Below are 56,766 nucleotides of genomic sequence, written 5' to 3'. Positions count from 1 at the left end.
AGCCCGTTCACCGTCGGGTTCAGCCGGTAGGACACCGTACCGAAGTCATTGGTGGACACCGTGATCTCGCCGGCCTTGGCGAATCCGGTGGGCACGCCGAGCAGCGTGGAGATCCGGTTCAGCAGGGCGGCCGCCGATGCCGCATCGGTCACGGTGTCGACGGTGAAGGTGCCGTCGATGTTGCGAACCTTGCCCGCCGCGTTCCTGCCGACATCGACATAACCCGTCGACGCCAGGTTCCTCAGCTCGACGAGGGTCAGGGTGCCGTCGACGTCCGGGTGCACCGCCGAAATCGGGATGCTGACGTCCACCGGGATTCCCTGCGCACCCTCGAGCGCCGACACGGTGAAGTTCAGCGAATCGGGGCCCGGGGTGAACCAGGCGCGGTAACGCGCAACGGTGTTCGGCGTGAAGGTGAAGGCGCCGGTGCTCGGGTTGATGGTCAGTGTGCCGCTGGTGGGCGTGGCCGAGGCCAGCAGATAGCTCAGCGGGGACGAGTCGGTCACCTGGATCTGACCGCTGACCGCACCGGTGACCGCGTTCACGGTGTACGCGATGGTGCCCGCCTGGGGTAGGTCGTTGCCCGGTGTCGAGGCCGCGACGGTCACCGACACCGTGAGTGTCTGTGTCGCACCGTGCCCGTCGTCGATCCGCACGGTGAACGAGTCGGTGCTGTTGCCTGCGGCACGCGCACCGGCGGTGGGGGTGTAGCCGAAGGTGCCGTCGGCGTTGAGGACGACGGTGCCGCGCGCCGGGCCGGTGGGCACGGAGAAGTTCAGCGGATCCTGGTCGGCGTCGGTGACGCTCAGCAGTCCGGTGACGCGTCCGGTGGCGACGTCGGTGGCCAGACCGGTAATAGAGGCGGCGGTCGGTGCGGTGTTGCGGGGACTGATGTTCACCGTCACCGGCACGGCCAGGACACCGCCGTGCCCGTCGTCGACGGTGATGGTGAACGTCTCGGTCTTCGCCGTCGGGTCCGCGGTGGCCGCGGCATGGCGGGCGGTGACGGTCGGGGTGTAGCTGAACTTGCCGTCGGCGCCGACGACCAGTGTGCCCTTCAGGGTGGCGGTGGTGCCGTCGAAGTAGATGCGGTCGCGATTGGCGTCGGTGGCCTGCACCGTGCCGGTGATCACGCCGGTCGTCGAATTGGGCTTGCCCACCGTCACTTTCACCGTGGGTGCGACGTTCGCCGGCACGACCGCGATGGTGATGGTCTGCTGGACCACACCGCGCCGTCCGTCGTCGACGGTGATGGTGACCGTGTCGGTGAGCGCGGACAGCGGTGCGGTGTCGGCGGCCGCGGTGTGACGGGCGGCCGCGGTGGGGGTGTAGGTGAAGGTGCCGTCGGGCCGGAAAGTGATGGTGCCCTTGGTGGGTTTGGTGAGGACGGTGATCGTCAGGGGATCGTCGTCACCGTCGGTGACACCGGTCGACCCGATGACCTGACCGGTGACGGCGTTGCCGGTGCCGGTCGGCGCCGTCACCTCGGGCCGCAGGTTGGCGGGCACCAGCGATATCACCCGCAGTACGCCTGCGGCGGTATCGGTCACGTACAGCTGCATCCCGTCGGGGCTGGCGGCGAGCCCACCGACGCCGTTGCCGGTGTCCAGCGTGGTCTGCAGGGTGCGGGTCGTGGTGTCGTACACCGCGAGATCACCGTCCGCGGCGGTCAGGAACAGCAGTGATCCGTCCTTGCTGACCGCGGCGCCGGTGGTGGGCTCGGCGACGTCGAACTCGGTGAGGACGGTGAAGTTGGCGGTGCTGAGCACCTTGATGTGGGTTCCGCCGGTGACCGTGTAAACGGATGCGGAGTCTCGGCTGACCGCGAGCACCGTCGAATCAACGGTGCCGGCAAGCAGTTTCGCCGAGTTGGTCCACGACGAGGTGCTGTATGCGGCGATGCCCGCGGGTGTGGTCGCGTACACCCGCCTGCCGTCGGGGCTGACCACCAGGGCTGTCGCGCCGGTGGTGTTGCCGATCCAGGCGGAGATCCGGTTGGTCGAGGTGCTCAGTTTGGCCATCTTGCCGGTGGCGTTGCCGATGTACACGGCGCCGCCCGAGGGGCTGATTGCCAGCGTGGTGGGGGTGAAGCTGAGCGCGATCTGGCGCTTCACGGTGTTGGTGGCGGTGTCGATGACCGCGACGGAGCGGCCGGCGGCGTCGGCCACATAGGCCGCCTTGCCGTCGGCCTTGACCACGACCGACACGGGGTTGGTGCCGACCGGGATCATCGAGACCACGGTGCCGTCCAGGGTGTTGATCACCGTCACCGTGCCGGTGGCCGAATTCAGCAGGTACGCACGGTTGTTGGTCGCGGCCACCGCGCCCGGTCGGCCGCCGGTGGACACCGGGGCGAGCAGGTGGACCGGTGTCGGATCGATCGGGACCGCCACCGACGCCGTCACCTTGGGTGTCTTGCCGTCGGTCACCGTCACCGTGAACACGGCGTCGGGAACGGCGCCCAGCCCGGCCCGGACACGCTGGGCCGCGGTGGGGGTGTAGACGAACGCGCCGGTGGAGCTGAGTGTCAGGGTGCCCTCGACGGGCCGGGTGAGTACCGCGTAGGTGAGCCGGGCGCCCTCGGGATCGGTGGCCACGACCTGCCCGCTGACCGCACCGGTGGTCGGGTCGGGATCTCCGAGCACCGGTGCGCCGATGACCGGCGCGATGTTGGTGGTGGCCGCCGCGACGGACAGCGCCATCGGGGCGGAGGCCGCCGTGGTTGTGGCGGTGAGACCGAGCTGGCGGCGAGCCGCGGCCAGCAGCACCCAGAGGCCGGGGAACTCGACCGTCGTGCCGGGCCGGGCGCCCTGGAACGGCGCGGCCAGCGCGGACAGCACGGTGTCGATCACCTTCGCCGGCGTCGGCAACGTGGGCTTCGGAACAGTTTGGGGGACAGTGCTACTCGCGGTGGCCGCGGCGATGACCGGCGCCGGGGCGGCGTCCGGTTCGGGGGTGGCGGCGCGCAGCATGGCCGGCGCCGCAGGCTCGTCGGCCTGCTGCGGCGCGGGTGCGGCCACGGTCTTCGCGGTGCGCCGTGGCGTGATGGCGGTGCGGGGCTTCTTCTTCGGCGACGCGGTCCGCAACGAGGGACGCTCGGGTGCGGTGGAGGCCGGTGGTCCGGGTTCGGTGCTGGGCGCCGCGGTGTCGGTCTCCGGTGTCGTCGGGTCAGTGGCCGTCGGGTCGGATGTCGTCGCATCGGATGCCGTCGTGTCCGGCGAAGATGCGGTGCCGTCAGCCTGGCTGGTCTCGGAACCGCCGGTGCCGGGTTCGGCCCAGGCCGGTGCCGGCACCGCAATGGCCGTACCGATTCCCAGGGCCACCGCGAGGGCGCCGACGCGGCCCACATGACGGGCACAACCCGCTGCCATCGAGTCCCTCACGCCCAACGCCCCCGTCTCGACGCCGGCCAATTGACGGCAACGACAACACTGCCTGGAAGTAGACCACAAAAACGTCCCGACCGGAGACGATGGCGCGTTTGGGTGGGGGACCGGCTACTGATAGAACCATCTGATGAGCCAGCAGTTCTCCGAGATCAGCGCCGACGAGCACGAACGGCAGCAGGCGGTGCACGGACCGCTGACGGCCGCGGTGCGACGACTGGTGGAAGCCAGCATCAGCACCGGTGCCGACAGCGAGACGATTCGCCGGGCGCAGGTGGCGCTGGAGGCGATCGCGGACACCCTCGAGGAGCAGCGGCACGACGGCCCCCGCACCATGCGGCACGCCGAGACCGGCCGGCCCATCACCTGGGCCGACCCGGTGATCGGGCTGCGCAATGCGATCGCGCCGCCGCTGGCGATCGAGCACACCGAATCCGGGCGCTGCTGGACCGAATTCCACCTCGGTGCGCCCTACGAGGGGCCGCCCGGGCGCGTGCACGGCGGCATCTGCGCGCTGGTGCTCGACCACATTCTCGGTGAGGTGGCCAGTGAAGGTCTGCGCAAGCCGCGTTTCACCGGCACGCTGACACTGAAGTACCTGCGCGGCACGCCGCTCGGCCCGCTGCGCGCCGAGGCCTGGGTGGAGCGCACCGAGGGCATCAAAGCCTTTGCGCGCGGCCAGATCCTGGATGCCGAGGGCGTGACGGTCGAGGCCGAAGGCATCTTCATCATGCCCGCGTGGGCGCGGGAAGCGGTCTAGCTCCGCCGCCGAAGGACACTGTCGAGCGCGATCGAACCGCCGCCGACGAACACCAGCAGCAGGAACCCGAAGCAGAACAGCACTGCGGGTTCGCCGCCATTGTCGATCGGCCAGAACGCCTTGGGCAGATGCGCGCTGAAGTACGCGTAGGCCATCTCACCGGAGGCGATGAAAGCGGCGATGCGGGTGAACAGTCCGGTCAGGATCAGCAGACCGAGCACCAGTTCGATGACCCCGGCGTACCAGTACGGCCAGGTGCCCATCGGCACCGTGCCGCTTTCCATCGCGGTCGGGAAGCCGAGCAGCTTCTGGGTGCCGTGCAGCGTGAAGAGCAGTCCGAACACGATCCGGAAGATCGAGAGGACGACGGGCGCGAACTGCGTCAGCTTGGTGTCGATATTGGGCGAGGCCATCCGGCAATAATAGGACTACGGTCCGTTTTTGGTCTAGCTGGTGGCGGTACGGGTCCGCAATCGGTCCACGGAATAGGGGCCCGGCCCGGTAAAGACCAGCAGGAAGAAGACGAAACAGAACGCGATGGCGTCCAGTCCGCCGTTGCCGCCGTACTCCGGCGGGGCGATCGGCCACAAGGCCAGCGGTTGGTGCTGCCAGAAATAAGCGACGGCCATCGCGCCGGAGGCGATGAACGCCGCTGCGCGCGTGAACAACCCGACCATGATCAGCACGCCGGCGATCAACTCGATCAGGCCTGCGTAGAAGGCCGGCCACGACCCGGCAGGGATGGACATGGTGAGCGGCCAGTCGAAGATCTTCGAGGTGCCGAACACGGTGAACAGGAACCCGAACACGATCCGGACGAGGCTCAGAATCGATGGCGCCAGCGCGTCCAGCCGAGCGGACAGATTGATCATGGGTGCCAACCTACCGAGTTCACAGGAACGGCTCGCGTTGTTGGCGCTCCTGAGTCTCCTCGCGCTTGCGTTGTTTGTCTCGTTCCCGCTGCTCGCGCTCCCGGGCCTTGAAGCGGGCCTTGATCTCTTTCCGCTGCTTACGTGTTTCGTGATGGCGCAGAAATTGTTCTTCCTCACGGCTGTTCATGCCGCCGAATCCGCCCCCGCAATATCCATCGGTCATCGGGCCCCCTCCCAACCGTAGGGCGAAAGTCTAAGTCCGATGTGCTCACGGGGCGCGTCAACGACAAAGCCACCCGACCGCAGTGCGGCCGGGTGGCGTCGTTTCGTGCAGACCTACGACTTACACGTCGTAGTACAGGCTGAACTCGTACGGGTGAGGACGGATCTGGATCGGCAGGATCTCGTTCTCACGCTTGTAGGAGATCCAGGTCTCGATCAGGTCCTCGGTGAACACGCCACCCTCGGTGAGGTATTCGTGATCCTCTTCGAGCTTGTCGATCACCGCGGCCAGCGAGGTCGGGGCCTGCGGGATGTTGGCGGCCTCGTCCGGCGGCAGCTCGTAGAGGTCCTTGTCGACCGGTGCGAGCGGCTCGATCTTCTTCTTGATGCCGTCGATGCCGGCCATCAGCATGGCCGCGAACGCCAGGTACGGGTTGCCCGAGCTGTCCGGGCAACGGAACTCGAGGCGCTTGGCCTTCGGGTTGTTGCCGGTGATCGGGATACGCACGCAGGCCGAGCGGTTGCGCTGGCTGTACACCAGGTTGATCGGGGCCTCGTAGCCCGGCACCAGGCGCTTGTAGGAGTTCACCGTGGGGTTGGTGAACGCCAGCAGCGACGGCGCGTGGTGCAGGATGCCGCCGATGTAGTGGCGCGCCATGTCCGACAGACCCGCGTAACCCGACTCGTCGTGGAACAGCGGCTTGCCGTCCTTCCACAGCGACTGATGGGCGTGCATACCCGAACCGTTGTCACCGAACAGCGGCTTGGGCATGAAGGTGACGGTCTTGCCGTTCTGCCACGCGGTGTTCTTGATGATGTACTTGAACAAATTCACATCGTCGGCTGCGGCCAGCAGCGTGTCGAATTTGTAGTTGATCTCGGCCTGGCCGGCGGTGCCGACCTCGTGGTGGCCGCGCTCCAGGATGAAGCCCGCGTTCTGCAGGTTGGTGGCCATCTCGTCACGCAGATCCACATAGTGGTCGTACGGCGCGACGGGGAAGTAGCCGCCCTTGGGGCGCACCTTGTAACCGCGGTTGGGGGAGCCGTCGGCCTCGTAGGGCTCGCCGCTGTTCCACCAGCCCGACTCGGAGTCGACCTCGTAGAAGGTGCCGTTGATCTTCGAGTCGAAGCTCACCGAGTCGAAGATGTAGAACTCGGCCTCGGCGCCGAAGTAACAGGTGTCGGCGATGCCGGTGCTGGTCAGGTAGTTCTCCGCCTTGCGGGCGACGTTGCGCGGGTCGCGCGAATACGCCTCCCGGGTGAACGGATCGTGCACGAAGAAGCTGAGGTTCAGCGTCTTGGCCGCCCGGAACGGGTCGATGCGTGCCGTGTTGGGATCGGGCAGCAACATCATGTCCGACTCGTGGATCGACTGGAAGCCGCGCACCGAGGAGCCGTCGAAGGCCAGCCCATCCTCGAACACGCTCTCGTCGAATGCCGCTGCCGGGATCGAGAAGTGCTGGACGACACCGGGCAGATCGCAGAACCGAATGTCGACGTACTCGACGTTCTCGTCCTTGATCAGCTTGAAGATGTCATCGGAGGTCTTTTCCGCCACTACAAGTTCTCCTTTTCTGGTGACCCGCGCGTTGACGCTATGGACACGATGTTGCACGGTCATCAACCATATGTTGCGTCGAAGTTACGCAATGCCCTGCGTTCTATGCTTGGTCGTATGGCCCGTGAGCTCTCATCCTGGTTGTCCGGACCGGAACCTTCAAGGTCGGGCAACCCCGCCGACGGGCCCGACGAGTACCCCGGACACCGGCTGGGGCTACCCCGGCACGGGTCGGGGTCGATCGCCGGATTCGGGCGACGGACCGCTGCGCTGCTGGTCGACTGGTTGATCGCGTACGGTCTGGCCGCGCTCGCGATGAGCCTGGGGCTGCTGTCGCTGCAGACGCTGTCCACCGCTGTCCTGGTCATCTGGCTGATCCTGGGCGCGGCATCGGTGCGGTTGTTCGGGTTCACACCCGGCCAGATGGCCCTCGGGTTGATGGTGGTGTCTGCAGACAACCGCCAACATGTCGGGATCGGTCGTGCGCTGGCCCGCGGTGTGCTGGTGGCGCTGGTGATCCCGCCGCTGTTCACCGACAGTGATCAGCGCAGCCTGTCCGATCTGGCCACCAAGACCGCCGTGGTGCGGCGATGAGCGGAAAGCACCCTTAGCGTTCCTGGCGGATCTTGCCGTCCATCATCGTCATCGTGACGTTTGTGCGATGAATATCGTGCGGGTCGATCTCCAGGATGTTGCGGTCCAGCACGATCAGGTCGGCGCGCTTACCGGCTTCCAGTGAGCCCGCCAGGGCGTCCAGCCGGATCTGATACGCCGCGCCCAGGGTGTTGGCGTGCACCGCCTGCTGCACGGTCATCCGCTGATCGGCCGGCGAGAGCACCTCGGCGTCCGGATCGCCGATCAGCCGGCGGGTCACCCCGATCTGGATCGAGTCGAGCGGCTTGTAGGTGGAGAAGTATCCGGCGGCCGGCCAGTCGGTGCCCAGCGACACCCGCCCACCGGAGCGCAGCACGTCCTGGATCCGGTAGAAGTTGTCCTGGCGTGGCACGCCGTAGCGGGCGGCCATGTTGGTGACGGTGTCGGGATCGGCCGACATCCAGTTCGCGGAGAACTGCGCGATGACACCGAGCTCACCGAAGCGCGCGCTGTCGGGATCCTCGACGTAGACCAGGTGGGCGATGGTGTGCCTGCGCTCGCGCGGTGGATTCGCTGCGACGGCCGCCTCGATCGCGTCCAACGCGGTGCGCGCGGTGCGCTCGCCGCAGGCATGGACGTGCACGTCGAAGCCGGCGGCGTCGACTGACCCGATCAGTTGCTGCCACTGGTCGACGGTGAAGGGTGACGCGCCGATCGAATCCGGCTTGTCCGCATAGGGTTCCAGCAGCCAGGCGGTGTACCCGCCCTGCGTGCCGTCGCCGATGATCTTCACCGCGCCGACCTGCACCAGGTCGGTCGAGATCCGGTCGCGGATGCCGGTGAGATCGGCCACGGCGGTGTCGACCGGCGGGGACTTCACGCTGTAGGACGCGACGACGCGGAACGGCAACGTGCCGTCGGCCTCGCGGTCGGTGTAGAGCTGTATCAGCGCGCCGTGGTCGTCACCGATGGGTGGCACGCCGGCGTCGAACACCGACGTGATCCCGGCCTCGGACGCCTTGGGCAGCCAGCCCCGCAGCAGGGTGCCCATCGTCTCCGGCGAGATCGGCTCGATGGCGTTGACCAACCCGAGGACCGCATTGACCTCCAGTACGTAGCCGGTCGGTTCACCGTCCTGGTCGCGGGCGTAGTAGCTGAATCCGGGGATCGGATCCTGGGTGGTACGGCTGACGCCGGCGATCTCGAGGGCCTTGCTGTTCGCCCACAGGCTGTGACCGTCGATGGCGAAGAAGAACCCGGGCCGGTCCCGCAGGACGCGGTCCAGGTCGGTGCGGGTGGGTCCATCGGGCCCGAACATGTCCACCCGCCAACCGAATCCACGCACCGGACCGTCCGGGTTCTCGGCGGCATAGCGCTCGATCGCGGCCAGCGCGTCGGCGCCGGTGGGCACCTGCAGGTCGACGCCGGAGGTCAGGAACGCGCCGAGGAACGGGTGGATGTGGCCTTCGACAAAGCCGGGCATCAGCAGCTTGCCGTCGAGATCCACCACGCGGGTGTCCGGACCGGCCAGCGCCATGGCGCCGGCCTCGTCGCCGACATAGGAGATGGTGTTGCCGGTGACGGCCAGGCCCTGCGCCCAGGGATCGGTGCCGGCGACGGTATAGATCGGGCCGTTGTGGAACACGAAGTCCGCGAATGGCCCGTGCCCCGTAGCAGGCGCCGGCTCCTGATCAGCGGCACATGCCGCGAGCGTCCCGGCCGCCGTCGCCGCCAACACCACGGTGGCGGCGCGCAGCAACGTGCGGCGGTTCGAGGTCAGATTCAGTGCGGCGAAATGCGGTGCCCAGTCACATGCGGTGCACATGCACCCGCCCAGATGTCATGCGAGACATCTAAGCAATCCGGCACCGCCGATGACGGGCAGTCGCCGAATGTTTGCGTTTGCGACTATTTGCGACGCACGGTGCGCTGCACGCCGCGCATCTTGGCGTTGCCCGGCATCGGGCCCTTCGGCATGGCGGCCGGGCCGATCTTGGAGCCCAGCGCCACCAGACGGGACTCCAGGGAGTCGATCTGCTTGACGGTGATATTGGCCGGGAGCTTGTTGAGGTGACGCTCCAGCTTGGCCAGCGGGACCTCACCCTCGCCGTTGCCGACGACGATGTCGTAGATCGGGACATCGCCGACCAGGCGCGCGGTGCGCTTCTTCTCCTGGGCCAGCAGCGGTTTGACGCGGGACGCCGCGCCTTCACCGATGAGCAGCACCCCCGGTCGGCCGATCACCCGGTGTACCGCATCGAAGTGCCCGGTGGCCGCGACGCCCGGAGTGACCCGCCACTTGCCGCGCAGATTGTCCAGCGCCCACGCCGCCGCGCCGGTCTGGCCCTCGGCCTTCTTGTACACCGACTTCTGCGCGCGGCGGCCGAAGATGATGAACGCCACCAGGGCGCCCAGGATCACGCCGAGCGGGATCAGCAGATAGGTGGTGAAGCCACCGGCGACGATGCCCAGCGCCACCGACGCCGCGACGATGATGACGAAGGCGCCCACCATGTAGGGCAGCAGGCGCTTGTCCTCTTTGCGCTGGATCTGGAATGCCTGCCAGAGCTGACTGCGCCGCTGCTTGGAGGCCGCCTTGCGGGCGGCCTTCGCCTCGGCCTTGGCGGCCTTGGTCTGGGCGGGGTTACGCGATTTCGCCATTGGATCAGGATACGGGTGGGGTGGCGGTTGCCCGAACCCGTGCCGCCTGCTCGTAGAGCCGGCCCGCCCGGTAGGACGACCGGACCAGCGGACCGGCCAGCACCCCGGCGAATCCGACGTTCTCGGCGAACGTCGTGAACTCCACGAACTCGTCGGGATGCACCCACCGGTCCACCGGGTGATGCCGCGGTGACGGGCGCAGGTACTGGGTGATGGTGACGATGTCGCAGCCCGCGGAGTGCAGGTCGACCAGCGCGGTGCGCACCTCTTCGGGTGTCTCGCCCATGCCCAGGATGAGGTTGCTCTTGGTGACCAGACCGAAGTCGCGGGCGGCGGTGATGACATCGAGGCTGCGCTGGTAGCGGAAAGCAGGCCGGATCCGCTTGAAGATGCGCGGCACGGTCTCGACGTTGTGCGCGAACACCTCCGGGCGCGACTCGAAGACCTCTTCGAGCAGTGCAGGGACCCCGTTGAAGTCCGGGGCTAGCAGCTCCACGCCGGTGTTCGGGTTGAGCGCGTGGATCTGGCGGACCGTCTCGGCGTAGAGCCAGGCGCCGCCGTCGGGCAGGTCGTCGCGGGCCACACCGGTCACCGTCGAGTAGCGCAGCCCCATGGCCTGCACGCTCTCGGCGACCCGGCGCGGTTCGTCACGGTCGAGCTCGGCGGGCTTGCCGGTGTCGATCTGGCAGAAGTCGCAGCGCCGCGTGCACTGCTCGCCACCAATGAGGAAGGTGGCCTCGCGGTCCTCCCAGCATTCGTAGATGTTGGGGCAGCCGGCCTCTTCGCACACGGTGTGCAGACCCTCGCGCTTCACCAGCGACTTGAGTTCGGTGTACTCCGGTCCGGTGCGCAGCTTGGTCTTGATCCACGGCGGCTTGCGCTCGATCGGGGTCTCGGCGTTGCGCACCTCAAGGCGCAGTAACTTACGGCCTTCGGGGACGACACTCACCGGGTCAATGCTACGCGGATCTGTCCGTCCAGAGCACCGGAGACGGCGTCGGCGACCGCGGTCGTGACATCTTTCACTCCGACATCTCGGCCCAGTTCAGCAGTCAGCGAGGTCACCCCGGCATCGGAGATGCCGCACGGGATGATGCCGCCGAACGCGCCCAGGTCGCAGTCGCAGTTCAGGGCGAACCCGTGCTGGGTCACCCCGCGCGCCACCCGGATGCCGATCGCGCCGACCTTGCGCGGGGGTTGTCCCGGCACCCACACCCCCGAGCGTCCCTCGACCCGGCCGGCGTCCACCCCGAAGTCCGCGCACACCGTGAGGAGTGCTTCCTCAAGGCGCCGAACGAAATTCACCACATCGAGCGGCTCGGTCAGCCCGATGATGGGGTAGCCGACGAGCTGGCCGGGGCCGTGCCAGGTGATCTTGCCGCCGCGGTCGGTGTCGACCACCGGTACCCCGTCGACGGGACGTTCCTCGGGCAGGGTGCGCTTGCCCGCGGTGTAGACGGGCGGGTGCTCCAGCAGCAGCAGGGTGTCCGGACCACCGGCCACCCGCTCCTCGGCGATCTCGCGCTGCAGCTGCCAGGCCTCGCGGTAATCGACGGTGCCCAACAGCTTGACCTGCAACGGCGCCGGGGACGACCGGATGGAATCCATGACCACAACGCTACGCGGGCGGCGCGCCCGCGGTGACGTAGGCCAGCGCCTCGCCGACCGTCTTGTGATGGAACACGAAACCGGCCTGCTCCAGTGCGGCCGGGATGGCGCGCTGCCCGCCGAGCAGACCCTCGTCGGCGAACTCGCCGAGCACGGCCCGCAACGCGAAGCCGGGCACGATCATCGGGGTCGGCCGGTGCAGGGCGCGACCGAGCGCGGAGGTGAACTCCCCGTTGGTGACCGGTGCCGGCCCGGTGAGATTGACCGGCCCGGCCAGCGCGGTGTGCGAGATGGCGAACAGCATCGCTCGCACCTGGTCCTCCAGGCTGATCCACGGAAAGTACTGCCGCCCATCGCCGAGCCGGGCCCCCAGGCCCAACCCGAACAGCGGACGCAGCCGGTTGAGCATGCCGCCGCTGGGTGACAGCACCAGCCCGGTGCGCAGCAGCACCACCCGCGCACCGGCCTCGGAGGCGGCCGCGGTGGCCGCCTCCCAGTCCACGCACAACTGGGCCAGGAAACCCGCGCCGTGCGGGGTGCTCTCGTCCACCACCCGGTTGCGGGTGTCGCCGTAGAAACCGACCGCGCTGGCGTTGATCAGAAGCGGCACACCGGCTTCGGCGACGGCGGCGGCCAGCACCTCGGTGGGCTCGATCCGGCTGTCGCGCAGGCTCTGCTTGAACGCGCCCGACCACCGCTTGGCGCCGACGTTGACGCCGCACAGGTTCACCACGACATCCACGCCGGCCAGCTCGCCGACATCGAACTCACCGGTGTCCGGATTCCAGAACACCTCGTCGGCGTTCGACGGACGCCGGCGCACGATGCGGATCACCCGGTGATCGGCGGTGCGCAGCGCCGTGGTCAGCGCAGAGCCGATCAGACCCGAGGATCCCGCGATGGCGACGACCATGCTCGCCACCGGCTACAAGCCCAGGTCGGCCTCGAATGCGCCCTCTTCGAGACGACGCTTGACGGTGGTGAGGAAGCGGCCGGCGTCGGCGCCGTCGATCAGGCGGTGGTCGTAGGTCAGCGGCAGGTAGGCCACCGAACGCACACCGATCGACTCGTTGCCGTTGCCGTCCACGACGACCCGCGGACGCTTGACGATCGCGCCGGTGCCCAGCATCGCCGCCTGCGGCGGGACCAGGATCGGCGTGTCGAACAGCGCGCCCTGGCTGCCGATGTTGGTGATGGTGAAGGTGCCACCGGAGAGCTCGTCGGGCTTCAGGTTGCCCGAGCGCGCGCGGGCAGCGATATCGGCGATCGCGCGGGCCAGCCCGCCGAGGGAGAGGTCACCGGCGTTGTGCACGACGGGGGAGAGCAGACCCTGCTCGGTGTCCACCGCGAAGCCGAGGTGCTCGGCGTCGTAGTAGGTGATCTCCTTGCTGTCCTCGTTGTAGCTGGCGTTCACGTTCGGGTGTGCCTTGAGCGCGTCGACGACGGCCACGGCGAAGAACGGCAGGAACGTCAGGTTGACGCCCTCACGCTCGGCGAAGCTGGCCTTGGCCTTGGCCCGCAGTGCCACGATCTTGGTCAGGTCGACCTCGTGGGTCTGGGTCAGCTGGGCCGTGGTCTGCAGGCTCTCGCGGGTCTTCTTCGCGGTGATCTGCCGGATCCGGTTGGCCTTCTGGGTGGTGCCGCGCAGGTGCGCCAGCGCGGGAGCGGCGRCGGGCTTCGACGGGGCAGCGGCCGCGGGCGCGGAAGCAGCAGGAGCGGCGGCGGCGGGCGCCTTCTTGGCGTCGGCCGCGGCGAGCACATCCTGCTTGCGGATGCGTCCACCGACACCGGTGCCCTTCACCGAGTTGAGGTCGACACCGTTCTCGGTGGCCAGCTTGCGTACCAGCGGCGTGACGTAGGGGGAACCGTCACCGGCGGGTGCGCTCTCGGCGGCCGGGGCTGCCGCGGGCTTGGGTTCCGGCTTCGGCTCGGGCTTGGGCTCGGCCTTCGGTTCGGGCTTGGGTTCCGGCTTGGACTCGGCCTTCGGCTCGGGCTTGGGCTCTTCCTTCGGCTCTTCCTTGGGGGCCGGCTCCGGCTCGGGCTCGCTTGCCGGCGCGGCGTCGGCCGAACCGATCTTGGCGAGCTCACCACCGACCGGGACGACGTCGTCTTCCTCGGCGGTGATCGAGAGCAGCGTGCCGGCGACCRGCGACGGGATCTCGGTGTCGACCTTGTCGGTGGACACCTCGACCAGCGGCTCGTCGACGGCGACCTCGTCGCCGACCTTCTTCAGCCAGCGGGTGACGGTGCCCTCGGTGACGGACTCACCGAGTTCGGGCATGGTGATCGAGGTGGCATCGCCGCCACCGGAGGCGGCAGGCTTGGCGGGCTCGGGCTCGGCCTCTTCGGCGGGCGCCTCTTCTTCGGCGGCAGGCTCCGGCTCGGCCGCGGGCTCGGGCTCGGGCTCGGGCTCGGGCTCGGCTTCTTCGGCGGGGGCGGAGTCGCCGGAGTCGACCGACTCGCCCTCCTCGCCGATCAGCGCGAGATCGCCACCGACCTCGACGACGTCATCCTCGGCCGCGATGATCTTGGTGAGCACACCGGCGATGGGCGACGGGATCTCGGTGTCGACCTTGTCGGTACTGACCTCAAGCAGGGGTTCGTCGACGGCGACGGTGTCGCCCTCCTGCTTAAGCCATCGCGTGACGGTCCCCTCGGTGACGCTCTCACCGAGTGCGGGCATCTGGACGGAGATTGCCATGGGTTTTGACTCCTCGAAAGTCATCGTCACGTGTCGTATGAAATGCCCTTCTATCCTGTCACGTCCGTCGCGCGCGGTCGTCGCGGACCGTCGAGTCGATGCTCTGGCACCATCGAAGAAGGCGTCCGAGAGGAGTAACCCCAGTTGGGACTGTTCGACAGGTGGCGGCGTCCGCGCAGCGGATCGCGAGCACAGACCCGAAAACAAGCTTCTGCCGACTTGGCGTACCTCCGCGACTGGGTTGCCACGCACACCGGGGTGGAGGCCTTCGTGGAACCTCAGACCGTCGTCACCGAGGTCACCGTCGTACTGGTGGCCGCCGACGGGGAATGGACCAGGCGGCGCACCGGCGGGGACGCCGGGGCACACCGATTGAGCAAGCAACTCGACATCCCGGTCTACGACGTGCAGAAAGTGGGCTACCCGCAGCGCATGCGCGATTACGATGCGCGTCGCCGCATCGAGCGCGACCGTGCGATGCGCAAAGACCTCGAAAGGTAGCCATGACCGACACCACCGAACGGTTCGTCGACAGTGCCGACGGGACCCGCATCGCGGTCTTCGAACAGGGCAACCCCGACGGCCCGACGGTGGTGCTGGTGCACGGCTGGCCGGACTCCCACGTGCTGTGGGACAGCGTGGTGCCGTTGCTTTCCGAACGCTTCCGGGTGATCCGCTACGACAACCGAGGTACCGGGAAATCGACGGCGCCCAAACATCATTCGCGCTACACCATGGCCCGTTTCGCCGACGATTTCGCCGCGGTGACAGCGGCGGTCAACCCGGGTGCGCCGGTGCACGTGCTGGCGCACGACTGGGGTTCGGTCGGGGTATGGGAGTACCTGGCGCGCCCCGGTGCGGCCGACGTGGTGGCGTCGTTCACCTCGGTCTCCGGCCCCAGCAGCGACCACATCAACCGCTTCATCGTCGATGGACTCAAACGGCCCTACCGGCTGCGCCGATTCGTGCACGGGCTCGGTCAACTCGCCCGGTTGTCCTACATGGGTGCGTTCTCCACACCGGTGCTGGCGCCCGCGGCCGTCCGGATCGCGTTCGCGCGCGGCGGTATGCGGCGGCGGCTGCTCAAGGACGGCATCGCGCCCGAGGCCATCCACCATTCCGAGTCGTTCGTCGGTGATGCGGTCAACGGCGTCAAGGTGTACCGGGCCAACTTCTTCCACGGTCTGCGGCACGCTCGCCCCGACCATCGCGTCGACGTCCCGGTTCAGCTGATCGTGAACACCAGGGACCCCTACGTCCGGCCCTACGCCTACGCCGACATCCCGAACTGGGTGCCCCGGCTGTGGCGCCGGGACCTGGTCGCCGGGCACTGGGCGCCGATGTCGCATCCGGGCCCGCTGGCCCGGGCCGTCACCGAATTCGTCGACCACCTCGGCGGCGCCCCGGCCGGGCGCGAGCTCGCGCGGGCCGAGGTCGGCGTCGAGCGTGCGCCGTTCGGCGATCAGCTGGTGTCGGTGACCGGCGCCGGCAGCGGTATCGGGCACGCCACCGCCCTGGCCTTCGCCGCCCTGGGCGCCGAAATCGTGGTGAGCGACATCAGTGAGGGTGCCGCGGCCGCGACGGTCGCCGAAATCACCGCCGGCGGCGGGACCGCCCACGCCTACCGGCTCGACGTGGCCGACGCCGAGGCCGTCAACAGGTTCGCCGAGCAGGTCTGCACCGCGCACGGGGTGCCCGATGTGCTGGTGAACAACGCCGGTGTCGGGCATGCCGGGCTGTTCCTGGACACCCCGGCCGACCAGTACGACCGGGTGCTGGACATCAACTTCGGCGGAGTCGTCAACTGCTGTAGGGCCTTCGGGACGCGGATGGTCGAACGCGGCACCGGCGGGCACATCGTCAACGTGGCGTCGATGGCCGCGTACTCGCCGACCCAGGTGATGAACGCCTATGCGACCAGCAAGGCCGCGGTGTTCATGTTCTCCGACTGCCTGCGTGCCGAGCTGGATCCGGCCGGGATCGGGCTCACGACGGTATGCCCGGGCGTCATCGACACAAACATCATCGACGGCACCCGCTTCGATGTGCCCACCCACAAGCAGGCCGGGGTGGAACCGCTACGGGCACAGATCAAGAAGGGTTTCGCCCTGCGCCGCTACGGACCCGAGAAGGTGGCCAAGGCCATCGTGTCGGCGGTGCAGAAGAACAAGCCCATCCGTCCGGTGACCCCGGAGGCCTACCTGGTCTACGGGGTGGCGCATGCGCTGCCGCAGGTGATGCGCAGCACCGCGCGCACCAACCTGGGCTAGCCGTTCGCGGCGATGTCCTCGAGGACCGCGAACATGGTCCGGGTCGGCACACCGGTGCCGCCCTTGGGGGTGTAACCCCACGGCCCGCCGGTGTTGTATGCGGGGGCGGCGATGTCGATATGCGCCCACTGCACGTCATCGGCGACGAACTCGCGCAGGTACACCCCGGCGACGAGCATGCCGGCGAAGCGCGAGGAACTGACATTGGCCAGATCGGCGACCGTCGACTTCAGGTCGTCCTTCAGTTCCTCGGGCAGCGGCATCGCCCAGCCGTTCTCGCCGACCGACTGCGACAGGGTGGCCACCCGGTCGCGGAACTCGTCGCTGCCCATCACGCCCGGGGTGCGCGAGCCCAGCGCCACGGTCTGCGCACCGGTCAGCGTCGAGGTCTCGATGAGGTAGTCGGGGTCGTCCTCGCAGGCCCGCACGATCGCGTCGGCCAGGATGAGGCGGCCCTCGGCGTCGGTGTTGAGCACCTCGACGGTGATCCCGCCGTACTGGGTCAGCACATCGCCGGGCCGCTGCGCGGTGGAGGAAGGCATGTTCTCGGCCATCGGCACGGTGGCGATGACGTCGATGGGCAGCTTCTGCTTGGCGGCCAGCACCACCGTGGCGATGACGGCGGCCGCGCCACCCATGTCGGAGGTCATGTGGTGCATGTTGGCGGCGGGCTTGATGGAGATGCCGCCGGTGTCGAAGGTGATGCCCTTGCCGACCAGCGCGACCCGCTTGCCGCCCCGCTTGGCGCCCTTGTAGGTCAGCCGCACCAGCCGCGGGAGCCGGGACGAGCCCTGGCCCACGCCGACGATGCCGCCGTAACCGGCCTTGATCAGTGCCTTGTCATCGAGCACCTCGACCACCAGGCCGACCGATTCGCCCAATGCCTTTGCCTGCTTGGCGAACTCGGCCGGGAACAGGTGGCTGGGCGGGGTGTTCACGAAATTGCGGGCGGTCGCGACGGCGGAGGCCACGTCGACGGCACGGGCGGCTGCCGCCTTGGTGGCGGCCTTCGCGTCGGCTGCCAGCGCGACGATCTTGGTCAGGCCCTTGTCCTTGGGCGCGGTCTTGTCGCTGCGGAAGTCGGTGAACCGGTAGCCCCCGAGGATCAGCCCCTCGATGGCGGCTTCCAGGTCCAGGGTGGACAGCGCGGTGACGACGGTGCCGACCTTGTCCAGCGAGCGCGCCGCGGCACCCGCGGCACGGCGGATCGTGTCGGCCGGCCATTCGTCGGCCGCATCGCCCAGACCGACGGTCAGCACGCTGGCCACCGGCAGGGCATCGACCACCAGTCGGTGCAGTTGACCCTCGCCGCCGGTCCCATTGAGCGCCTGCACACCGGACTCGATCGCCGCGATGGCGTCGGCATTCAGCACGCCAGCGACGCCCAGGACGGTCGGACCGGCATCGCCGGTGACCACCGGTACGACGAGCACGGCGTCGCCGATCCCCCTGCCGGGCAGGGACGAGCTGACGGTGACGGTGGGGGCCTGGTATCCGGGTGCGCTGCTCATCCGACCAACCCTAATCAGATCAACGCGTATGCGTTGACCGGCTCGTCGAACCCCTTCAGCCGTAGCGGTGCCGCGGCGGCGGTCGCACGGCCGGGCGACAGTTCGTGGACGGACTCCGAGACCAGGATCTGCCCCGGCGTCGCGGCGGCCACCAGCCGGGCCGCGCGGTTCACCGGATTGCCGAAGTAATCCCCGCCGAAGGTCAGCACCGTGCCGTAGTCCAGCCCGGCCCGGATCAGCAGACCGGTTTCGGCCGCGCGCGGATGCCCGACGATGTCCTCGGCGACCCGCACCAGCTGCTCGGGTGTCGGTGCCACCCACATCACCTCATCGCCGATGAACTTGACCAGCCGGCCGCCGAGGGAATGGATGACATCGGCTGCGGCGGCGCTGAATTCGTTGAGCAGGGCCGTCAGTTCGGGGATGCTCAGCGTCCGGGTCAGCGACGTGAAACCGGACAGGTCGGCGAATCCGACGCCGCACACCACCGTCGCGGGATCCTCGCGGGCCACCTGCTCGAAGTACATCCGGGTGGTCCGCAGGTGATGGCGGTGCACGGCGTCCATCAGCGCGCCGAGGCGTGGCACGAACTCGGCGGCGACCCGGTAGGCCCTGGCGGTGCGGAACTCGTCGTGGGACTGCTCGATCTGGATGTCCGGGGTGTTCGCGCGGATCATCGAGGCGACCGCCTCCGAGAGCCGCGCCATCCCGGATCCCACCACCCGCAACAGGGCGGTGGCCGCCTCATCGCCGAGCGGCCCGCGCATGTCGGCCCAGGTGGCCAAACCGTCCACATCGGCCTGGCTGAGCACGAACTCGTCGGGCCCGGCGACGGTGAGACCGAGCGCCGCCCAGGCCCGCCCGACCTCGGCGACCGGGAGTCCCAGGGCGTGCGCCGCGGTGGTCAGGCTGTGAATCGGCGGTCCGGTCAGCTGGACGGCGTCACCGGCGAGCCCGAACAGCCGTCCGCGCTGTTCGGCGTCGACCATCTCCTCGGCGCTGAAGCCGAGCCCGGCCAGGTATTCGATCAGGGCCGCCCGGCCGTGCGCATCGGCGATCCCGGCGGCCTGCAGCGCGTCGAAGTCCACCACCGGGTCAGTGTGACAGCACTGGTAGCACCATTAGGGTGAGTTCGTGAGTGACAACCTGCTGCACGGCCCGCTGGAAGATCAACACCGCGCACTGGGCGCCACCTTCGCCGAATTCGGTGGCTGGCTGATGCCGGTGTCGTACGCGGGCACGGTCGCCGAGCACACCGCCACCCGCAACACCGTCGGCCTGTTCGACGTGAGTCACCTGGGTAAGGCCCTGGTGAAGGGCCCGGGTGCGGCCGCCTATGTCAACAGCGCGCTCACCAACGACCTCAACCGCATCGGACCGGGCAAGGCGCAGTACACGTTGTGCTGCAACGAATCCGGTGGGGTGATCGACGACCTGATCGCCTACTACGTGTCCGACGACGAGATCTTCCTGGTGCCCAACGCCGCCAACACGGCCGCCGTCGTCGCCGAATTGCAGCGCCACGCACCCGAAGACCTGACCATCACCGATGAGCACCGCTCCTATGCGGTGCTGGCGGTGCAGGGGCCCAAGGCGGCCGAGATCGTCGCCGGGCTGGGGCTGCCCACCACGATGGACTACATGGGATACGCCGACGGTGAAGTGGCCGGGGTGCCCACCCGGGTGTGCCGCACCGGCTACACCGGTGAACACGGATTCGAGCTGCTGCCGGAATGGGATCGCGCCGGCGCGGTGTTCGACGTCCTGGTCGAGGCCGTGCGCGCGGCGGGCGGCGAGCCGGCCGGCCTGGGCGCCCGCGACACGCTGCGCACCGAGATGGGTTACCCCCTGCACGGCCACGAGCTGTCACTGGACATCTCGCCGCTGCAGGCCCGCACCGGTTGGGCGGTGGCCTGGAAGAAGGACGCGTTCTGGGGCCGCGACGCGTTGCTCGCCGAGAAGCAGGCCGGGCCGGTGCGGTTGCTGCGTGGACTGAAGGCGCTGGGCAGGGGAGTGCTGCGGGCGGATCTGACGGTGCTGGCCGGTGACCAACCGATCGGGGTGACCACCTCGGGAACCTTCTCTCCCACACTGAAGGTCGGCATCGCGCTGGCGCTGATCGACACCGCCGCCGGGATCGAGGACGGCGCGACCGTGACCGTCGACGTGCGCGGCCGGGCCCTGGAGTGTGAAGTGGTCAAGACCCCGTTCGTAGCCGCGAAAACTCGGTAGCGCTGCAGCGATACAATCGCGGTATGACCGACGGCCCCCTCGAATTCAAGCTTGCCCGCAACACGTCTCCGGCAAGCGATGAAGTACGAGCCGGCATCCTCGCCGACCCGGGTTTCGGCCGGTTCCACACCGACCACATGGTGTCGCTGAGCTACACCACCGCGAAGGGCTGGCACGACGCCCAGGTGCTGCCGTACGGCCCCATCGAGCTGGATCCGTCGGCGATCGTGCTGCATTACGCGCAGGAGATCTTCGAGGGCCTGAAGGCCTACCGGTGGGCCGACGGTTCCATCGTGTCGTTCCGGCCGGAGGCCAATGCCGCCCGGCTGCAGACCTCGGCGCACCGGCTGGCCATCCCCGAACTTCCCACCGAGTTGTTCCTGGAGTCGCTGCGCCAGCTCATCGCGGTCGACGAGCAGTGGGTGCCGGCCGCGGGCGGCGAGGAGTCGCTGTACCTGCGTCCCTTCGTCATCGCCACCGAGCCCGGTCTGGGCGTGCGGCCCTCCGAGGAGTACCGCTACCTGGTCATCGGCTCACCCGCCGGGGCGTACTTCAAGGGCGGCATCAAGCCGGTCAGCGTGTGGCTGTCCAACGAGTACGTGCGGGCATCCCCGGGCGGCACCGGCGCGGCGAAGTTCGGTGGCAATTACGCGGCCTCGCTGCTGGCCCAGGCGCAGGCCTCCGAGCAGGGGTGCGATCAGGTGGTGTGGCTGGACGCGATCGAGCGCCGCTATGTCGAGGAGATGGGCGGGATGAACCTGTTCTTCGTCTTCGGCAGCGGGGGATCGGCCCGCCTGGTCACCCCGGAGCTGTCCGGTTCGCTGCTGCCCGGTATCACGCGGAACTCGTTGCTGCAGTTGGCCACCGACGCCGGTTTCGCCATCGAGGAACGCAAGATCGACGTCGACGAATGGCAGAAGAAGGCGACCGCGGGCGAGATCACCGAGGTGTTCGCGTGCGGGACCGCCGCCGTCATCACCCCGGTGTCACACGTCAAGCACCGCGAGGGCGAGTTCACCATCGCCGACGGTCAGCCCGGCGAGATCACCATGGCCCTGCGCGACACCCTGACCGGGATCCAGCGCGGCACCTTCGCCGACACGCACGGCTGGATGGCCCGGCTGAACTGAGCCTTCAGGTGCCGCAGAAGGTACGGTAACCGGCGGCGAAGTCCTCCGCTGCGGGCAGGGCGTAGCGCTGCAGGCCGGGGCGCTCGGTGAACGGATCCCCGATCGCGTCCAGCAACTCGTGTGCCGGTCCGACATCACCTGCGGTCGCGGCGGCCAACGCCTCCTCGACCAGATGGTTGCGCGGGATGTAGACCGGGTTCGCCGCATCCATCGACGCGGTATCCGGGGAGTGCGCACGCCAGCGCTTCACCCAGGCCATGAAGCCGAGCGGCATGTCGCCGCGCGCCAACCCGCGGAAGAACGAGGTGTGATCCGTGCGGTGTTCCTCCAGCAGCGCGGGTAGCTCGTCGATCAGAGCGTCATCGGTGAAGCCTTCGGGCAGGCCGAGTTTGGTGCGCATCCCGGCGCGCCACGCCGCCTGGTAGCGCGGGGCGAACTCGCCGAGCGCGGTGGTGGCGAGTTCGATGGCGGTATCGGCGTCGTCGTCGATCAAGGGGAGCAGCGTCTCGGCGAACCGGGCCAGATTCCAGCCGGTGATCGCGGGCTGATTGCCGTAGGCGTAGCGGCCCCAGCTGTCGATCGAGCTGAACACCGTGGCCGGGTCGAAGGTGTCCATGAACGCGCACGGCCCGTAGTCGATGGTCTCACCGGAGATGGTGACGTTGTCGGTGTTCATCACGCCGTGGATGAACCCGACCAGCATCCAGCGGGCCACCAGTGCGGCCTGCACGGAGATCACCGCGTCGAACAACGCCAGGTACGGGTTGGCGGCGTCGGCGCAGCCGGGGTGGTGGCGGGCGATCGCGTGGTCGGCGAGCCGGCGCAACAGGTGCATGTCCCCGGTGCCCGCGGCGTACTGGAAACTGCCGACCCGCAGATGACTGGCGGCCACCCGGGCCAGCACCGCGCCGGGCAGCGGGGTCTCACGGTGCACTGTCGCACCGGTGGCCACCACCGCCAGCGCGCGGGTGGTGGGAATGCCCAGGGCGTGCATCGCCTCGCTGATCAGGTACTCGCGCACCATCGGGCCGATCGCCGCCAGACCGTCACCGCCGCGGGCCAGCGGGGTCCGCCCCGACCCCTTGAGGTGCAGGTCCCGGCCGTCGTCGAACTCGCCGAGCAGCAGCGCCCGGCCGTCACCCAGGCGCGGCTGCAGCCCGCCGAACTGATGACCGGCATAGACCTGGGCCACCGGTGTCGCCGACGCGGGCAGCGTGGTGCCGGTGAGCAGACCGATACCGGCAGGGGTGCGCAGCCAGTCCGGGTCCAGCCCCAGCTCGCGGGCCAGGGGTTCGTTGAGCAGCAGCAGAGTGGGCTGCGGCGGATTCTGCGCCTGCCAGCTGATCGCCAGCTCGGGAAGCTCGGTGGCGAAGCGGTTGCCCAGCGAGAGGGTCGAGGTGGTCATCTCTCGACGCTAGTTGATGGCCAGCCCCAGCGCCGTCAGCGTCGTCGTGACCTCGACGGATGCGCCGAGCACATCGCCGGTGATGCCACCGAACCGGCGCACGCAGTGGCCGACCAGCGCCGCACACAGGCCCAGCGTCACCAGCACCACCAGCGGACCCTGCCACGGTCGCGGGGTGGCGAAGGCGGCAGCGGCGGCCAGCAGCACGGTCCAGGCGGCCACCACCCAGACCGGCTGGGAGGCTGCCACCATCGTGCCCAGCGTGCTGCCCGGCGCCGCCGGCACCGAGCGACGACAGGTCAGCACCACCGCGACCCGGCCCGCGACTACCGCCACCACCACCGCGGCGGGCTCCAGCATGCCGAAGGTCAAGCCCTGCACCAGGATTGCGATGACGACGGCGGCGACCCCGAACGGTCCTGCGGTCCCGTCGCGCATCACGGCCAGCGCCCGCTCGGGCGGGCCGTAACAACCCAGCCCGTCCACCGTGTCCGACAGGCCGTCGATGTGCAGGCCGCGGGTGAGCAGCAGCAGCGCCGCAACCGCCAGCACGCCGGCCAGCGCCCCCGTCCCGAACAGCTGCCCGCCCGCCCAGGCCAGCGCGGCGGCCGCGGCGCCCAGCACCGCGCCGACCACCGGCAGCGCGGTCAGCGCGCCGCGCCCGAACGGTGTCGACGATCGCACCGGGAGCACCGTGCCGAACGCGAAAGCCGAAGCGAGCGAGCCCATCATCGTGGTCCGATCACGCCGGGGCGGTGGAGATGCCGGCCTGATCGAAGGTCGCCATGGCCGCCAGGGTCGCCACCGCCGCGCGCAGGACCGGCAGCGCCACCGCGGCACCGCTGCCTTCGCCCAGGCGCATCCCCAGATCGAGGATCGGCTCCAGGTCCAGGCGCTGCAGTGCCAGCGTGTGCGCCGGTTCGGTGGACCGGTGCCCGGCCCGCCACCAGGCCCGCGCGCCGGGGGCCAGTTCGTCGGCGACCAGGGCGGCGGCGGTGACGACGACACCGTCGAGCAGCACGGGTGTGCGCCGCACCGCGGCCTGGGCCAGGAAACCCGCCATCGCGGCCAGGTCGGCGCCGCCGCACACCCGCAGCAGACCGAGCGGATCGGCGACCACACTGCGGGCCCGGTACAGCGCATCGCGGATGGCCGAGGTCTTGCGGGCCCAGCCGTCGTCGTCGATGCCGGTGCCGCGCCCGACCACCGCCACGGGCTCCGATCCGGTCAGTGCGGCGATCAATGTCGTTGCGGGCGTGGTGTTCCCGATACCCATATCGCCGGCGATCAGCAGATCGGCGCCGCCGTCGACCTCCTCGTCGGCGATGGCGCGGCCGGCCTGCACGGCGGCGAGGACCTCATCGGCGGTCAGGGCGTCCTCGACGGCGATGTTGCCGCTGCTGCGGCGCACCTTGTGCGCGCCGATCACCGCGTTGGCGGGTTCGGCGTCCACCGCGATATCGGCCACCCGCACCCCGGCGCCGGCCAGCTCGGCCAGCACATTGATGGCCGCGCCGCCGGTGTCGAAGTTGGCGACCATCTGCGCGGTGACCTCGGACGGGAACGCCGAGACACCCGCGGCGGTGACGCCGTGGTCGCCGGCGAACACCACCACCCGGGCGCGACTGAACTGCTGCGGCGGGCAGACACCCTGACAGGCCGCCACCCAGACCGACAATTCCTCCAGCCGGCCCAGCGATCCGGGCGGCTTGGTCAGCGTCAGCTGGCGGGACCGGGCGGCGCGCTCGGCTTCGGGGTCCGGCGGGACCACCGCGGGGAACGCATTCACGTGCTCTCCTTCACGGCCAACGGTTGCCCGGCGATGACCAGCACCACCCGGTCACACAGCGCGGCCAGTCGCTGGTTCAACGTGCCCAGTTCATCGGCGAACAACCGGCCGGCGGCCGTTGCGGGCACCACCGTCAGCCCGACCTCCGGGCTGACCAGCGCCAGGGGGCCGGTGAACCCCTGCACCGCGCGGCACAGTGCGTCGACGTCGGCCGCGATCGAGCCACCGGTCCACGCAGCACGACGGTCCATGGCCGCGGTCAGCCAGCCGCCGATATCGTCGACCAGCGTGGGTGTCTCGGCATCGGCCTGCAATTGCGTTGCGACATCCGGGGTTTCGACGGTCGTCCAGTGCGGGGGCCGACGCTTGCGGTGCGCGTCGACACGCGCCGACCAGCTGTCGTCACCTTCGGGGGACGGTCCGGTGGCCAGGTAACGCACGGCGCCGGCCGCGGAGACGATGTTCTCCGCATGGTGCGATTTGCCCGAACGGATACCGCCGAGCACCAGCACGCGCACTCCGGTGCGAGCGGAGCGACGGGTCATGTGCTCAGACAGACTCAGACGTCGTCGCCGCGGTTGACCTGGGGACGGGGAGCGCGCATCCGGCGCAGCTGCGATGCCCGGCTGCCGGCGTAGAAGCCGAGCTTCCAGCCGGTTTCGGTGTTGTCCGGGAACCGCTCGTCGACGCGGCGGTTCACCCGACGACCCAGGATGACGCCGTCGATGGCCATCACGATCAGCAGCACCGGCATCGCGAACGACAGCGGCTGCTGCACCGCGGGGGACGGGACGGACAGGGTGACCAGGATGAGACCCAGTGCGATCGGCATGAAGAGCCCGAGCAGGTTGCGCCGCGAATCGACGAGGTCACGCGCGTACCGGCGGACCGGACCCTTGTCGCGGGGCAGCAGGTAGGCGTCCTCGCCGGCCATCATCCGCTCGCGGCGGTCGGCCATATCGGCGCGCCGGGTCACCTTCTCGGCCTTGCGCTCTTCCTTGGTGAGCTTGCGCCCACCGACCTCTTTGCGACGCTTGCGTGCCTCGGCGGTGGTCATCGGCGCGGGTGCGACCGGGCCACGCCGGCGCGAGGCCTCGCTGCGCTTGGGGGTCGGCCGGCCCTTCGGAGCGGTCGCTCGGGCGTCACCGGTTTCCACCGATGTGTCGGCGGAATTGTCATCCTCCGGGGGCGGGTTGTCCTTCTTGCGGCCGAGCAGATTCACACCGACCAGATTACTTCCCGGGCGGCGGTCACCCGTCATGCACCTCGGAAAGTGAGGCTCTACGCTGCTGGAATGACGGGCCTCGCAGTGCTGATAGCGCCGGATTGCTACGGAGACAGTCTCACTGCGGTGCAGGCCGCCGGCGCCATCGCCGAGGGCTGGCGGCAGGCGCGCGGCGATGACCGGCTGACGCTGGCCCCGCAATCCGACGGCGGACCCGGATTCGTCGACGTGCTGGCCAGCAGGCTCGGCGGGCTGCAGACCGCCACCGTCAGCGGCCCGCTGGAGGCCAGGGTGACCGCGCAGTGGGTGTTGCACGGCCGGACCGCCTACATCGAGTGCGCGCAGGCGTGCGGGCTCACGCTGCTCGGGGGGCCGCCGACGGTGCACACCGCGGTCGCGGCGCACAGCGGGGGAGTCGGCGAGCTGATCGCCGCCGCGGTGGATGCCGGGGCGCGGCACATCGTGGTCGGCCTGGGCGGCAGTTCCTGTACCGACGGTGGACGCGGCCTGGTGGACGCCCTGGGCGGACTGGAGGCGGGGCGGGCTCTTCTGTCCGGGATCGAGCTGATCGCCGCCAGTGATGTCGAGCACCCGCTGCTGGGGCCGATGGGCGCGGCCGCGGTCTTCGGGCCGCAGAAGGGGGCCGACCCGGTCACCGTGGACCTGCTCGAAGCCCGGCTGGCCGAATGGGCGGCCGAACTCGGTGACGACATCGCCGACCAGCCCGGCGCCGGTGCCGCCGGTGGGATCGGCGCGGCCCTGCTGGCGCTGGGCGGGCGCCGTGAACCGGGCGCCGCCGTCATCGCCGAGCACACCGATCTGGCCGCCGACGTGGCCGGTGCGGACCTCATCATCACCGGTGAGGGCCGTTTCGATGATCAGTCGTTGCACGGCAAGGTGGTCAGCGCGCTGGCCGGCGGGGCGCGTGGTCGCGGGACCCCGGTGCTGGTGCTGGCCGGGCAGGTCACGCTGGCGCCGACCGCGCTCGCGCCGGCGGGAATCGCCGCGGCCTACTCGATCACCGACTTCGCCGGGTCCGTGCAGCGGGCGATGGATGATGCCGAGGCCCAACTGCGGGGGTTGTCCCGGCGCACCGCCGCCGGTTGGGACATGGGATGACATCCGGGGCGAGCGCAGCGACGGGGAATGGCACAGCTCGGGAATAGCGCGCGAACAAGGTACCGTTGAACACAGCGCGAATGCATGCACTGGCTCTTCCAGGTATTTCAGGAGAATGCGATGACTATTCAGGACGACACCACCACCGAGACCCACGGTGCGGTGCTGACCGACGCGGCCGCAAGCAAGGCCAAGGCACTCCTCGACCAGGAGGGTCGCGATGACCTGGCGCTGCGTATCGCCGTGCAGCCGGGTGGCTGCGCCGGCCTGCGCTACAACCTGTTCTTCGACGACCGCACCCTCGACGGCGACCTGACCTCCGATTTCGGTGGCGTGGCGCTGACCGTCGACCGGATGAGCGCGCCCTACATCCAGGGCGCCACCATCGACTTCGTCGACACCATCGAGAAGCAGGGCTTCACGATCGACAACCCGAACGCCACCGGCTCCTGCGCCTGCGGCGATTCGTTCAACTGACCTACCCGGCTCAGCTGCTGCGCTGCACGTAGGAGCAGACGAGGATCTCGTCGTCTGACTGCAGCAGCTGGGCCACCACCTGTATCTCGCTGCCGGCATCGGCCGATCCGCGGCCGCTTCCGGGCGCCACCACCGTCATGGTGAACAACGCCTGGGCCTGATTCGTCGACCACGGCACCACCTTGTCCACCGAGGTCACCTCGACCTCGGTGAACTGCTTGCGGAACGCATCCGAGCTCAGGTCGGCCAGCGCCAGATCCGAATTGCGGTCGGTGACCGCGTCGTACAGCCCGCACAGGGCGTGCCGGGCGATGGCCTGGTCGTCACCGTCGGTCAGCGCGTCCAGGAAACCCTGGATGGCCGGCCGCACATTCTCGGTGTTCATCGCCACCGGAGCTTCGTCGTCCCCGCCGGAGGACACCAGCACCCCGCCGACGACGGCCGCGACGACCACCACCGCAGCACCGACAGCCGCGATCGGCTTCCATGGTGCGCGTTTCGGATACTGCACCGGCGGCGGCAGCGTGCCGGGGTACGCGCCGGGAAACGGCGGAAACCCTTGTGGGGGAGTGGATTCGGGATACGGCACGGGACCGGACATCGGTGCTTTCTCAGGTGTTGGGGCGTGCGGCGGACTCGCATGCAGGCTAGCGCACGCCGGTCACGGCCCCCTTGGACCGAAGCACCGGCAGCCGCGCGTCTGTAGTGTTCGCCTAGCTATGTACATGAACTGAAGGGCTGTATTCGTGACCATCGCCGTGACCGGCTCCATTGCGACCGACCATCTGATGAAGTTTCCCGGCAAGTTCTCCGAGCAGCTGCTGCCGGAACACCTGCAGAAGGTGTCGCTGAGCTTCCTGGTCGATGACCTCGTCATCCACCGCGGCGGCGTCGCGGGCAACATGGCCTTCGCCATCGGTGTGCTCGGCGGCGATGCCGCACTCATCGGCGCGGTCGGCAAGGATTTCGACGACTACCGGGGCTGGTTGACCGATCACGGCGTCAACACCGACAACGTGCTCGTCTCGGAGAGCGCCTACACCGCGCGCTTCGTCTGCACCACCGACGAGGCGATGGCCCAGATCGCGTCGTTCTACCCCGGCGCCATGTCCGAGGCCCGCAACATCGATCTCGCCGAGGTCGTGAAGCGCAGCGGCACACCGGAACTGGTGATCGTCGGCGCCAATGATCCCGACGCGATGTTCCGCCACACCGAGGAATGCCGCGCCCTGGGCCTGGCATTCGCCGCGGACCCGTCCCAGCAGCTGGCCCGGCTCGACGGTGAGCAGATCCGCAGCCTGATCGAGGGCGCGACCTACCTGTTCACCAACGACTACGAATGGGACCTGCTGCTGCAGAAGTCCGGTCTGTCCGAAGCGCAGGTCATGAGCCAGATCACGCTGCGTGTCACCACGCTGGGCGAGAAGGGCGTCGACATCGTCGGCAGCGACGGCACGTTCGTGCACGTCGGCATCGTCCCGGAGACCCATCAGGCGGACCCGACCGGGATCGGCGACGCCTTCCGCGCCGGATTCCTCACCGGCCGCGCCGCCGGCCTCAGCCTGGAGCGGTCCGCCCAGCTGGCCTCGATGGTCGCCACCCTGGTGCTGGAGGCCACCGGCCCACAGGAATGGAGCTGGGACCGCGATGCCGCCGTCAAGCGGCTGACCGACGCCTACGGCGCGGAGGCCGGCGCGGACATCGGCGCCGCGATCTAGGCCTAGATCTGCACCGGGTAGGTCGGTTCGCTGATCTGCGGTGTCACGCTGCCCTCGATGAAGATGGCGTGCCACAGCATGAAGATCAGCACCGTCCACAACCGGCGGCTGTGATCGCTCACGCCGTCCCGGTGCTCGTCGAGCATGGTGCGCACCGCGTTCAGGTCGATGAGGTCGCCGGTCGCCGACGCCGCGACCGTCGCGTGGGCCCAGTCGAGCAGCTCGCCGGCCTTGAGCCAGTGCCGGATGGGCACCGGGAAACCGAGCTTGGGCCGGTTGAGCACATGCGCGGGCACGATCGGTTCCAGCGCGCGGCGCAGCGCGTACTTGGTGGTGGTGCGGGTGATCTTCTGGTCATAGGGCAGCCGTGAGGCCACCGCGAACACCTCGGGATCCAGGAACGGCACCCGCAGCTCCAGCGAGTTGGCCATCGTCATCTTGTCGGCCTTGACCAGGATGTCGCCGCGCAGCCAGGTGAACAGGTCCACGTGTTGCATGCGGGCCACCGGATCCCAGCCCTCCGACGTGGCGTACAGCGGCGCGGTGACATCGGTGTGCGTCCAGTCYGGGCGGAACCCGGGCAGTACCGCCCGCAGCTGCGCATCGGAGAAGCTGCGGGCGTTGCCGTAGTAGCGCTCCTGCAGTGTCAGCGATCCGCGATGCAGCAGGCTCTTGCCGCGCATCCCGTCCGGCAGCGGCTGCGACGCCTTGCCCAGCGAACGTCGCACCGGCCTGGGCAGGTAGTCGAACGCCTTCAGCGACAACGGTTCCCGGTAGATGGTGTAGCCGCCGAAGAGTTCGTCGGCGCCCTCCCCGGAGAGCACCACCTTGACGTGCTTGCGGGCCTCGCGGGCGATGAAGAACAGCGGCACCAGGGCGGGGTCGGCGACCGGCTCGTCGAGATACCAGACGATCTCGGGGAGTGCCGCGACGAACTCGGCCTGGCTGACCACCTTGGTGACATGGCGCGCGCCGATCGCCTTCGCCGACTCCACGGCGACGTCGACCTCGGAGAAGCCTTCCCGCTCGAAGCCCGTCGTGAAGGTGATGAGGCGCGGGTTGTGCCGCATCGCCAGCGCGGCGATGGCCGTGGAATCGATACCGCCGGACAGGAACGCGCCCACGGTGACATCGGCGCGCATGTGCTTGGCGACGGAGTCCTCCAACACCGCGGTGATCTCGTCGTAGCGGGCCTGCTCGCCGCCCGCTTTGAAGGGAACAGCGGTGAACTTCGGTTCGAAGTAACGCGTCACCACCGGTGGCTGTCCCGGGCGGATGCGGGCATAACTGCCCGATTCCAGCCGACGGATGCCGCGTTGCAGGGTTTCGGGCTCGGGCACGTACTGCAGCACGGTGTAGTGCTGCACGGCGCGCTCGTCGATGGCCAGGTCGATGCCGGCCGTGGCGGCCAGGTCCAGGATGCACTTCTTCTCGCTGCCGACCACGGTGCCGCCCGGGCCGGTGGCCAGATAGAGCGGTTTGATGCCGAACGGGTCCCGCGCACACAGCAACTCACCGGTCTGGGTGTCCCACAGCGCGAAGGCGAACATGCCACGCAGCCGGGTCAGGACGTCGGTGCCCAAGTGATGGAAGCCCGCGACGATCGCCTCGCCGTCCCCGTCGGTGTGGAACACCGCACCGTGCTCGGAACGCAGGGCATCGCGCAGTTCCAGGTAGTTGTAGATCTCCCCGTTGAACACCAGCGCGTAGCGCTCCGGCGCCTCCGGCGGGCCCCAGCGCAGCGGCTGATGGCTGTGCGCGATATCGATGATCGACAGCCGGTTGAAACCGAGCACGATATCGCCATCGGACCAGGTCCCAGGCTCGTCAGGGCCTCGATGACGCATCAGATGGGAGGCTCCCGATACCGCTTCGACCAACGCAGGGGAGGTCTCGACGGACGGGTCGGTCAGATACGCCAGCAGTCCGCACACCGGGCCAGTATGCCGAATCGTCCGGTCGCTTCGCTCCACCCGGCGGGCGTGGTCTACGCTGCGTAGTATTCGCCAAGTTTCACCGACCGCCCTGCGGTTCACCGACTTCATTTAGGAGGCGCCAACGTGACCGCTCGCGGGTACCGTTTGGTGGCGTTGTCAGTGGTTCTGGGTGGCGCGGCCATCCTGCTCAGCGGTTGCAGCTACCAGGAGATCTTCGGCCTGGGCTGGCCCGAGGGCATCACTCCGGAAGCCCGTCTGAACCGCGACCTGTGGGTCTGGTCGGTCATCGCGTCGTTCGTCGTCGGTGGCATCGTGTGGGCCCTGATCTTCTGGACCAGCGCCTTCCATCGCAAGAAGGACACCGACACCGAGCTGCCGCGTCAGTTCGGCTACAACATGCCGCTGGAACTGGTGCTCACCGTGGTGCCGTTCCTGATCATCTCGGTGCTGTTCTACTTCACCGTCGTCGTGCAGGAGCGGATGCTGCACAAGGACCCCAACCCCGAGGTCGTCATCGACGTCACCGCCTTCCAGTGGAACTGGAAGTTCGGGTACCAGAAGATCGAGTTCGGTGACGGCACGCTGTCCTACGACGGCGTCGACAACGAGCGCAAAGAGGCCATGGCCTCGGCGCCCGAGGGCGTCGACGAGCACGGTATCGAGCAGGTCGGCCCGATCGCGGGCAAGAACTCCGAGGACCGCACCTACCTTAACTTCGACAAGATCGAGACGATCGGCACCTCCACCGAGATCCCGATCCTGGTGCTGCCCAAGGGCAAGCGCGTCGAGTTCCAGATCGCCTCGGCCGATGTCATCCACGGGTTCTGGGTGCCCGAGTTCCTGTTCAAGCGGGACGTGCTGCCCAACCCCAAGGAGAACAACTCCGACAACATCTTCCAGGTCAGCGAGATCGAACAGACCGGCGCGTTCGTCGGCCGCTGCACGGAGATGTGCGGCACGTACCACTCGATGATGAACTTCGAGGTGCGTGTCGTGGAGCCCAACGATTTCAAGGCCTACCTGGATGCCCGGACCGACGGTCTGACCAACGCCCAGGCGCTGGAGGCCATCAACCAGGCTCCGCTGGCCACCACCACAGCGCCGTTCGACACCCGTCGTGGCGAGCAGGTCGGCGTTCCCCCGCAGGCGAGCAAGTAAGGACGACTCATGCATATTGAAGCCCGGTTGTTCGAGTTCCTGACCGCGTTCTTCCTGCTGTCATCCATCGTGTACGGCGTGCTGACCGCGATGTTCGCCACCGGCGGCATCGAGTGGGCGGGTACCACCGCCCTGGTGCTCACCACGGGTCTGACGCTGATCACCGGTACCTTCTTCCGGTTCGTCGCACGTCGTCTCGACACCCGTCCCGAGGACTACGAAGATGCCGAGATCAGCGACGGCGCCGGCGAGCTGGGCTTCTACAGCCCGCACAGCTGGTGGCCGATCCTGATCGCGCTGTCCTTCTCCACCGCCGCCGTGGGTGCCGCGCTGTGGCTGCCCTGGCTGATCGTCGCCGGCGTGTGCTTCGTGCTGGCCTCGGCCGCAGGCCTGGTGTTCGAGTACTACATCGGCCCCGAGAAGCACTGACGTTCTTCTCCCCAGGTCACAACCGTGCGTCAGTTCGCTGACGTGACGCCGTGGCGTGGTCCCCACTGTCGCCTGGTTGGGTAGGGTTGCCGAGGCAGCAGTCGAGAAGGATAGGCCGAGGTTTAGTTGCAGATGAGCGGGCCGTCAGGACCGGAGTCGCCGGGTGGGAACAAAGATCGGAAATCCCGCGCCGACGAGACCGACATCCAATCCCGGGCGTACTCCGCCCCGGAATCCGAGCAGTTCACCAGCGCTCCGTACGTGCCGCCGGATCCGGCGCTGTACGAATACGACGCCTACGCGGCCGCTGATCCCGACCAGGACGTACCCCCGAAGTGGCCGTGGGTCGTCGGCGTGGTGGCCATCGTCGCCGCTGTCGCCCTGGTCGCCTCCGTCGCCCTGCTGGTGACCAGGACCGACAACACCGGGCTGGCCAACCCGGAGACGTCGACCTCGACGTCGCCGCCCGTGCAGGACGCGATCACCACGACACCGCCCCCGCCGCCCAGCAGTGAGCCACCGCCCCCGCCGCCTCCCACCGAGGAGCCGCCGCCTCCGCCACCGGAGACCGTCACGGTGACGCAGGAGCCGGCACCACCACCACCTCCGCCGCCCAGCGAGGAGGCCCCGCCGCCGCCGGCCACCACGGAGGCGCCGCCGCCCCCGCCGACGACGACGCGGCCGCCGGGACCCCGCCAGGTGACCTACTCGGTCACCGGCACCAAGGCACCCGGCGACATCATCACCGTCACCTATATCGACGCGTCCGGGCGCAGCCGCACCCAGCGCAACGTCTACATCCCGTGGTCGCTCACCGTCACGCCGATCTCGCAGTCCGAGGTCGGTTCGGTACAGGCGTCGAGCTTGTTCTTGGTCAGCCGGCTGAACTGCTCGATCACCACAAGCGATGGCACCGTGCTGTCGTCCAACACCGGCAACGCCGCACAGACAAGTTGCTGATGCTCAAAGACACTGAATTTTCCCGACGTCCCTTATCCGGTCCCGAGAACCTGGAGCGGATCCTGCTGGGCGCCTGCGCGGTCATCTGGCTGGCCGCACTCGGCGCCGCGGTGGCCGCCACCGTGTCCCTGGTGGACATGGCCGGCGGCCGCGGCACCGTCCGCGCCGAACTGTCCGAGGCCTCCGGCTCGGAAACGCCCTGGGTGCTCTACACCGTGATCGGCATCTCGGCCGCCGTGATCGTGGTGGCGATCCCGCTGCTGGTGCGGGCCCGTCAGCAGACCAGCCACCGGCCGATCCGTGACCACACGCCGGCCGGAGGGTCGGTGGCCGAGGACATCGCCGCCGTGCCACCCCGCGACGCCCGGCGCAGGAGCACCGAACCGGCCCTGGAGACCGGCACCCGTGCCGCCGCCCAGCCCGGTGTCGTCGACGAGGTGTTCGCACGGTTCGGGCTGTCGATGGCATGCGCGATCGGAGTGGGCACGCTGGCGGTCGGCCTGGCGACCTATCTGTCCGCCAACGACGGCGGCAGTGCTGCGGTGGCGTTCTACATCATCGCCGGCATCGTCACGGTGGCCATGCCGGTGCTGCCGTGGTTCTACCTGCGCGAGCTGCGCGGGGTGCTCGGCCTGGACGCACCGGCTGCCACCTAGGGCCGCCAATCGGGTGGCGGGTCCTCGCCCACGCGTCCGTCGACGGCCTCGCGCAGTAGATCGGCGTGGCCGGTGTGGCGTCCGTATTCCTCGACGAGGTCACACACGCTGCGGCGCAGGCTGGCCCGGGATCCATCCGGCCAGGCGATGCCGACCAGTTGATCGAGACCCCCGTGCGCCAGCGCGGCCGTCAGCGTGGCCCTGGAATGCGCGACGGACCGATCCCAGAACGCATAGAGCTCAGCGGGAGTGTCGTCCGCGGCCGAGGTGAAGTCCCAGTCCGGGTCGGCGTCCCAATCGGCGTCGTCCCACGGCGCACCCATGGGCGAGCCATCGAGGCCGGGGCCGAACCGTTGGGCCTCGGCGCGTGCGAGGTGTTTGAGCAGGCCGCCGAGGGTCAGCGAGGACGCGCCGATTCTGATCGCCAGCGCGGCCGAGTCGAGCCCATCGGCCTTCCAGCGGAACGTCATTCGCAGGCGCTCCAGCGCGGCGACGAGGTGCTGCTCCTCCGTCCCGGCCAGTGGTGGTTCCCAGGGCGGATCATCGACCATGCGGGTCAGCGTACTGTTCGGCGCCGGCCGGGGTAGGGGAGTGGCGGACGAAAAAGGCCCGCGCAGCGTGCTGCGCGGGCCTTCCTCGTCGTGAACTGCTAGTGGTGCCCGTTGGATCCGTTTCGGGAACCGTTGGAACCGTGACCGTTCGAACCGTTGGTGCCCTGGCTCTCGCTGAGCACCGCGAGCGCCCGGTGCTCGGCGGCATGGGCCGCCTCGGCGAGCGCATCGTGCTCTTCGACCGGATCGGCGAACAGGAAGCTGCCGCTGCCGGGTGCGCCGCCGGATCCGAGCTTGTTCATCCGCTTGGGCAGTGCCGCGCCCTGGTACTCCAGCGGAATCGGGTGCCCGTGATCATCGACCGGGCCGAGCGGCTGGTGCAGTTCGATGTAGGCACCGTGCGGAAGCCGCGTGATGATGCCCGTCTCGATACCGTGCTCCAGCACCGCGCGGTCGCTGCGCTGCAGGCTGATCGCCCACCGGTAGGTGATGTAGTAGACGATCATGGGCAGCACCACCATGCCGATGCGGCCGATCCACGTGGTCGCGTTCAGCGAGATGTGGAACTTCAGCGCGATGATGTCGTTCATGCACATGAACGTCAGCAGGATGTAGAACGAGATCGCCGCGGCGCCCACAGCGGTACGTGTCGGGGCGTCACGCGGACGCTGCAACAGATTGTGGTGGGCGGTGTCGCCGGTGAGCTTGCGCTCCAGGAACGGGTAGACCGACAGCAGCACGAACACCAGGCCCATGCCCATGGCCACCCACACCGACTGCGGGATGGTGTGGTTGCCGATGTAGAACTCCCAGGCCGGCCACACACGCGCCAGACCGTCGGTCCACATCATGTAGAAGTCGGGCTGGCTGCCCGCCGAGATCTGCGAGGGCTTGTACGGGCCGAGCACCCAGATCGGGTTGATCTGCAGCAGGCCGCCCATGATGCCGAGCAGACCGGTGATCATGGCGAAGAACGCGCCCGACTTTACCGCGAAGACCGGCATGACGCGCACGCCGACGACGTTCTTCTCGGTCCGGCCGGGGCCGGGGAACTGGGTGTGCTTCTGGAACCACACCAGCGCCATGTGCGCGCCGATGAGTGCCAGCATGATCCCGGGGATCAGCAGGATGTGCAGGGCGTACAACCGCGGGATGATGATCTCGCCGGGGAAGTCGCCACCGAACAGCGCCCAGTGCAACCAGGTGCCGATGACCGGCATGCCGAGGGTGATCGAGGAGAACGCGGCGCGCAGGCCGGTGCCGGAGAGCAGATCGTCGGGCAGCGAGTAGCCGAAGTAACCCTCGAACATCGCCAGGATCAGCAGCAGCGAGCCGATGACCCAGTTGGCCTCGCGCGGGCGCCGGAACGCGCCGGTGAAGAAGATGCGCGCCAGGTGCACCATGATCGACGCCGCGAAGAGCAGCGCGGCCCAGTGGTGGATCTGGCGGACGAACAGACCGCCACGCACTTCGAAGCTGATCTCCAGGGCCGATTCATAGGCCCGCGACATCTGCACACCGCGCAGCGGCTGGTAAACGCCCTCGTAGGTCACGTGCGCCATCGACGGGTCGAAGAACAGCGTCAGCCACACACCCGTGATCAACAGGATGATGAAGCTGTACAGCGCGATCTCACCCAGCAGGAACGACCAGTGCGTGGGGAAGACCTTGTTCAGGATTCCGCGACGTACCGCCTCCGAGGGGTGGTACCGGGAATCGATCGCATCGCCTTGAGCGGCCGCGATATCTCCGAGCTTGGGACTCATGATTTGCGCTCCCAGAATGCCGGTCCGACGGGTTCGATGAAGTCGCCGTTCGCGACCAGATAGCCGTCCTTGTCGATGGTAATGGGCAACTGCGCCAGCGCACGTGCTGCCGGACCGAAGATCGGCCGGGCGAAGTGCAGCGCGTCGAACTGCGACTGGTGGCACGGGCACAGAATCCGGTAGGTCTGCTGCTCGTACAGCGAGGACGGGCAGCCCAGGTGCGAGCAGACCTTCGTGTACGCGAACAGTTCGCCGAAGTTGAAGCTCTCCTGGCCCTGCCGCTTGACGACCCTCTTCATGTCCTGGGTCTTGATGCGGATGAGCATGACCGGGTTACGGACACCCATCGCGACCTCGAACAGGTGGTGGCTGGATTCCACCGTGACACCGTCACCGTCGGACTCGCGCCAGGGGAACACCGTCTCCATACCGCCGGCGTCGATGTCCTCGGGACGCATCTTCACGAACGGCGATTCGCCGGGGATGCCGGTGGCGCGGGCCAGGTAGATGGTCTCGCCCTGGAAACGCGGGGTCCATCCCGAGGTCCACAGCACGGCCTTCTTGCCCTCGGCGGTCTGCACGACGGGCTTCCACGGGTTCTTGATCAACCCGCCCGCGAAGGCCACCAGGGTGCCCAGGCCGAACGCGCCGAGGCCGATGCCCATCGACAGCCCGATCAGCTTGCGCCGCTTGATGGTCGAACCCTCAAGGGCGTCGCTCAGGTTCGCGACGATGGTCTTGCGGTGGATCTCCGCCGACGAGCCGTCATGGCGATCCTGGATGGTGATCTCTTCGGGGATGAACTTCTTCTGGAAGAGCACCGCGCCGACACCGATCGCCAGGATCGACAGGCCGAACGTCAGGCCGTACAACGGGGTGGCCAGCGTGTACATCCGCTCGCCCTCGGCGCCGTAGGGGACGTACTCCCAGGGCCAGAAAAGGAAGACCAGCAGCAGCGCCAGTCCGGAGAACCCGCCGAGGAGCAGCCAGTAGGACACGGTGCGCGACGCGCGCTTCTCGGCCTTGGTGCCCTCGACCGGCCACCGCGGTTCCTTGAAGACGACCTCGACACCGTCGAGCTTGCCGCCGAGCGCGAGCAGTTCCTCGCGCGACATCTCCGCCAGTTCGGCGTCGGTCGGCTGACCCGGGACCGGACGGCCCGAGGTGTCACCGCCCTGGATATCCCCGCTCATGCGCGAGCTCCGATCCACAAGGTCATGCCGACGGCAGCCACGATCCCGATGATCCAGATGGCCATACCTTCGGTGGTGGGGCCGAATCCGCCGAGGCCGTAGCCGCCGGGATCCGGAGTGTTCGCCGCCTGCCGCACGTAGGAGACGATGTCGGCCTTCTCCTCGGGGGAGAGCTGGCGATCAGAGAACTTCGGCATGTTCTGCGGGCCGGTGAGCATGGCGGTGTAGACCTGCGCGGGCACCTTGGAGGCCTCGCCGAGGTCCGGCGCGTACTTACCGGAGGACAGGGCTCCGCCCTTGCCGGTGAAGTTGTGGCAGGAGGCGCAGTTCAGCCGGAACAGGTCGCCACCGCGGGCGACGTCACCGGACAGCAGGGACTCATCGGCGATGTGGCCGTTGGCTTCCCGGGGCACGACGGGGCCGCCGCCGTTGGCCTGGACGAAGGCGCCGAGCGCGTCGATCTGGTGCTCGTCGAAGACCGGTTCCTTGCGGGGGGCCTGGGCCTCACCGCGCATCGCGGGCATCCGGCCGGTGGAGACCTGGAAGTACACGGCGGCCTCGCCGGTGCCGATCAGGCTGGGACCACGGTCCGCGACACCCTGCAGGTTCGCGCCGTGGCAGCTGATGCACGAGGTGTCGAACAGCTGCTTGCCGGTGCGCAGCAGCGCCGACTGGGACTCGTCGGCGACCGCGACCTGAGGCGTCGGGGTCAAGGTCGCGGCGGTGACGCCGGCGACCGACAACCCGAGCAGCAGCAGGACGGCTGCGGACACGCGCCGACGCAAGCGACGTTGCTTGATCGTCTTCCCGGCTGCGCCGGACTTGCTGGTCATCGAACCCCTTCTCGTCGTCAACGGACCCATCGGCTTGCCGATCATCGGACGAAGTAGATGACGGCGAACAGGGCAATCCACACGATGTCGACGAAGTGCCAGTAATAGGACACGACGATCGCCGCGGTCRCCTGCGCAGGCGTGAACTTCGACAGCCTGGTGCGAATCAGCAAGAAGATGAAGGCGACCAGACCGCCGATGACGTGCAGGCCGTGGAAGCCGGTGGCCAGATAGAACACCGACCCGTAGGCACTGCCCGGGATGGTGGTGCCGTGGTCGACGAGGTGGATGTATTCGTAGCCCTGGCCGAGCACGAAGAACAGTCCCATGAAGAACGTCAGCACGTACCACCGGCGCAGCCCGAACACGTCGCCGCGCTCGGCGGCGAACACGCCCATCTGGCAGGTGAAGGAGGAGGCGATCAGCACCGCGGTCACCGGCACGGCGAGCCACAAGTTCAGCTCGGTCGGCTCGGGCGGCCAGGCGCCCTGCGCCTGCGCACGCGCGGTGAAGTACATCGCGAACAGTCCAGCAAAGAACATCAGCTCACTGGAAAGCCACACAATGGTGCCGACACTGACCATATTCGGTCTGTTCAGCGAATGTACGCGGGAGGTAATCGCGGTCCCCGAGGTCCCAACAGCGCTCGTCACAGAAGCAAGTATGACGCTTTGTAGTTGATTAACTCCACCCGGGTTCGTAATTGAGTTGAAACGTGTCCTGGTAGGCAGTCGTGACAGGCTCCGGACGAGTCCTGCACGGGCGATAGCATCACGGCGTGTCATCCGCTCAGAGCGCATCCGAGAGTTCGTTCACCTGGCCGCAGATCCTCGGCCTGCTGACCACCCACCAGGATCTGAAGCGTGGTCAGTCGGCGTGGGCCATGGACCAGATCATGACCGGGGCGGCGACGCCGGCGCAGATCTCCGGGTTCGCGGTCTCGATGCGGATGAAACGTCCGACGTCGGCCGAGGTCACCGAACTCGCCGACACGATGCTCAAGCATGCCCGCCGGATCCCCGACAGCGCGATCGGCACCGACGCCGTCGACATCGTGGGCACCGGGGGCGACGGGTCCAACACGGTGAACCTGTCGACGATGGCCTCGATCGTCACCGCCGCGGCCGGCGTACCGGTGATCAAGCACGGCAACCGGGCGGCCTCCTCACTGTCGGGTGGAGCGGACACCCTGGAGGCGCTCGGGGTGCGCATCGATCTGGGTCCCGACGAGGTCGCGCGCAGTGTCGCCGAGGTCGGTATCGCCTTCGCGTTCGCGCCGCAGTTCCATCCCTCCTACCGGCACGCCTCGGTGGTCCGCCGCGAGATCGGGGTGCCGACCGTCTTCAATCTGCTCGGCCCGCTGACCAATCCGGCCGCACCGCGGGCCGGCTTGTTCGGCTGCGCCTGGGGTGATCTGGCCGAGGTGATGGCCGGGGTGTTCGCCGCCCGCGGGGCCAGCGCGCTGGTGGTGCACGGCGACGACGGTCTGGACGAACTCACCACCACGACCACCAGCACCATCTGGCGGGTGCAGGCCGGCACGGTCGAGCGCCTGACCCTCGACCCCGCGGCCTTCGGGTTCCGCCGCGCCGATCTGAGCGAACTCGTCGGCGGCGATGCCGAGGCCAACGCCGCCTCGGTGCGCGCCGTGCTCAGCGGCGCCAAGGGGCCGGTGCGCGATGCGGTGGTGCTCAATGCCGCAGGCGCGATGGTCGCCCATGCCGGTCTCTCCGGTGACGCCCAGTGGGTGCCCGCCTGGCAGTCCGGCCTGGCCCGCGCCGTGGAAGCCATCGATTCCGGTGCCGCAGAACGACTTCTGGCGAACTGGGTGCGGTTCACCCAGAAGGCCGCCGGCTGACTCAGCCCGCCTGCGCGCGGGCCCGGCGCGGCCGGTGCACGCCGTACCGGTCGTCGAGTTCTCCGGCGCTGTCATCGTCGGTGTGGGCCCAGTCATGCCGTTCGGCCGCGAGTCGCGCCGACCGTGCGGTGGCGGCCCAGTCGGCCCACCGGGCCGCGGACCCGATCGGGCTGGCATAGCCCGTTTCGGCCCTGACGATGCGCACGCCCGGCCCCGCCAGCCACCGGGTGATCAACGCCGTCTCCTCCACCAGCGCGCCGCCCAGCGGGGTCTGTTGGGGCAGGATCGCCTGTGCGGCAACAGTTATGGCGTCGACGACGGGCATCGGCGGCACGCCGCGGCGGGCGCACCCGGCCGAGGCCAGCTGCCCGTGCCGGATCACGGCCAGTTCCCAGCCGCCGCGACCATCGGGCCGCGCCGCGGTCAGTTCGTCGACCGCGGCCAGCGCCTGCAGCCGCTGGCCCCGCCAGGTGACCTCCACGGCGGCCGCGGTGTGATCGCGCAACCGGGCCGCGGTCTCGTAGCGGTGCAGGCTCGCCAGCGCCTCGATCTGGCTCAGCACGGTGCCGAACGGGGCGCTGTCGACACCGTCGAGCAGATCGGCGGCCCGCTGCGGTGCGCCGGCGTACTGCGCCATGTCGGCGTCACGAGCGGCCGGGCAGGGGGAGAGCTCGCGTTCCTCGCAGGCGTGGCGCGCACTGCGGGCCAGCCGGGCGGTGCAGGTCCGTACACCGGTGCCGCGGGCCAGCACGTCGACGGCGGTGACGGCGTCCGCGCGTGAGGTGAACGGCCCGATGGCGCGGGGACTGCGTGGTGCGCGCACCACCGAGAAGCGCGGGAAGGCCTCATCGGTGAGGGTGATCCACCACCACCGGCGCGGGAACTTCGACCGGCGGTTGTACGGCGGGGCGTGCGCGGCCAGCAGCCGCAACTCGCGTACCCCTGCCTCCAGTTCGTGCGCGCACTCCACGTGGTCGACGCGGGTGGCCAGCGCCACCATCTCCTTCATCCGGGTACGCGGGTCCGCCCCGGTGAAGTACTGGCCCACCCGGCGGCGCAGGTCCACCGCGGTGCCGATGTAGAGCACCTCGTCGGCCGGGCCGCGGAACAGGTACACGCCGGGCCGCGACGGGACGCCCTGGGCCAGGTGACGCTTGCGACGCTGCGGGGCGGTGGCGTCGGGCAGATAGGCGCGCAACTCGGGATAGGTGCGCACGCCCTGGTTCCCGACGCGCTCGATGAGTCCGTGCAGCACGTCGACGGTCGCGCGGGCGTCGTCGAGGGCCCGGTGGTTCGGGGTGGTGGTGGCGGAGAACAACCGGGCGAGTGCCGAGAGCTTCACGCTGGGCGCCTCGTCGCGGGTCAGGACCCGACGCGCCAGCCGCACCGTGCACAGCACCGGCGGACGCGGCCAGTTGATGCCCAGCCGCGTCGCCGCGGCGCGCAAGAACCCGATGTCGAATCCCGCATTGTGGGCAACCAGCACCGCGCCCCTGGAGAACTCCAGGAATGCCGGCAGCACGGCGTCGATCCGCGGTGCGTCGTGAACCATCGCCGACGTGATGCCGGTCAGCTGGACGATCTGCGGCGGGATGCTGCGGCCCGGATCGACCAGGGTGGCGAGTTCGCCGAGGACGACACCGCCGCGGATCTTGACCGCGCCGATCTCGGTGATCGCGTCATGGTCATCGCCGCCGGGGGTGCTCGCGGTGGCGCGGCCTCCGGTGGTCTCCAGGTCCACCACCACGAAGGTGGTGTCGGCCAGCAGCAGATCGGCGACCGGATCGATATCGGCGAAGCTCAGCTGCTGCACACCGGTGACGGTAGGCCCCGCCTCCGACAAGTCGGGCCAGCGTGTCGTTCGTCGGCGGGCGTGTCGGTACCCGTCGTTACGGTGCGGAGGAACTGACCAGGAACGAAAGGTGACGCCGATGAATCAAGACCGGACAGATCGAGTTGAGGAGCCGTTGGACACCGGCTCGGTGGTGATCGACTGCGACGACTGCGCGGTGCGCGGACCGGGTTGCCAGGACTGCGTGGTCAGTGTGCTGCTCGGTGTGCCGGAGACTTTGCTGAACGACGAACGCGAGGCACTCGCGGTGCTCGCGGAGGTCGGGCTGGCGCCCCGGTTGCGGCTGGTTCCGATCCATCGGAATGAGCGTCCGGATGGTAGAACTGGTGTGGCATGAGGACACGCGAGTGACCTTTGGCAACGCCGGGAAGCCCGATTTTCATCCCGGGTGCCTGTTAAGTTCACGTCTCCCGTTGGACAAGCCCGATGCCGTTTCGTAACCTATTCGAGACCTGATAGCAGTTAATCGCGGCTGAAGAGCAGTTGTAAGGACGCAATATCTTGAGGCCTGATCGCACACACCGGCGTAAGAGTGTCGTCCAGCGACCCCYAGTCGGAGCGTTAGCGGCCCTGACTGTGTTCGGCGGGATCCTCGCCTCGGGCGTGCAGGCCGACCCGGCCGACGATGCACTGGCAAAGCTCAATGAGCTGTCGCATCAGGCTGAGATCGCCACCGAGAACATGCACGCCGCCCAGCTCGATCTCGATACCAAGCTGGTCGCGCAGCGCGCCGCCGAACAGAAGCACGCGGCCGACACCGCGGCGGTCGAGGCCGCCAAGGCTGATCTCGCAAAGTTCCAGACCTCCGTGGACAAGATCGCCGCCGCGCAGTACATGGGCGGCCGCACCGATGGTCTGGATTCCATGCTCACCGCGAGCTCCCCGCAGGTGCTCATCGATCAGCTCGCCGTGCAGCGCGTGATGGCCACCGAGATGTCGGCGCAGATGCAGAACTTCCGGAACACCAGCGTGCGGGCCGCGCAGGCCGAATCGGCCTCGGCCCAGTCCGCCGCCAACGCCAAGACCGCCGCCGAGCAGGCCGCCGCGGTACGCGCGGACCTGCAATCCAAGCAAAGCAAGCTGCAGGTCGAGATCGCCGTCGTCAAGTCGCAGTACGAGGTGCTGACCCCGGCCCAGCGCGAGGCGCTGGCCGCCATCCCACCGGTGCCCGCCGCGGTCCCGGCGCCGGCCCCCGAGGCGTTGCCGAACAACGATCCCGGTGTGCTGGCCGCCCCGCCCGAGGGCATCCCGCCCGGTGATGTCGCCCCGCCCGAGGCGGCGCCCGGCGCCGGCTCCGGCACGGCCGCGGTGGCCATGCAGGCCGCACTGACCCGGATCGGTTCGCCCTACTCGTGGGGCGCCGAAGGCCCCGGCGCGTTCGACTGCTCCGGTCTGGTGAAGTGGGCCTTCCAGCAGGCCGGAATCTCCCTGCCGCACTCCAGCTATGCGCAGGCCGCCGGTGGCCAGGCGGTCTCCACCGACCAGATGCAGCCCGGTGACGTCGTCTCCTATTACTCGGATGCTTCGCACGTCGGTATCTACATCGGCGATGGCATGATGGTGCATGCCTCGACCTTCGGTAAGCCCGTGGTGGTCGCCCCGGTCAACAACGCGCCGATCTACAACGTCCGTCGGTACTGAAGCGTCCGTCGGTACTGAGGGGCTGAGAGCCCTCGGCTCCGCCGCGCTCATCGCCGCGGTCCTGCTGTCGGGTTGCCAGTACGAGTCGCCGTCCGCGCCGTCGCCACAGAGTTCGACATCGAGCACTGCCACCACGACCGGCATCTCGCTGCCCGACGGGCGCACCGCACAACTGCGCGGCCTCGGCGGTGAGCGCAGCGCGCCGATGATCGACCGGATCGCGGCCGAACTGCCCGGCGCAGCGGCCGCCGTCACCGGGTTCTGGGGACCGGACTGGCCCCGCGAGATCGTGGTCGTGGTGACCGAATCCGATGAACAGTTCCGCGTATTCGCCCACGGCAGTCCCGATATCGCGGCAGCCACCACCGCCGACGGAATGGTGTTTGCCCCGGGCGCATCGGGGATGAGTGACGATGCCCTGCGGATCGTGGTGCGCCACGAACTGTTCCACTACGCGGCCCGCCCGCACACCGTCGCCGACGCGCCGCTGTGGGTCACCGAGGGCGTCGCCGATTACGTGAGCCGGCCGGCGGCCGGCTGGCCCGCCCGCGAGCAGGCCGAGGAACTCGCCCAATTGCCCACGGACGCCGATCTGCAGACCGAGGGCGCGGGCCGCTCGCTGGCCTACGACCGGGCCTGGTGGTTCAGCCGCTTCGTGGCCGAGCGGTACAAGCAGGAGACGCTGCGAGCGCTGTACGTGCGCGCCTGCGGACCCGGGCATCCCGACCCGCCCACCGCCGTCCGCGAGACACTGCACGAGGACCTCGATGCGGTGCTGGCGCAGTGGCGCCAGTGGATGACCGATCGCGTTGTCAGCCGGTAGCTAGGAGAACGATGACCCGGGTCCTGTTGGTGACCAATGACTTTCCCCCGCGCCGCGGCGGCATCCAGTCCTACCTGGAGGCCTTCGTCGGCGAACTGACCGCGGCGGGTGGCCACGAGCTGACCGTGTACGCGCCCAAGTGGAAGGGTGCCCCGGAATATGACGAACGTGCCGGTTACCGGGTGGTGCGCCACCCCACCACCCTGATGCTGCCCGAGCCGACGGTCGCCAACCGGATGCGTGCCCTGATCGCCGAGCACGATGTCGAGACGGTGTGGTTCGGCGCGGCGGCGCCGCTGGCCCTGCTGTCGCCGTTGGCCCGCAGCGCCGGGGCGTCCCGGGTGGTGGCCAGCACGCACGGCCACGAGGTCGGCTGGTCGATGCTGCCGCTGGCGCGAAATGCGCTGCGCCGCATCGGCGACGATGCCGACGTCGTCACCTACGTCAGCGGTTACACCCGGGGCCGGTTCGCCGCGGCCTTCGGCCCGCGGGCCTGCCTGGAGCGGCTCTCACCCGGGGTCGACATCGACCGCTTCGCCCCCGATTCGGTGTCGCGTGCGCGGCTGCGGGCCCGCTACGAGCTGGGGGACCGGCCGGTGGTGGTGTGCCTGTCCCGGCTGGTGCCGCGCAAGGGGCAGGACATGTTGATCCGCGCGTTCGGTCAGATCCGTGCGCGGGTGCCCGGCGCCGCGCTGGTGATCGTCGGCGGCGGACCGTACCGGGAGGATCTGGAGAAACTCGCGCAGCGCGCGGGCGTCGCCGACGACGTGCTGTTCACCGGCGGCGTCCCCGGCGAGGAACTACCGGCCCATCACGCGATGGCCGACGTGTTCGCGATGCCGTGCCGCACCCGCGGCGCGGGTCTGGACGTCGAGGGCCTGGGCATCGTGTTCCTGGAGGCCTCGGCGTGCGGCGTGCCGGTGGTGGCGGGCCGCTCCGGCGGCGCCCCGGAGACGGTGCGCGACGGTGAGACCGGCTGGGTGGTCGACGGCACCGACGTGGATGCCATCGCCACCGCCGTCAGCGATCTGCTCGCCGACCCGGCCACCGCCGCCCGGATGGGGGCGGCGGGGCGGGACTGGGTCGTGCAGAGCTGGCAGTGGCGCACCCAGGGTGCGCGACTGCAGCGGCTGCTCGGGGGCTAGGCAGTCAGGCGTAGATCGCCGCGATCTGATCGGCGAACTTCTCCGCGACCACCTTGCGCTTGACCTTCAGCGTCGGGGTGAGTTCGCCGGTGTCCTCGGTGAAGTCGACCGGCAGGATCCGGAACGTGCGGATGGCCTCGGCCTTGGACACCGCCTGGTTGGCGTCCTTGACCGCCAGTTCGACCTCGCCCTTCAGGTCCGGGTCCTCGGCCAGATCCGCCACCGACGCCGACTCGGCCTTACCGTTGCGCTGCTTCCAGCCGACGAAGGCCTCCGGATCGATGGTGATCAGCGCCGCGATGAACGGCTGCGCGTCGCCGACCGCCATCGCCTGGCTGATCAGCGGGTGCGCGCGCAGCCGGTCTTCCAGCACTGCCGGGGCGACGTTCTTGCCGCCGGCGGTGACGATGATCTCCTTCTTGCGGCCGATGATCGTCAGGAAGCCGTCCGCGTCGATCGCGCCGAGGTCACCGGTGTGGAACCAGCCGTCGGTGAACGCCGCCGCGCTGGCCTCCTCGTTGCGCCAGTAGCCGCCGAACACCACGCCGCCGCGCAGCAGCAGCTCGTCATCGTCGGCCAGCCGCATGCTGTTGCCGGGCAACAACTTCCCGACCGAGCCGACCTTGACCGCGCCCACCTGGTTGGCGGTGACCGCGGCGCTGCTCTCGGTCAGTCCATAGCCCTCGTAGATGGTCAGCCCGACACCGCGGTAGAAGTGCCCGAGCCGGGCACCCAGCGGCGCGCCGCCGGAGATCGCGGCGCGGCAGTTGCCGCCGAGCGCGGCCCGCAGCTTGCCGTAGACCAGCCTGTCGAACAGCGCGTGCTTGAGCTTCAGGACCAGCCCCGGCCCGTTGCCGTCCTGAGCCTGGCTGAACTCGATGGCGGTGTTGGCGGCGATCTCGAAGATGCGGCCCTTGCCGTCGTTGCGTGCGTTCTGCTCGGCGGTGTTGTAGACCTTCTCGAACACCCGGGGCACCGAGACCACCAGCGTCGGCTTGAACACCCCGAGCGCGGGCACGAGGTTCTTGATGTCGCTGGTGAAGCCCAGTGCCACCTTGTTGGCGAACGCGCCGATGGTGATCGCCCGGGCCAGCACGTGTGCCAGCGGCAGGAACACCAGCAACCGCTCACCCTTGCGCAGCAGCGTCGGGAAGGCCGCCTTGGCGCCGCGGATCTCGTAGAGCAGGTTGGAGTGGGTGAGCTGGCAGCCCTTGGGCAGGCCGGTGGTGCCCGAGGTGTAGATCAGCGTCGCGGGATCGTCTGCCTTGATCGCCGCCACGCGGGCATCGACCGCGGCGGCGTCCTCGGACTGCCCGGCCTTGGCCAGCACGTCGAGGGCGGCCTCGGTGGTGCTGCTCTCGATGCGCAGCACCGCGCGCACCTCGGGCAGCTGGTCGGCCAGCTGCTCCACCCGGTCGGCATGGGCATCGGTCTCGGCGATCACCAGCACCGCACCCGAATCGTTGAGCACGTGCCGGATCTGTTCGGGCGCCGACGTCTCATAGATCGGCACGGTGACCGCGCCGATGGACAGGATCGCGAAGTCGATGATCGGCCATTCGTAGCGGGTGGCCGACAGGATGGCGACCCGGTCGCCGGCCTGGACGCCCTGGGCGATCAAACCCAAAGCCGCCGAACGGATCTGGGCGGCCGCCTGGGCGCAGGTGACATCGGTCCAGGCGCCGTCGACCAGACGCTGGAAGATCACATGGTCGGGATCCTCGCGTTCATGTGCATAGACCGAGCTGACGACGGTGTCATACTCGGCGATCTCAAACGACGCCGGAACGGTGAACTCACGCACGATCTTGGCCCCTCGGGTCCTGGTTACGGGTTACTGGCGAGTAAGCCTAATGGCAGCACGTCGGCTAGGTCACAGTGCTGCCGTCCGGTATGTGAAGCTAGTGGGCGATGAACAGCGTGCAGATCGCCGATGAGACCTTTGTGTGCGCCGACCCGGCCGACGTCGGGCGGGCGGTCGCGGACCCGGCCGGCTGGCGGCGCTGGTGGCCGGATCTGCGGCTCACGGTCGTGGAGGACCGCGGTCCGGCAGGTCACCGCTGGACCGTGGCCGGCGGGTTGACCGGCACCATGGAGGTCTGGCTGCAGCCCATGATGGACGGCGTCATCCTGCACTACTTCCTGCATGCCGAGCCGGCCGGTGACCCCGCGCGGCTCGATCTGGCAAAGCTGAACCACCACCGCCGGGTGGCGGGCAAGAAGATGGCCTTCGAGATCAAGACGCGGCTGGAGGCGCAGCGCCCGGTAGGGGTCTCCCGCCTGGTCTGATGCGGCCGGCGCTCGACGGAGCGCAGGGCCTCTTGGCGTGAGGGTAGATTTCTGGGCGTGGCGGAAAAGACGGCGCAGACGATTTACATCGAGGCTGATCCCTCGACGGTGATGGACGTGATCGCCGATATCGGTTCCTACCCGGAATGGGTGGCCGAATACAAGGAAACCGAGGTGCTCGACACCGACGCCGCGGGCAACCCGAAGACGGCCCGGCTGGTGCTGGACGCCGCGGTGCTCAAGGACACCATGGTGCTGTCCTACGACTGGCCCGCCGACCGTAATTCCGTCACCTGGACCCTGGTGTCGAGCTCCCTGTTGAAGGCGCTGCAAGGCGCGTATCGGTTGTCTCCCAAGGGTTCCGGTACCGAGGTGACCTACGAGCTGTCCGTCGACCTGGTCATCCCGATGATCGGGCTGCTCAAGCGCAAGGCCGAACGCCGGTTGACCGACACCGCGCTGAAGGATCTCAAGAAGCGAGTCGAGGTGCAGTGAGCTGAGTGCCGAGCTTTCACCCGTGCCCGCCCGGGTCAGCCTGTTCGTCGGCAAGGGTGGGGTAGGCAAGTCCACGTTGGCAACCGCCACCGCTGTGCGTGACGCGCGCAGCGGTCTGCGGGTGCTCATCGTGTCCACCGACCAGGCGCATTCCACCGGCGATGTGCTCGGCGTCAGCATCGTCCCGACCGGTCGGCGTGAGCCCACCCGGGTGCTGGCCGACCTGGACACCGGGACCGGTGACGGCGGAGGCGGCTTCCTCGACGCGCTGGCGCTGGACACCCTGGCATTACTGGAGACCCGCTGGCGTGAGATCGCCGGCATTCTGGTGGAGAAGTTCCCCCAGTCCGATCTGGGAACCGTTGCCCCTGAAGAGCTTTCGGCGCTGCCCGGTATCCAGGAGGTGCTCGGGCTGCACGAGGTCGGTGAGCTCGCCGACTCTGGGCGGTGGGACCACGTGGTGGTGGACTGTGCCTCGACCGCCGACGCCCTGCGGATGCTCACCCTGCCCGCCACCTTCGGCCTCTATCTGGAGCGAGCCTGGCCCCGGCACCGCCGGCTGGCCCAACCGCCCGCCGACCTTGCCTCGGCCGCCGCGGTCACCCTGCTGGAACGTGTCGCCGGCGGCACCGAGAGCCTGACGGCCCTGCTCGCCGACGCCTCGCGGGTGAGCGCGCACCTGGTACTCACCGCCGAACGGGTGGTCGCCGCCGAGGCCGCCCGCACCCTCGGTTCCCTCGCGCTGATGGGTGTACGGGTGGCCGAGCTGCTGGTCAACCAGATTCTGGTACAAGATGATTCGTTCGAGTACCGCAACCTTCCGGCGCACCCCGCATTCGACTGGTACTCCGAGCGCATCGCCGAGCAACAGGTGGTGCTCGATGAGCTGGACACGGCCATCGGCGACGTGAAGCTGGTGCTGGTGCCGCACCTGGCGGGGGAGCCGATCGGGCCCAAGGCGCTCGGTGAACTCCTGGATGCCGCCCGGCTGCGCGACGGCTCGCCGCCGCCCGGACCGCTGCGCCCCGTGGTGGACCGCGAATCCGGAACCGGCCTCGATGCGGTGTATCGGATGCGGTTAGAGTTGCCGCAGGTCGACCCCGGTGCGCTGACACTCGGCCGGGTCGACGACGACCTCATCATCGGCTCCGGCGGGATGCGGCGACGGGTGCGGTTGGCCTCGGTACTGCGGCGCTGCGTCGTGATCGGCGCACAGTTCCGGGGCGGGGAGTTGACGGTACGTTTCAAGCCGAATTCGGAGGTGTGGCCGAAGTGAGCGAGCACTCGGACATCCCGCCGGAACTGCGCCAACTCGCCCAGGCCATCCTGGACAAACTCGATCCTGCGGTGCGGCTGGCGGCCGCCCGCGCCAGTGCCGAAGGCGCCGGACCCGGTCCGTGCCAGCAGGTGTGGTGCCCGGTCTGCGCGCTGGCCGCGCTGGTGAACGGCGAACAACATCCGCTGCTGTCGGTGATCGCCGAGCACAGCGTGGCGCTGCTGACGGTGGTCCGCGCGATGGTCGGCGACCAGGAGCCGCCTCCACCTCCACCGCCGCCCGCCGACGGCGATCGAGGGCCCAACGGATTCAGCCGCTACGAGCAGATCCCTGTGACGTTGGACGACTGACGGCTCACCGTGTGGTCGCACTCACCGACGCTGGGTACAGTTGACCCCGTCCGGCCCGGTCTCGGAGTCAGGCGCCGTTGCAGGAGGGTCCATGTTTTTCTGGTTCTACAAGTACATCTTGATGGGCCCGTTGCTGTCCCTGTTGGGCCGGCCGAAAGTGCAAGGCCTGGAGTATGTTCCGGACTCCGGAGCGGTGATCCTGGCCAGTAATCACCTGGCCGTCGCGGACAGCTTCTACCTGCCCCTGGTACTGAAGCGTCGCATCACCTTCCTGGCTAAGGCCGAGTACTTCACCGGCACCGGCCTCAAGGGCAAGCTGACCAAGTTCTTCTACTCCTCGACCGGCCAGGTGCCGATCGACCGCACCGATGCCGACTCCGCGCACGCTGCGCTGACGACGGCACAGCGAATCCTCGGTGAGGGCAAGCTGCTCGGGATGTACCCCGAGGGCACCCGCTCACCGGACGGCCGGCTGTACAAGGGCAAGACCGGCCTGGCCCGCGTCGCCCTGGAGAGCGGCATCCCGGTCATTCCCGTCGCGATGATCGGAACCGACGTCGTCAACCCGCCGGGCAGCAAGATGTGGCACTTCGGCCGCGTCGAGGTCCGGTTCGGCAAGCCGATGGATTTCAGCCGGTTCGAGGGGCTGGCCGGCAACCGGTTCATCGAGCGCGCCGTCATCGACGAGGTCATGTACGAGCTGATGCGCCTCGGCGGTCAGGAGTACGTGGATCTGTACGCCGCCGATCTCAAACTGCAGGCCGAAGAGGCCAAGGCCCCGGCCGCGGTCACCGCGAAGGCCGGCTAGGTCGTCTTCGCCGCGGGCAGCGGGTCAGCGGGCTGTTCGCCTGCGACCGTGGCCCGGGACGCGGGCACCGTGCCCGCCGCGACGATCACCGCCAGCGCCCACCACAGATAGGACCCACCGGCCAGTCGCCGCCACAGCGAGGCCGCGGTCTCCTGGTGCTCGGGCATCAGGGTGATCGGCGTCCAGATCGTCAGCGCCAGGCCGGCCAGCCCGATCAGCGTCAAAGGCAGGTGGTGCCGGCGCAGCCCGACCACCACGGTGACCACCACGGTGGGCAGCGCCCACACCCAGTGATGTGACCACGACACCGGGGACACCATGAGGCCGAACATGGCCACGCAGATCACCGCCAGCACCGCCTCATCGCTGTCGGCACCGGCACGCAGCAGCCGCAGCACCGCCCAGACGGTCAGACCCAGCACCGCGAAGCACAGCACCACCCACAGTGCGAAGCGCGCATCCTCGCCGGCGCCGAGCCGGGCCAGCATGCCGGAGATGTTCTGGTTCGTGTTCAGCGTGGCGGACCCGATGCGGTCGGTGTCGCGCAGCGTCTCGGTCCAGTACACCCACGAGTCGCGCCAGGCCAGGGCGAACCCGAGCAGGGTGGCCGCCACCGCCGACGCCGTGGTCATCAGCAGCGCGCGCACATCGCGGCGCAGCAGGAAGTACAGCAGGAAGACCGCCGGGGTCAGCTTGACCGCGATGGCCAGCCCCAGCAGCAGTCCGCGCGGCCACGGGGTGCGGCGCGGCACGCAGTCGGCGATCACCAGCGTCATCAGCACCACGTTGATCTGGCCGAACTCGAAGTTGGCCCGGATGGGTTCGACGAAGACCACCGCCGGCGCCACCAGTGCGGCGGCCAGCCAGCCGCGGCGCGCCCAGGCCGGGGCCCGCAGCGACGAGTGCTCCCACACCTGCAGGCGGGTCAGCACGATATGGGTGGAGACGATCAGCAGCACCAGCGTGGTCAGCGTGATCGCGGCACTGGCCGCGGGCAGCGACAGCCACGCGAACGGGGAGAACGCGGCGGCGGCCAGCGGCGGGTAGGTGAACGGGAGATCGAGCCCGGCCTGGGTCTGGAAGACGGTGGCGTCGTTGTAGAGCTCCGTGCCGTCCAGCCAGGCCCGCCCGCCCATCCGGTACACGTCGATATCGATGCGGTAGATGGCGTGACCGAGCAGGCGCCAACCGGCCCAACCGAGCATCGCCAGAGTCGCCAGCTGGAAAAGCCGCCACAGTATGGACAGCCGCCCAGCAGGCCCGACGGGCGTCCACCGATTCCTCATTTCGCCGACCAGCCTATCGGGGGCCGGCGACGCGATGGACGGCACACGGTGGCCGATGGCCCGGAGTGGGTGCCGACCGGCGTATCTTCTCGACCGTGCATCTGAACGTCCAGCTGGACTTCATCACCGGGGACCGCCTGCCACTACTGTGCTGCCTGATCGCATTCATCCTGACGTTCTTCGTGACGCGTCTCATCGTCCGTTACATCCGCAGCCACCCCGGTACCGACGCGCCGCGCAAATGGTGGCAACCGCGCAACATGTCCGTCGGTGGTGGCGTTCACCTGCACCACGTGGTGATCGGCGTCGTGCTGGTGATGGTGTCCGGGGTGGCCATGGTGACGCTGGCGGTCAGCGGGGGAGTCGCGGAGTTCACGGTCGCCGCAATCTTTTTCGGTGTCGGGGCGGCGCTGGTGCTCGACGAGTTCGCACTCATCCTGCACCTGCAGGACGTGTACTGGGCCGAGGACGGTCGCACCTCGGTGGACGCGGTGTTCGTCGCGATCGCCGTCGCGGGCCTGCTGATCCTCGGCTTCAACCCGCTGTCCTTCTTCGACATCAACATCTGGCGCGCCGATGACACCCTGGCGGCCAGGGCCCTGGTCGTCGTGCTGGCGGTGCTGACGCTGGCGCTGGCGGTGGTGGTGCTGCTCAAGGGCAAGGTGTGGACGGGTCTGGTGGGCATGTTCATCACCCCGCTGCTGTTCGTCGGTGCCATCCGGCTCTCCCGCCCGCACGCGCCGTGGGCCCGCTGGCGTTATACGACGCGACCCCGCAGGATGCACACAGCGCTGGAACGGGAACGCAGGTTGCGCCGGCCGGTGGTTCAGGCGAAATTGTGGGTGCAGCACGTGGTCGCGGGCGAGCCGCACTTCCCGGACGATGCCAAGGTCAACGAGGAACTGGACCGCGAGATCCACGCCGCGCCGGCGCCCGCCCCCAGCCAGGGAGTTGCTTGAGACATGCGCTTTTTCTACGACACCGAGTTCATCGACAACGGTCGCACCATCGAGCTCATCTCGATCGGGGTGGCCGCCGAGGACGGCCGCGAATACTACGCAGTGTCAAACGAATTCCCGCCGGAGCAGGCGGGCAAATGGGTCCGCACCCATGTGCTGCCGAAACTCCCGCCGCCGTCATCGCAACTGTGGCGCTCACGCAGGCAGATCCGGGAGGACCTGGAGGAGTTCTTCGGCATCGACGGTGACGAGGCGATCGAACTGTGGGCCTGGGTGGCGGCATATGACCATGTGGTGCTGTGCCAACTGTGGGGGCCGATGACCAGCCTGCCGCCGCAGATCCCCCGGTTCACCCGGGAGCTGCGGCAGTACTGGGAGGAGCGCGGCAGCCCGCGGATGCCACCGCGCCCCCGCGACACCCACGACGCACTGGTCGACGCCAAGCACAACCTGCGGCGCTTCCAGATCATGACCGAGAACGAGGACGACTACGCCCGGTGGGCCGCCGGTCGCTGATGGCTACCATGGAGCGGTGAACTGGACCGTCGACGTGCCCATCGACCAGCTGCCCGCGCTTCCGCCGCTGCCCGAGGACCTGCGCCAGCGCCTCGATTCCGCACTGGCCAAGCCGGCGCTGCAACAGCCCAGCTGGGATCCCGGTCAGGCCAAGGCGATGCGCACCGTGCTGGAGAGCGTCCCGCCGGTGACCGTGCCCTCGGAGGTCGAGAAGCYCAAGACCCAGCTGGCCGCCGTCGCCCGGGGTGAGGCGTTCCTGCTGCAGGGCGGCGACTGCGCCGAGACGTTCGTGGACAACACCGAGCCGCACATCCGCGCCAACATCCGCACCCTGCTGCAGATGGCGGTGGTGCTGACCTACGGCGCCAGCATGCCGGTGGTCAAGGTGGCCCGCATCGCGGGCCAGTACGCCAAACCGCGTTCCTCGGACACCGACGCGCTGGGCCTGAAGTCCTACCGCGGCGACATGATCAACGGGTTCGCCCCCGATGACGCCGTGCGCCAGCACGACGCGTCCCGACTGGTACGCGCGTACGCGAATGCCAGCGCGGCGATGAATTTGGTGCGCGCACTGACCTCCTCGGGCATGGCCTCGCTGCAGGCGGTGCACGACTGGAACCGCGAGTTCGTGCGCACCTCACCCGCCGGGGCCCGCTACGAGGCGCTGGCCGGTGAGATCGACCGCGGATTGCGCTTCATGACGGCCTGCGGGGTCAACGACCGCAACCTGGACACCGCCGAGATCTACGCCAGCCATGAGGCGTTGGTGCTCGACTACGAGCGCGCGATGCTGCGGATGGATTCCGGTGCCGCGCCGGACTCGACCGACGAGCCCAAGCTCTACGACCTGTCCGCGCACTACCTCTGGATCGGTGAGCGCACCCGTCAGATCGACGGCGCCCATGTGGCGCTGGCCGAGGTGATCTCGAACCCGATCGGTATCAAGATCGGCCCGACCACCTCACCGGAGCTGGCCGTCGAGTACGTGGAACGGCTGGACCCGCGCAACGAACCGGGTCGCCTGACCTTGATCAGCCGGATGGGCAACAGCAAGGTGCGCGACGTGCTGCCGCCCATCATCGAGAAGGTGCAGGCCTCCGGGCACCAGGTGATCTGGCAATGCGACCCGATGCACGGCAACACCCACGAATCGTCGACCGGCTACAAGACCCGGCACTTCGACCGCATCGTCGACGAGGTGCAGGGATTCTTCGAGGTGCACCACGCGCTGGGCACCCATCCGGGCGGCATCCACGTCGAGATCACCGGTGAGAACGTCACCGAATGTCTCGGTGGCGCACAGGACATCTCCGATTCCGATCTGGCCGGCCGCTACGAGACGGCCTGCGATCCGCGGCTGAACACCCAGCAGTCTCTGGAGCTGGCGTTCCTGGTCGCGGAGATGCTGCGCGGCTGACCCCTCACATCATCCGGCGGGTAGGAGCGCAGCGACCCGGGGTCAGATCAGAGTGGGCAGATTGTTGCCCAGCGTCCAGGCGCCCATCGCCAGCAGTCCGGCCAGGATGAGCACGATGACCACCCAGGCCGCCAGCACCCGCTTGCTGCGCTGCCGGGCCCAGTGGAACTGCTCGAGTTCGATACCGGCGAATTGCCCTGAGATGGGCTGATATTCGGGCTCGTCCTGCAATGGTTCGGGCGGTAGCGGCAGTTCGGCCGGGGTGAAGACCCGGGTGTCGCGGCGCGGGTCCGGCGGGCGCACGGCTGCGGTGGCCGGGTCCTGCAGGACCCGGCTGTGAAAAGCGGTGGCGGCGCGGTGCTGGGCCGACTGGGTGGGCGCGGGGACCCGGAATGCGGGCAGCCCCAGTTCGTCGATCACCTCGGCCAGTGCGGCGCCCAGCTCGGCGGCGTCGGCGAACCGGGCGGCCGGATCACGATCGGTGGCCCGGCCGATCAGCGCGTCGAACTGTGCGGGCACCCCGGCGATCGCCGAACTCGGCGGCGGCACATCGTTGTCCATGCGCTGGTAGGCCACCGACAGCGCGGTATCCCCGGTGAACGGGGTGCGCCCGGTGAGCAGTTCGTAGGCCAGGATGCCCACGGCGTACACATCGCTGCGCGGGTCCGAATCGCCGGAGCCGACCTGTTCGGGGGACAGGTAGGCGGCAGTGCCCAGGATGACGCTGGTCGAGGTGATCCCGGCCTCGGCGACGGCGCGCACCAGGCCGAAATCGGCGATCTTGACCTCGCCGTCGTCGGAGATCAGGACGTTTTCCGGCTTCACATCGCGGTGCACCAGCCCCGCGGCGTGTGCGACGGCCAGGCCGCGGCAGATCGGCGTCAGGACCGCGGCGACCGCGTGCGGCGGCATCGGCCCGCGTTCGCGCAGCAGCTCACGCAGGGTGCCCCCGTCGACCAGTTCCATGACCAGAAACGGCGGCTCGTCGCCGGGGGATCCGCCGCCCTGGTCGTACACCGCGACCAGCCCGTCGCCCTTCAACCGGGCCACCGCCTTGGCCTCGCGCTGGAAGCGGGTGAGGAACTGGACGTCACCGGAATAGCGGGAGTCCATCACCTTGAGCGCGACGGGCCGGTCCAGCCGGGTGTCCAGGCCGCGGTACACCGTCGACATGCCGCCGGTGGCGATCACGGCGTCGACGCGGTAGCGGCCCTCCAGCGCGGTGCCGATGAGCGGGTCGGCTCGCTGGTAGGTCTCCATCGAAGTCATGGTACGGATCTCGACGACTCCGCTTAGAATCTGTGCGGTGAGCATCCCGGCGGCCAAAGAC

At 68.9% G+C, this 56,766-nt stretch carries 55 protein-coding genes and 1 pseudogene (1 of these 56 only partly in view); 27 read left to right on the top strand and 29 right to left on the bottom strand.

What is annotated here, in order from left to right; genetic code table 11:
• Positions 1-2,852 carry the 5' portion of an Ig-like domain-containing protein gene (locus tag AC1DTF_RS04730; RefSeq protein WP_477473231.1) on the bottom strand. The gene continues 1,345 nt to the left of window position 1, outside the view, so only the first 2,852 of its 4,197 coding nucleotides appear in the window; its start codon is at positions 2,850-2,852; its stop codon lies beyond the left edge, outside the window.
• Between AC1DTF_RS04730 and AC1DTF_RS04725 the strand changes: the two genes are divergently transcribed.
• Together AC1DTF_RS04725 and AC1DTF_RS04720 are read left to right on the top strand one after the other, a co-directional pair.
• Entirely contained in the window at positions 2,842-3,351 is a 510-nt protein-coding gene (locus tag AC1DTF_RS04725) for a hypothetical protein (protein ID WP_477473230.1), read from the top strand. The genes AC1DTF_RS04730 and AC1DTF_RS04725 overlap by 11 nt on opposite strands.
• 165 nt (positions 3,352-3,516) lie before the next feature.
• Positions 3,517-4,146 (top strand): PaaI family thioesterase, encoded by a 630-nt coding sequence (locus tag AC1DTF_RS04720; protein ID WP_057169823.1) that lies wholly within the window; start codon positions 3,517-3,519, stop codon positions 4,144-4,146.
• Here AC1DTF_RS04720 and AC1DTF_RS04715 read toward each other — a convergent pair.
• From AC1DTF_RS04715 to glnA, 4 genes are all read right to left on the bottom strand, one after another.
• Positions 4,143-4,559 (bottom strand): DoxX family protein, encoded by a 417-nt coding sequence (locus AC1DTF_RS04715; protein WP_477473229.1) that lies wholly within the window; start codon positions 4,557-4,559, stop codon positions 4,143-4,145. The genes AC1DTF_RS04720 and AC1DTF_RS04715 overlap by 4 nt on opposite strands.
• 33 nt (positions 4,560-4,592) lie before the next feature.
• Entirely contained in the window at positions 4,593-5,018 is a 426-nt protein-coding gene (locus AC1DTF_RS04710) for a DoxX family protein (protein WP_477473228.1), read from the bottom strand.
• A gap of 19 nt (positions 5,019-5,037) precedes the next feature.
• On the bottom strand, positions 5,038-5,241 hold the full coding sequence (locus AC1DTF_RS04705) for a hypothetical protein (protein WP_477473227.1): 204 nt from the start codon (positions 5,239-5,241) through the stop codon (positions 5,038-5,040).
• A 120-nt stretch (positions 5,242-5,361) separates the two neighbouring features.
• The gene (glnA, locus tag AC1DTF_RS04700) at positions 5,362-6,798 is read right to left on the bottom strand and encodes a type I glutamate--ammonia ligase (RefSeq protein ID WP_477473226.1); all 1,437 of its coding nucleotides are present in this window, start codon (positions 6,796-6,798) and stop codon (positions 5,362-5,364) included.
• A 117-nt stretch (positions 6,799-6,915) separates the two neighbouring features.
• Here glnA and AC1DTF_RS04695 point away from each other — a divergent pair, with 117 nt between their 5' ends.
• Positions 6,916-7,392 carry an RDD family protein gene (locus AC1DTF_RS04695; protein ID WP_477473225.1) on the top strand — a complete coding sequence of 159 codons (477 nt, stop codon included), beginning with the start codon at positions 6,916-6,918 and terminating at the stop codon, positions 7,390-7,392.
• 13 nt (positions 7,393-7,405) lie between these two features.
• Here the strand turns inward: AC1DTF_RS04695 and AC1DTF_RS04690 are convergent, their stop codons facing one another.
• The 6 genes from AC1DTF_RS04690 to sucB form a co-directional block, all read right to left on the bottom strand.
• On the bottom strand, positions 7,406-9,217 hold the full coding sequence (locus AC1DTF_RS04690; protein ID WP_477473224.1) for an amidohydrolase: 1,812 nt from the start codon (positions 9,215-9,217) through the stop codon (positions 7,406-7,408).
• 83 nt (positions 9,218-9,300) lie between these two features.
• Entirely contained in the window at positions 9,301-10,053 is a 753-nt protein-coding gene (locus AC1DTF_RS04685) for a DUF4191 domain-containing protein (RefSeq protein WP_057169829.1), read from the bottom strand.
• A 4-nt stretch (positions 10,054-10,057) separates the two neighbouring features.
• Positions 10,058-11,002, bottom strand: coding sequence for a lipoyl synthase (lipA, locus tag AC1DTF_RS04680; protein ID WP_477473223.1), 945 nt, complete (start codon positions 11,000-11,002; stop codon positions 10,058-10,060).
• On the bottom strand, positions 10,999-11,661 hold the full coding sequence (gene lipB, locus AC1DTF_RS04675; RefSeq protein WP_477473222.1) for a lipoyl(octanoyl) transferase LipB: 663 nt from the start codon (positions 11,659-11,661) through the stop codon (positions 10,999-11,001). The genes lipA and lipB overlap by 4 nt, the downstream gene beginning before the upstream one ends.
• A gap of 10 nt (positions 11,662-11,671) precedes the next feature.
• Entirely contained in the window at positions 11,672-12,574 is a 903-nt protein-coding gene (locus AC1DTF_RS04670) for a TIGR01777 family oxidoreductase (protein WP_057166685.1), read from the bottom strand.
• 12 nt (positions 12,575-12,586) lie between these two features.
• Positions 12,587-14,362, bottom strand: a complete 1,776-nt coding sequence (sucB, locus tag AC1DTF_RS04665) for a 2-oxoglutarate dehydrogenase, E2 component, dihydrolipoamide succinyltransferase (protein WP_477473221.1) — start codon at positions 14,360-14,362, stop codon at positions 12,587-12,589.
• 144 nt (positions 14,363-14,506) lie between these two features.
• On the opposite strand from sucB, the gene AC1DTF_RS04660 reads away from it, so the two are divergent.
• Positions 14,507-14,863 (top strand): hypothetical protein, encoded by a 357-nt coding sequence (locus AC1DTF_RS04660; RefSeq protein WP_057166683.1) that lies wholly within the window; start codon positions 14,507-14,509, stop codon positions 14,861-14,863.
• Between the two features lie 2 nt (positions 14,864-14,865).
• Entirely contained in the window at positions 14,866-16,632 is a 1,767-nt protein-coding gene (locus AC1DTF_RS04655) for an SDR family oxidoreductase (RefSeq protein WP_477473220.1), read from the top strand.
• Here the strand turns inward: AC1DTF_RS04655 and AC1DTF_RS04650 are convergent.
• Complete coding sequence (locus AC1DTF_RS04650; RefSeq protein WP_477473219.1) at positions 16,629-18,143, bottom strand: leucyl aminopeptidase; 1,515 nt, start codon at positions 18,141-18,143, stop codon at positions 16,629-16,631. The two genes, AC1DTF_RS04655 and AC1DTF_RS04650, sit on opposite strands and share 4 nt — an antisense overlap.
• Positions 18,144-18,157: 14 nt before the next feature.
• On the bottom strand, positions 18,158-19,234 hold the full coding sequence (locus tag AC1DTF_RS04645; protein ID WP_057166680.1) for an adenylate/guanylate cyclase domain-containing protein: 1,077 nt from the start codon (positions 19,232-19,234) through the stop codon (positions 18,158-18,160).
• 43 nt (positions 19,235-19,277) lie between these two features.
• Between AC1DTF_RS04645 and gcvT the strand changes: the two genes are divergently transcribed.
• Both gcvT and AC1DTF_RS04635 read left to right on the top strand, forming a co-directional pair.
• Positions 19,278-20,375: a glycine cleavage system aminomethyltransferase GcvT gene (gene gcvT, locus AC1DTF_RS04640; protein ID WP_477473218.1), complete on the top strand. Its 1,098-nt coding sequence runs from the start codon at positions 19,278-19,280 to the stop codon at positions 20,373-20,375.
• Between the two features lie 23 nt (positions 20,376-20,398).
• Entirely contained in the window at positions 20,399-21,505 is a 1,107-nt protein-coding gene (locus tag AC1DTF_RS04635) for a branched-chain amino acid aminotransferase (protein ID WP_057166678.1), read from the top strand.
• Positions 21,506-21,509: 4 nt separating this feature from the next.
• Here AC1DTF_RS04635 and AC1DTF_RS04630 read toward each other — a convergent pair whose 3' ends face one another.
• From AC1DTF_RS04630 to AC1DTF_RS04610, 5 genes are read right to left on the bottom strand one after another with little or no spacing between them, the layout of a single operon-like run.
• Positions 21,510-22,910 carry a protein adenylyltransferase SelO gene (locus AC1DTF_RS04630; protein ID WP_477473217.1) on the bottom strand — a complete coding sequence of 467 codons (1,401 nt, stop codon included), beginning with the start codon at positions 22,908-22,910 and terminating at the stop codon, positions 21,510-21,512.
• A gap of 9 nt (positions 22,911-22,919) precedes the next feature.
• Entirely contained in the window at positions 22,920-23,642 is a 723-nt protein-coding gene (locus tag AC1DTF_RS04625) for an adenosylcobinamide-GDP ribazoletransferase (protein WP_477473216.1), read from the bottom strand.
• Between the two features lie 10 nt (positions 23,643-23,652).
• Complete coding sequence (cobT, locus tag AC1DTF_RS04620; protein WP_477473215.1) at positions 23,653-24,699, bottom strand: nicotinate-nucleotide--dimethylbenzimidazole phosphoribosyltransferase; 1,047 nt, start codon at positions 24,697-24,699, stop codon at positions 23,653-23,655.
• On the bottom strand, positions 24,696-25,217 hold the full coding sequence (locus AC1DTF_RS04615) for a bifunctional adenosylcobinamide kinase/adenosylcobinamide-phosphate guanylyltransferase (RefSeq protein ID WP_477473268.1): 522 nt from the start codon (positions 25,215-25,217) through the stop codon (positions 24,696-24,698). The genes cobT and AC1DTF_RS04615 overlap by 4 nt, the downstream gene beginning before the upstream one ends.
• A gap of 41 nt (positions 25,218-25,258) precedes the next feature.
• Complete coding sequence (locus AC1DTF_RS04610) at positions 25,259-25,921, bottom strand: DUF3043 domain-containing protein (protein ID WP_477473214.1); 663 nt, start codon at positions 25,919-25,921, stop codon at positions 25,259-25,261.
• Positions 25,922-25,993: 72 nt separating this feature from the next.
• Here AC1DTF_RS04610 and AC1DTF_RS04605 point away from each other — a divergent pair, with 72 nt between their 5' ends.
• Positions 25,994-27,043 (top strand): glycerate kinase family protein, encoded by a 1,050-nt coding sequence (locus AC1DTF_RS04605; RefSeq protein ID WP_477473213.1) that lies wholly within the window; start codon positions 25,994-25,996, stop codon positions 27,041-27,043.
• 120 nt (positions 27,044-27,163) lie between these two features.
• Positions 27,164-27,520: a HesB/IscA family protein gene (locus AC1DTF_RS04600; protein WP_057166702.1), complete on the top strand. Its 357-nt coding sequence runs from the start codon at positions 27,164-27,166 to the stop codon at positions 27,518-27,520.
• Between the two features lie 10 nt (positions 27,521-27,530).
• Here the strand turns inward: AC1DTF_RS04600 and AC1DTF_RS04595 are convergent, their stop codons facing one another.
• Positions 27,531-28,121: an Rv0361 family membrane protein gene (locus tag AC1DTF_RS04595; RefSeq protein WP_477473212.1), complete on the bottom strand. Its 591-nt coding sequence runs from the start codon at positions 28,119-28,121 to the stop codon at positions 27,531-27,533.
• 145 nt (positions 28,122-28,266) lie between these two features.
• On the opposite strand from AC1DTF_RS04595, the gene AC1DTF_RS04590 reads away from it, so the two are divergent.
• Positions 28,267-29,238 (top strand): carbohydrate kinase family protein, encoded by a 972-nt coding sequence (locus tag AC1DTF_RS04590; protein ID WP_477473211.1) that lies wholly within the window; start codon positions 28,267-28,269, stop codon positions 29,236-29,238.
• Positions 29,239-29,240: 2 nt separating this feature from the next.
• Here the strand turns inward: AC1DTF_RS04590 and asnB are convergent, their stop codons facing one another.
• Positions 29,241-31,172 carry an asparagine synthase (glutamine-hydrolyzing) gene (gene asnB / locus AC1DTF_RS04585; protein ID WP_477473210.1) on the bottom strand — a complete coding sequence of 644 codons (1,932 nt, stop codon included), beginning with the start codon at positions 31,170-31,172 and terminating at the stop codon, positions 29,241-29,243.
• A 126-nt stretch (positions 31,173-31,298) separates the two neighbouring features.
• Between asnB and ctaC the strand changes: the two genes are divergently transcribed.
• The 4 genes from ctaC to AC1DTF_RS04565 all read left to right on the top strand — a co-directional run bounded on the left by ctaC (position 31,299) and on the right by AC1DTF_RS04565 (position 34,378).
• Positions 31,299-32,333, top strand: a complete 1,035-nt coding sequence (gene ctaC / locus AC1DTF_RS04580) for an aa3-type cytochrome oxidase subunit II (RefSeq protein WP_057166669.1) — start codon at positions 31,299-31,301, stop codon at positions 32,331-32,333.
• 9 nt (positions 32,334-32,342) lie between these two features.
• Complete coding sequence (locus tag AC1DTF_RS04575; RefSeq protein ID WP_057166668.1) at positions 32,343-32,762, top strand: cytochrome c oxidase subunit 4; 420 nt, start codon at positions 32,343-32,345, stop codon at positions 32,760-32,762.
• 132 nt (positions 32,763-32,894) lie between these two features.
• Entirely contained in the window at positions 32,895-33,722 is an 828-nt protein-coding gene (locus tag AC1DTF_RS04570) for an MmpS family transport accessory protein (protein ID WP_057166667.1), read from the top strand.
• Positions 33,722-34,378 (top strand): DUF2561 family protein, encoded by a 657-nt coding sequence (locus AC1DTF_RS04565; RefSeq protein ID WP_477473209.1) that lies wholly within the window; start codon positions 33,722-33,724, stop codon positions 34,376-34,378. The genes AC1DTF_RS04570 and AC1DTF_RS04565 overlap by 1 nt, the downstream gene beginning before the upstream one ends.
• Here the strand turns inward: AC1DTF_RS04565 and AC1DTF_RS04560 are convergent.
• The 5 genes from AC1DTF_RS04560 to ctaE form a co-directional block, all read right to left on the bottom strand.
• Positions 34,375-34,929: a mycothiol transferase gene (locus AC1DTF_RS04560; protein WP_057166665.1), complete on the bottom strand. Its 555-nt coding sequence runs from the start codon at positions 34,927-34,929 to the stop codon at positions 34,375-34,377. The two genes, AC1DTF_RS04565 and AC1DTF_RS04560, sit on opposite strands and share 4 nt — an antisense overlap.
• Before the next feature lie 98 nt (positions 34,930-35,027).
• Positions 35,028-36,695 (bottom strand): cytochrome bc1 complex cytochrome b subunit, encoded by a 1,668-nt coding sequence (gene qcrB, locus AC1DTF_RS04555; RefSeq protein ID WP_057166664.1) that lies wholly within the window; start codon positions 36,693-36,695, stop codon positions 35,028-35,030.
• The gene (qcrA, locus tag AC1DTF_RS04550; protein WP_057166663.1) at positions 36,692-37,888 is read right to left on the bottom strand and encodes a cytochrome bc1 complex Rieske iron-sulfur subunit; all 1,197 of its coding nucleotides are present in this window, start codon (positions 37,886-37,888) and stop codon (positions 36,692-36,694) included. Before qcrA ends, qcrB begins: the two co-directional genes overlap by 4 nt.
• Entirely contained in the window at positions 37,885-38,721 is an 837-nt protein-coding gene (gene qcrC / locus AC1DTF_RS04545) for a cytochrome bc1 complex diheme cytochrome c subunit (RefSeq protein ID WP_057166662.1), read from the bottom strand. The genes qcrA and qcrC overlap by 4 nt, the downstream gene beginning before the upstream one ends.
• Positions 38,722-38,762: 41 nt before the next feature.
• Complete coding sequence (gene ctaE, locus AC1DTF_RS04540) at positions 38,763-39,374, bottom strand: aa3-type cytochrome oxidase subunit III (RefSeq protein ID WP_477473208.1); 612 nt, start codon at positions 39,372-39,374, stop codon at positions 38,763-38,765.
• 125 nt (positions 39,375-39,499) lie between these two features.
• Between ctaE and trpD the strand changes: the two genes are divergently transcribed.
• Complete coding sequence (trpD, locus tag AC1DTF_RS04535) at positions 39,500-40,579, top strand: anthranilate phosphoribosyltransferase (protein ID WP_057166660.1); 1,080 nt, start codon at positions 39,500-39,502, stop codon at positions 40,577-40,579.
• 25 nt (positions 40,580-40,604) lie between these two features.
• Here trpD and AC1DTF_RS04530 read toward each other — a convergent pair.
• Positions 40,605-42,422 (bottom strand): annotated as a pseudogene (locus AC1DTF_RS04530) (DEDD exonuclease domain-containing protein); the annotation flags it as partial.
• An 88-nt stretch (positions 42,423-42,510) separates the two neighbouring features.
• On the opposite strand from AC1DTF_RS04530, the gene AC1DTF_RS04525 reads away from it, so the two are divergent.
• From AC1DTF_RS04525 to AC1DTF_RS04510, 4 genes are all read left to right on the top strand, one after another.
• Positions 42,511-42,768, top strand: coding sequence for a hypothetical protein (locus AC1DTF_RS04525; RefSeq protein ID WP_057166659.1), 258 nt, complete (start codon positions 42,511-42,513; stop codon positions 42,766-42,768).
• 164 nt (positions 42,769-42,932) lie between these two features.
• Complete coding sequence (ripC, locus tag AC1DTF_RS04520; protein ID WP_477473207.1) at positions 42,933-44,072, top strand: peptidoglycan hydrolase RipC; 1,140 nt, start codon at positions 42,933-42,935, stop codon at positions 44,070-44,072.
• Positions 43,996-44,895 (top strand): peptidase, encoded by a 900-nt coding sequence (locus tag AC1DTF_RS04515; RefSeq protein ID WP_477473206.1) that lies wholly within the window; start codon positions 43,996-43,998, stop codon positions 44,893-44,895. The genes ripC and AC1DTF_RS04515 overlap by 77 nt, the downstream gene beginning before the upstream one ends.
• Positions 44,896-44,906: 11 nt before the next feature.
• Entirely contained in the window at positions 44,907-46,040 is a 1,134-nt protein-coding gene (locus tag AC1DTF_RS04510; protein ID WP_477473205.1) for a glycosyltransferase family 4 protein, read from the top strand.
• Positions 46,041-46,044: 4 nt separating this feature from the next.
• Here AC1DTF_RS04510 and AC1DTF_RS04505 read toward each other — a convergent pair whose 3' ends face one another.
• Entirely contained in the window at positions 46,045-47,844 is a 1,800-nt protein-coding gene (locus tag AC1DTF_RS04505; RefSeq protein WP_477473204.1) for an AMP-dependent synthetase/ligase, read from the bottom strand.
• 107 nt (positions 47,845-47,951) lie between these two features.
• On the opposite strand from AC1DTF_RS04505, the gene AC1DTF_RS04500 reads away from it, so the two are divergent.
• The 5 genes from AC1DTF_RS04500 to AC1DTF_RS04480 all read left to right on the top strand — a co-directional run bounded on the left by AC1DTF_RS04500 (position 47,952) and on the right by AC1DTF_RS04480 (position 51,258).
• Positions 47,952-48,329 carry a polyketide cyclase / dehydrase and lipid transport gene (locus AC1DTF_RS04500; RefSeq protein ID WP_057166654.1) on the top strand — a complete coding sequence of 126 codons (378 nt, stop codon included), beginning with the start codon at positions 47,952-47,954 and terminating at the stop codon, positions 48,327-48,329.
• Positions 48,330-48,386: 57 nt separating this feature from the next.
• Positions 48,387-48,824 (top strand): SRPBCC family protein, encoded by a 438-nt coding sequence (locus AC1DTF_RS04495; RefSeq protein ID WP_477473203.1) that lies wholly within the window; start codon positions 48,387-48,389, stop codon positions 48,822-48,824.
• A gap of 22 nt (positions 48,825-48,846) precedes the next feature.
• Complete coding sequence (locus AC1DTF_RS04490; RefSeq protein WP_477473202.1) at positions 48,847-50,100, top strand: ArsA family ATPase; 1,254 nt, start codon at positions 48,847-48,849, stop codon at positions 50,098-50,100.
• On the top strand, positions 50,088-50,450 hold the full coding sequence (locus AC1DTF_RS04485) for a hypothetical protein (protein WP_477473201.1): 363 nt from the start codon (positions 50,088-50,090) through the stop codon (positions 50,448-50,450). The genes AC1DTF_RS04490 and AC1DTF_RS04485 overlap by 13 nt, the downstream gene beginning before the upstream one ends.
• A 91-nt stretch (positions 50,451-50,541) precedes the next feature.
• Complete coding sequence (locus AC1DTF_RS04480) at positions 50,542-51,258, top strand: lysophospholipid acyltransferase family protein (RefSeq protein WP_057166650.1); 717 nt, start codon at positions 50,542-50,544, stop codon at positions 51,256-51,258.
• Here AC1DTF_RS04480 and AC1DTF_RS04475 read toward each other — a convergent pair.
• Complete coding sequence (locus AC1DTF_RS04475) at positions 51,255-52,544, bottom strand: glycosyltransferase 87 family protein (protein ID WP_477473200.1); 1,290 nt, start codon at positions 52,542-52,544, stop codon at positions 51,255-51,257. The two genes, AC1DTF_RS04480 and AC1DTF_RS04475, sit on opposite strands and share 4 nt — an antisense overlap.
• A 95-nt stretch (positions 52,545-52,639) precedes the next feature.
• Between AC1DTF_RS04475 and AC1DTF_RS04470 the strand changes: the two genes are divergently transcribed.
• Genes AC1DTF_RS04470 through AC1DTF_RS04460 form a run of 3 tightly spaced genes read left to right on the top strand, consistent with a single transcriptional unit; the run spans position 52,640 to position 55,436 of the window.
• Positions 52,640-53,503 carry a hypothetical protein gene (locus AC1DTF_RS04470; protein WP_477473199.1) on the top strand — a complete coding sequence of 288 codons (864 nt, stop codon included), beginning with the start codon at positions 52,640-52,642 and terminating at the stop codon, positions 53,501-53,503.
• Between the two features lie 3 nt (positions 53,504-53,506).
• A complete protein-coding gene (locus AC1DTF_RS04465; protein ID WP_057166649.1) occupies positions 53,507-54,019 on the top strand; it encodes a polyadenylate-specific 3'-exoribonuclease AS in 513 nt (170 codons plus the stop codon).
• Positions 54,020-54,035: 16 nt separating this feature from the next.
• Positions 54,036-55,436, top strand: coding sequence for a class II 3-deoxy-7-phosphoheptulonate synthase (locus AC1DTF_RS04460; RefSeq protein WP_477473198.1), 1,401 nt, complete (start codon positions 54,036-54,038; stop codon positions 55,434-55,436).
• Positions 55,437-55,478: 42 nt separating this feature from the next.
• Here AC1DTF_RS04460 and AC1DTF_RS04455 read toward each other — a convergent pair whose 3' ends face one another.
• The gene (locus tag AC1DTF_RS04455) at positions 55,479-56,705 is read right to left on the bottom strand and encodes a protein kinase domain-containing protein (protein ID WP_477473197.1); all 1,227 of its coding nucleotides are present in this window, start codon (positions 56,703-56,705) and stop codon (positions 55,479-55,481) included.
• Between the last annotated feature and the right edge of the window lie 61 nt (positions 56,706-56,766).

Source organism: Mycobacterium sp. P4_H6 (genome assembly GCF_056400845.1).
The sequence above is the reverse complement of the archived record's forward strand: the minus strand, read 5'-3'. Positions and strand labels throughout refer to the sequence as shown.

Coding starts and splice junctions, on each gene's coding strand:
- AC1DTF_RS04720 (WP_057169823.1), top strand. CDS start 3,517: ATGAGCCAGCAGTTCTCCGAGATCAGCGCCGACGAGCACGAACGGCAG.
- AC1DTF_RS04715 (WP_477473229.1), bottom strand. CDS start 4,559: ATGGCCTCGCCCAATATCGACACCAAGCTGACGCAGTTCGCGCCCGTC.
- AC1DTF_RS04710 (WP_477473228.1), bottom strand. CDS start 5,018: ATGATCAATCTGTCCGCTCGGCTGGACGCGCTGGCGCCATCGATTCTG.
- AC1DTF_RS04705 (WP_477473227.1), bottom strand. CDS start 5,241: ATGACCGATGGATATTGCGGGGGCGGATTCGGCGGCATGAACAGCCGT.
- AC1DTF_RS04695 (WP_477473225.1), top strand. CDS start 6,916: ATGGCCCGTGAGCTCTCATCCTGGTTGTCCGGACCGGAACCTTCAAGG.
- AC1DTF_RS04690 (WP_477473224.1), bottom strand. CDS start 9,217: ATGTGCACCGCATGTGACTGGGCACCGCATTTCGCCGCACTGAATCTG.
- AC1DTF_RS04685 (WP_057169829.1), bottom strand. CDS start 10,053: ATGGCGAAATCGCGTAACCCCGCCCAGACCAAGGCCGCCAAGGCCGAG.
- lipB (WP_477473222.1), bottom strand. CDS start 11,661: ATGGATTCCATCCGGTCGTCCCCGGCGCCGTTGCAGGTCAAGCTGTTG.
- AC1DTF_RS04670 (WP_057166685.1), bottom strand. CDS start 12,574: ATGGTCGTCGCCATCGCGGGATCCTCGGGTCTGATCGGCTCTGCGCTG.
- AC1DTF_RS04655 (WP_477473220.1), top strand. CDS start 14,866: ATGACCGACACCACCGAACGGTTCGTCGACAGTGCCGACGGGACCCGC.
- AC1DTF_RS04650 (WP_477473219.1), bottom strand. CDS start 18,143: ATGAGCAGCGCACCCGGATACCAGGCCCCCACCGTCACCGTCAGCTCG.
- AC1DTF_RS04635 (WP_057166678.1), top strand. CDS start 20,399: ATGACCGACGGCCCCCTCGAATTCAAGCTTGCCCGCAACACGTCTCCG.
- AC1DTF_RS04630 (WP_477473217.1), bottom strand. CDS start 22,910: ATGACCACCTCGACCCTCTCGCTGGGCAACCGCTTCGCCACCGAGCTT.
- AC1DTF_RS04625 (WP_477473216.1), bottom strand. CDS start 23,642: ATGATGGGCTCGCTCGCTTCGGCTTTCGCGTTCGGCACGGTGCTCCCG.
- AC1DTF_RS04605 (WP_477473213.1), top strand. CDS start 25,994: ATGACGGGCCTCGCAGTGCTGATAGCGCCGGATTGCTACGGAGACAGT.
- AC1DTF_RS04600 (WP_057166702.1), top strand. CDS start 27,164: ATGACTATTCAGGACGACACCACCACCGAGACCCACGGTGCGGTGCTG.
- AC1DTF_RS04595 (WP_477473212.1), bottom strand. CDS start 28,121: ATGTCCGGTCCCGTGCCGTATCCCGAATCCACTCCCCCACAAGGGTTT.
- AC1DTF_RS04575 (WP_057166668.1), top strand. CDS start 32,343: ATGCATATTGAAGCCCGGTTGTTCGAGTTCCTGACCGCGTTCTTCCTG.
- AC1DTF_RS04570 (WP_057166667.1), top strand. CDS start 32,895: ATGAGCGGGCCGTCAGGACCGGAGTCGCCGGGTGGGAACAAAGATCGG.
- AC1DTF_RS04565 (WP_477473209.1), top strand. CDS start 33,722: ATGCTCAAAGACACTGAATTTTCCCGACGTCCCTTATCCGGTCCCGAG.
- AC1DTF_RS04560 (WP_057166665.1), bottom strand. CDS start 34,929: ATGGTCGATGATCCGCCCTGGGAACCACCACTGGCCGGGACGGAGGAG.
- qcrB (WP_057166664.1), bottom strand. CDS start 36,695: ATGAGTCCCAAGCTCGGAGATATCGCGGCCGCTCAAGGCGATGCGATC.
- qcrA (WP_057166663.1), bottom strand. CDS start 37,888: ATGAGCGGGGATATCCAGGGCGGTGACACCTCGGGCCGTCCGGTCCCG.
- qcrC (WP_057166662.1), bottom strand. CDS start 38,721: ATGACCAGCAAGTCCGGCGCAGCCGGGAAGACGATCAAGCAACGTCGC.
- AC1DTF_RS04525 (WP_057166659.1), top strand. CDS start 42,511: ATGAATCAAGACCGGACAGATCGAGTTGAGGAGCCGTTGGACACCGGC.
- AC1DTF_RS04515 (WP_477473206.1), top strand. CDS start 43,996: ATGCCTCGACCTTCGGTAAGCCCGTGGTGGTCGCCCCGGTCAACAACG.
- AC1DTF_RS04510 (WP_477473205.1), top strand. CDS start 44,907: ATGACCCGGGTCCTGTTGGTGACCAATGACTTTCCCCCGCGCCGCGGC.
- AC1DTF_RS04500 (WP_057166654.1), top strand. CDS start 47,952: ATGAACAGCGTGCAGATCGCCGATGAGACCTTTGTGTGCGCCGACCCG.
- AC1DTF_RS04480 (WP_057166650.1), top strand. CDS start 50,542: ATGTTTTTCTGGTTCTACAAGTACATCTTGATGGGCCCGTTGCTGTCC.
- AC1DTF_RS04475 (WP_477473200.1), bottom strand. CDS start 52,544: ATGAGGAATCGGTGGACGCCCGTCGGGCCTGCTGGGCGGCTGTCCATA.
- AC1DTF_RS04465 (WP_057166649.1), top strand. CDS start 53,507: ATGCGCTTTTTCTACGACACCGAGTTCATCGACAACGGTCGCACCATC.
- AC1DTF_RS04455 (WP_477473197.1), bottom strand. CDS start 56,705: ATGACTTCGATGGAGACCTACCAGCGAGCCGACCCGCTCATCGGCACC.